Origin of the sequence: Moritella sp. 36, assembly GCF_018219415.1 — a bacterium.
Lineage (GTDB): Bacteria > Pseudomonadota > Gammaproteobacteria > Enterobacterales > Moritellaceae > Moritella.
This window is the reverse complement of record NZ_CP056120.1, coordinates 4,498,374-4,556,044: the sequence shown is the minus strand read 5'-3', so window position 1 is coordinate 4,556,044 and position 57,671 is coordinate 4,498,374. Positions and strand designations below refer to the sequence as shown.

The window sequence follows — 57,671 nt, the reverse complement described above, 5'->3', positions numbered from 1 at the left end:
GATAGCACGTTCGTTACGTGCAAATAAATTTGGTACATTTTGCGCTGTGAGTGGATTAACTGAAAATAGATCACCCGGTGCAAAAATCATTTCTTTTAACGTACCCTTAATTGGCATGTGGATACGATGGTAATCACGTGGCGATAAATATACCGTGGCGAAATCACCATCTTCGAATTTGTTTGCAAGTTGACGATCGCCACCAAGTAGTTCGCATAGACTGTAATCATGACCTTTAGCTTGAACAATACGACCTTGTGTAATTGGACCAGCTTGGCTTACAGCGCCATCAACAGGCTGACATAACATGTTATCGTCAGTATTGATTGGACGTACACCTTCTTTAAGTTCACGGGTAAAGAACTCGTTGAATGTTTGGAAGTGTGCTGGATCTGAGTGTTTTGCTTCATCCATGTTTACATTGTAACGCTTAATAAACCAGCTGATTACATTTGTTGTTACTTTACCGTGAGCACCATTGGCAAATAAACCAATAAGACGAGATAACCCGTGTTGAGGAAAGCAGTATTGGGCAATAACTTTAAGCTTGTCTAGCACCTTAGAGCCTCTTAAATAATTGAATAAGTTAGAATTAACGCTATTGTAACAAGTTTGGATATTGTTGTCATAATTAGCGTCATGCGTTTAATAAGAGAATGGTTACCTTGCGATGTAGACGAGCAAGATAACCAATCGTCGTTTTTAGTTATATAACTAATTGTATACGAATTATTTTCGCACTGGGACATGGCGAGTAGGGCGATTATCTAACATTGTTTCTAAAATGCGGAGATAATTATCAAAGCGCACTTTTTTGATTTTGCCTTTTGCTACGGCTTCTTGCAGTGCACAGCCGGGATCATTCTTGTGTTTACAATCACGGAAGCGACATTCACCTAAGACGTCTCTAAACTCGATAAAACCGTTAGCGATCTCTTCGGGTTTCATGTGCCATAGCGAGAATTCACGTACCCCTGGTGAGTCAATAAGATCACCACCTGATGGGAAATGATATAAACGTGCAGTGGTTGTGGTGTGGGTACCAAGACCTGATTTTTCTGATACATCACCCACATCGACATTTAATTCGGGCATGAGGGCATTAACCAGTGATGATTTCCCCACGCCTGATTGACCCACAAAGATAGTGGTATTATCTTTCAGTAGACCTTGTAACTCACCTAACCCCTTACCTTCGATAGATGATACTTGCCATACTTCGTAGCCAATATCACGGTAGGTTTGTAGTTGCTGGTTAATCGCGAATAATTCATTGGTGCTTAATAAATCGATCTTATTTAATAAGATTACTGGGCGAATTTTTACATCTTCGGCAGCAACAATATAACGGTCGATAATATTCGTTGAGAACTCTGGTACTACAGAAGATACGATCACAATCTGATCAATATTGGCTGCGATAGGTTTAATACCGTCATAAAAATCGGGACGGGTTAATACGGTTCTGCGTTCGTGTACTGCTTCAATAATGCCAGAAATACCTTGCAGCTGTTCATTACCTAAGCGCCAAACGACACGGTCACCTGTTACTAAGCTCGCAATAGAACGACGTAGATTACAGCGGTGAATAACACCATTCTCATCTTCTACATCAGCATGTTGACCAAAGCGGCTAATTACCACACCTTCTTGCTTTTGCCCGAGAAGAGCATCATCCCATTCTCGTGTATCTTGCTTTTCTAAACGTTTAGTCTGGTTGCTACGTACGCGACGTATTTGACCTTGGGTTAAATGTTTCTTTTTAGCCACGGGTAATTTAATTCCTGAGTTGTAACAAGCGTATTGTAGTACAGCTGTTGCTGAACATCGCATTTCGAGGTCGATTGAGTATAATAACCTTAAATATACGATTAAACGACAACTATTAGGATCCCCTCTATGCAACTTGCCGACAAAGCAGCGCAATTTAATGAAAATAATTTAGTTTGGATTGACCTAGAAATGACCGGGCTTGATCCAGAAAAATGTCTGATCATTGAGATTGCTACTATCGTCACTGATAGTGAATTAAATATTCTTGCAGAAGGACCTGTACTCGCTATTCATCAAGATAAAGCGGAACTTGATAAGATGGATGAGTGGTGTACAACTCACCATACTAATTCAGGTCTTGTTGAACGTGTATTAGCAAGTAAAGTCACTGAAAAAGAGGCTGTTGAGCAAACATTAGCATTCTTATATCAGTGGGTACCGGCGGGTAAATCACCATTATGTGGTAACAGCATTGGCCAAGACCGTCGTTTCTTAGTGAAATATATGACGGACTTAAATGATTACTTCCATTACCGTAATGTGGATGTAAGTACGATTAAAGAATTAGGTCGTCGTTGGTGCCCTGAGATTGTATCGAGTTTCCATAAAGAAGGTTTGCATTTAGCATTGGATGATATTCGTGAATCAATCGGTGAATTACAGCATTATCGTCAACATATGTTTAAAATTTAAGCAGTGAAACGACTGGTTGGATAAATTTACGACCTCATAGTCGAAACATTCGGCAATATCAGGTTTTTTTATAATAAAGCTTTGGTCTATGCTTGCAAAAACCAGTCGGTTCTATATAATTCGGCACCTAAGATGAGATGCGGTACTAGCTCAGTTGGTAGAGCGCAACCTTGCCAAGGTTGAGGTCAAGAGTTCGAGCCTCTTGTACCGCTCCAATCTTTTCTTAGAATACCAAATAGAATACCAAAGCGGTACTAGCTCAGTTGGTAGAGCGCAACCTTGCCAAGGTTGAGGTCAAGAGTTCGAGCCTCTTGTACCGCTCCAAATTCAGATCTGTTTGAATGTTAATTCACTCGAATGAATCGAATAGTTACTGAAACTTTAAATCAGACAGATGCGGTACTAGCTCAGTTGGTAGAGCGCAACCTTGCCAAGGTTGAGGTCAAGAGTTCGAGCCTCTTGTACCGCTCCAATTTTCTTATCACACAATGATGAGGAAATAAGTTGAGAAACTATAAATCAAAATGAAGCGGTACTAGCTCAGTTGGTAGAGCGCAACCTTGCCAAGGTTGAGGTCAAGAGTTCGAGCCTCTTGTACCGCTCCAATTTTCTTATCACACCAATGATGAGAAAGTAAGTTGAGAAACTATAAATCAAAACGAAGCGGTACTAGCTCAGTTGGTAGAGCGCAACCTTGCCAAGGTTGAGGTCAAGAGTTCGAGCCTCTTGTACCGCTCCAATATCTCTTTTCATACCAATGATTAGACAGATACAGTTCCTGAAACTTTAAATCAGACCGAAGCGGTACTAGCTCAGTTGGTAGAGCGCAACCTTGCCAAGGTTGAGGTCAAGAGTTCGAGCCTCTTGTACCGCTCCAAATTCAGATTTATTTGAATGTTCATTCACTCGAGTAAATCGAATAGTTACTGAAACTTTAAATCAGACAGATGCGGTACTAGCTCAGTTGGTAGAGCGCAACCTTGCCAAGGTTGAGGTCAAGAGTTCGAGCCTCTTGTACCGCTCCAATCTCTCTTTTCACACCAATGATTAGATAGATATAGTTCCTGAAACTTTAAATCAGACCGAAGCGGTACTAGCTCAGTTGGTAGAGCGCAACCTTGCCAAGGTTGAGGTCAAGAGTTCGAGCCTCTTGTACCGCTCCAATCTCTCTTTTCATGCCAATGATTAGACAGATACAGTTCCTGAAACTTTAAATCAGACCGAAGCGGTACTAGCTCAGTTGGTAGAGCGCAACCTTGCCAAGGTTGAGGTCAAGAGTTCGAGCCTCTTGTACCGCTCCAATTTCTTTTCTTTATATATCCTCTTATACTATCTTTATTTTACTTCTTAGTTCATTAATTTTTAAATCTACAAATCTACAAATCTACAAATCTACAAATCTACAAATCTACAAATCTACAAATCTACAAATCTATCGCTGCTAATTTTATTCTATGTCATTTAGACCAATTGCACTTATGAATTAAATGTTATAGTTGTCGGTCACTTAGTGCAGGAATTTAACTAAGTATTCGTTCTGGAACCAATGATAACGTCGAGGATTGACATGAAAGCCGATAATAAACTCAGTAAAATCGTTAAAAAAGTAACGTTACTTCCAAAATCTTGCCACGCGCCTGTGTTGTCGTTGGTCTTTGGAAAAGTAATTAAATTTGCTGGTACGTCAAAAGTACGTGTCGAAAAATTAGACTTTTCTGGTTCTAAACTTAGCTTGAAGAACCGTAAGCGCGTTCAGAATCATATTGGTGGTGTTCATGCCGCTGCAATGGCGTTACTTGGCGAGTCCGCGACGGGTTTTTTAATTGGTATGCATGTACCTGACAATCGTATTCCATTATTAAAAAATATGAATATTGATTATGTTCGTCGTGCTGCGGGTGATCTTACTGCTGTGGCAACATTAAGTGATGAGCAAATAAATTATATTCGTGAAACAGAGAAAGGTGATATCTCGGTACCTGTTGTTATCACGGACAGTGAAGGTAATGAGCCGATCAATGCTGAATTTATTTGGGCTTGGGTACCGAAAAGACGTTAACTCGCCATATGCCATATGCCATATGTCATATGTCATATGTCATATTTCTTATTTCTTATTGTTATCTATCACTATTTATTATATAAAATAATTTACGGGTTAATTCAGATACCTAATTATAGGTGTTTTTTTAGACCTGAAGCTCTATTCTATATTGTTGCTGCTTATATTGCTGAAAGAACTTGATTTTTACCCTTAACAAGAACATTGTGTAGCTCGTAAAAATAATCTTCAGTCAATCTTATCAAATTTACTTCCATTAGAGGTGTAGCATGTCGGTGTACGGTACCTTATGTTTTCTCGCAGCAATTGCCATTTTCATTGCATTTATTAATAGCAAAATTGGCAAAATGCAAACAACAATTGCGATAACAGCCGGATCAATAATACTGTCTTTAGGTATTGTGATTGCAGGCCAAAGCGGCTGGTTTCATTTAGAGGCAATCGCAACAGAGCAATTAAATAGTATCAACTTCGAAAGCTTCTTATTAAAAGGTATCCTAGGTTTCCTATTGTTTGCTGGCGGTTTAGGCATTAAATTGGCAAACATGAAAGATCAGAAATGGGAAATTACAGTCTTAGCGCTTATTGCCACTTTATTCTCAACGGGCTTTGTTGGTGGGGTGTTATGGGGATTTTGTCAGTTAGTTGGGATCCCATTGGACTTAATTTACTGTCTACTTTTTGGTGCGCTAATTTCTCCTACGGATCCGATTGCTGTTCTGGCTATTGTTAAGAACCTGGACGCTCCACAGCGTATTTCAACGCAAATCGAAGGTGAGTCATTATTTAATGATGGTTTTGGTTTAGTGATCTTTATGACGCTATTTACGGTGGCATTTGGCTCTGAAGCGCCAACAGTAAGCAGTGTGACTCAACTATTCTTGCATGAAGCGATTGGTGGCATTATTTATGGGCTTGTGCTTGGTTTAGTATTCCATTATTTAATTAGTTCAACGAATGATCACTCAATGGAATTATTACTGACCATTGCTATCCCTACTGCGGGTTATGTATTTGCAGATGTGATCGATGTTTCTGGTCCGTTGGCGATGGTTGTTGCCGGTATTATGATTGGTAACTGGACGCGTCAAAAAGGCTTTTCGCCAGAAAGTGAATATCATTTGGATCACTTTTGGGAGTTGGTAGATGAATTCTTAAATGGCATTCTATTCTTGCTGATTGGTATGGCTATGTTATTGTTTAGCTTCCATAAAGAAGATTGGATTTTGATGGTTTTTGCTATTCCATTAGTATTGTTAGCACGTTATTTGAGTGTGAAACTCTCTTATTTATTTTTCAATCGATTCCGTAGTTATAATCCATTATCCGTTAAGATCCTGACGTGGGGTGGCTTACGTGGTGGTTTAGCATTAGCGATGGCGCTGGCGATTCCTGCGGGTGTGTTTGTTATTCCAGAGAAAAATATCGATGTACGAGAAATTATTCTGGTGATGACTTACTCGGTTGTCGTGTTCTCGATTTTGGTGCAAGGCTCAAGCATCACTGGCTTGATCCATAAAGCCAAAGCGTGGGAAGCAGAGCAGCTTGTTAAGAAAGCGGATAAATAACCGTTAACCCTTTTGTAAGCTGTAAATTGAAATTGTGAATAAAAAGCGTGTAGAGGATTTCCTCTACACGCTTTTTATATTTATTAGCTAGCTATTAATCATGCATCGCGTGGTAGTGCTTTTTCAACCATTCTGATTAACTTATTTTTTATCTTATCTATTTGTAATACAGGAATAATATTATCTGCTTTGGCTTTCTGCTGTTGTAGTGCCCAAGTGATATGTTCTTGCACCATCTCTGTTGTTTCAGCAAACTTAGCTTCTAAGGCTTCGACAATTGCTGCGGAATAAGCTGCATTGCCCAATGCGACTGAAATATTACGTAACCAACGTTCATGACCAATACGACGAATCGGTGAGCCTTCAGTCTGCTTAAGAAAATAGGCTTCATTCCACGCATACAGGGTTAACAGCTCTGGCGAGTGTAGATTTGATCTTGGGTGAAAATCTTGCTCACCGGTAATTGCGGCAAATCGATTCCACGGACAGATCAACTGGCAATCGTCACAACCATAGATACGATTACCAATTAAAGACCTATATTGTTCTGGTATCGCCCCAAATAGTTCAATGGTGAGGTAAGAAATACAACGATTCGCATCAACAGTGTAAGGTTCGACAATCGCTTGTGTTGGACAAATTTGTAAACACGCAGTACATTTGCCGCATTGATTTTCAATAGGTTTATCAATGGGTAATGGTAGGTTTATTAATATTTCGCCAAGGAAAAACCATGAGCCTGCTTCCTTGTTTAAGATCAGCGAATGTTTACCTGTCCAGCCTAATCCGGCTTTTTCGGCCAAAGGTCGTTCGAGTAAAGGGCCGGTATCAACGAAGGGACGAGCATCGAGTGTTTCACAATGTTCACTGATTTTTTGGCCTAAATGTTTAAGGCGTTTTCGTACGATTTTATGGTAATCACGACCTAACGCATAGCGACTAATATAACCTTTATCTTTTTGTTTTAAGGTCGTCGCCATTAGTGCGTCGGGTGGTAGATAATCCATGCGCACGGAGATCACACGAATGGTGCCTGGGTAGAGTTCTTCAGGGTGAGTACGCATGGTTCCGTAACGCGACATATAATCCATGTCGGCATGATAGCCATTATCTAACCAGGTTTGAAAGTGTGGCTCGTAGGTTGATAAATCAGTATCGGCAATACCGACTTGTTGGAAACCAAGTTCTGCGCCCCAGACTTTAATTTGTTGTGTAAGTTGTTGATAGTCTATTGGAGGCATGGTTTATTATCTGTCTATGAGTAAATTGAGGTAAAGTTTATCATATTGTGGTTTTCTTTGGGCTCGACAGTTTGTAGAATCTACATACCTGTACATTTTATAAGAGGCTGTCTTACGAAAGACAGATCTTGTTGTACAGATATGGGATAGTGTAGTAGCACTGCTCAATATAGCGTTCTATTTTAATGTTTAAGGTACTCAAATTAGATGACAAATACAGTAAAAGTTTTATTAGCTGATGAATCAGAAACCGTTGCTTTTGGTGCTAGCCTTGCGCGTTTATGCGATAGCGCAACAACCATTTTTTTACATGGTGATTTAGGCGCTGGTAAAACGACATTAACCCGTGGTTTTGTGCAAGCATTGGGTCATCAAGGGAATGTTAAAAGCCCTACTTATACATTAGTTGAACCATATGAATTAGCTGATTGGAATGTGTATCATTTTGATCTCTATCGTTTAGCGGATCCTGAAGAATTAGAATTCATGGGAATTCGTGATTATTTCGATGATAATTGCCTGTGTTTAATTGAGTGGCCGCAGCGCGGTGAAGGTTTCTTACCTGCTGAGGATTTACAAATTACGCTGACTTATGTCGGAGAGCAGCGTGAAGTTGTGGTTGAAGGCCTGAGTGAGTTAGGCGCAACACTCGTTAATAAATTAGCTAATATAAATATAGGATAATAATGTTTAAACGGATTTTACTATTAAGCATCATTTACTTGTGCTTTATGCCATTAAGTTATGCTGCTAATGCGGTGTATGCTATCCGTATTGTTGAGCATGCGGATAAAACAAGAATTGTTTTTGACCTGGCGAAAAAACCATTATTCAACCTTTATGACCGTCATAAAAATACACAGATCGTGGTGGATTTTGCTGGTACGCGAAATAAGGTTAATGTGAGTAAGCTAGCAAGGTTAAGCAGTAATATTATCCGTGTTGAACAAACCAAGTCGGCTAAATCTAGCGATTTACGTATTATTTTTCATCTTGCTCAACCAATCAAGTATCGATTCTTTGAACTCGCGGGTAATAAAACCGCCAGAAATAGACTAGTTATTGATTTACCTGTTAAGCCGACACAGTCTGCAAAGTCCGTTATCAAACAAAAAAGTCCGGTTGTCGTTAAAAAAATAACTAAAAAACCAGTTGTTAGGCATCCAAAAAGAGATGTCGTGATCGCGATAGATGCCGGACATGGTGGTAAAGACCCTGGATCTATCGGTTTCAAAAAGTTTGTTGAAAAAGACATTACCTTAGCCATTGCGAAAAAAACAGTGGCAATTTTAAACCAGAAGAAAGGCATTAAAGCCGTTTTGATCCGCAAAGACGATCGTTATATTTCGTTAAACGAACGTTCTGCGATTGCGCGTAAATATAAAGCGGAGTTATTAGTGTCTGTGCATGCTGACGGTTTTACTTCATCAAAGCCATCGGGCGCATCAACGTTAATTTTATCGCAAGGTCGTGCGAATTATGAATTCAAGAAAAAGTTACGTGACGATAATGTCAACGGACTGTTAGGTGGCGTAGGTGATGCAATTAAAAATAGTAACGGTGCTGATGACCTACAATATACGTTTCTCGACCTCGGTAGGCAATATTCACAAGGAGCTGGTTATAACATTGCGTCATTAATTCATCATGAGTTAGCGAAAGTAACTGATATGCATAAATCTAAACCGTACGAGCAAAGCTTGGCTGTATTGAAGTCATTGGATATTCCGTCGTTATTAGTGGAAACTGGTTTTGTTACCAACTATCGAGAAGGTAAAAAGTTAACGACAAGCCGTCACCAGCATAAAATTGCGAACGCGATTGCACAAGGTAGCTACTTGTATTTCCGTAATTCGCCACCAAAAGATACGTATTTGGCCTATATGCGAAATAGCATTCACGTGGTTAAAAAAGGTGACTCACTTTCTGTTATTGCCCGCAGCTATGGGACGACAGAGTCGCGCATTAAGCAAGTAAATAACTTAACTAAAAGTACCATATTTATTGGTCAAAAATTAAAAATCCCAACGAGTTAGGTGTGTCATGACAATTCAAATATTACCACCTAGATTAGCTAACCAAATTGCTGCTGGTGAAGTGGTTGAACGTCCTTCATCGGTAGTAAAAGAGCTTATTGAGAACAGCATTGATGCTGGCGCGACGCGTATTGATATTGATATTGAGAAAGGTGGCGCAAAACTGATCCGACTTCGTGATAATGGTACCGGAGTGGAGAAGGACCAACTTGGTCTGGCATTAAGCCGTCATGCAACGAGTAAGCTTGCTACGTTAGATGATCTAGAATCGATTGATAGTCTTGGCTTTCGTGGTGAAGCATTAGCAAGTATCAGTTCGGTTTCTCGACTTACATTTACCTCTCGAACCAAGGCGCAAACGGAAGCATGGCAAGCCTATGCAGAAGGCCGAGATATGCAGGTTCAGATTAAACCTGCGGCACACCCGATTGGTACTACGGTTGAAGTGATCGATTTATTTTTTAATACGCCTGCTCGTCGTAAATTTTTACGTACGGATAAAACAGAATTTAATCATATTGATGAGCTGGTGAAACGTATTGCGTTAAGTCGCTTTGATTTACAGATCACACTGAAACATAACGGTAAAGTGATCCGCAGTTATCGTCCCGCGAGTAGCATCGAACAACAAGAACGTCGTGTTGCCAGTATTACTAGTACCAATTTTATGGCGAATTGCATGGCATTGCACTGCGAACATAGTGATATAAAACTGTGGGGCTGGGTGGGTTTACCACATGATAATGCGCCAATGGATGTGCAATACAGTTATGTTAATGGCCGTATGATGCGAGATAAGCTGATCAATCATGCATTACGTCAAGCTTATGAAGAAGCGACTGGTATTGCTGCGCCGCCAGCGTACGTACTGTTTATTGAAGTGTCTGTACGTGAAGTCGATGTGAATGTACATCCGGCTAAACATGAAGTTCGTTTTCATCAAGCGCGTTTAGTGCATGATTTTATCTTTCAAGGTGTTTTTAAAGCTATTACTGAAGGTGTAAGTCCATCAATACCAACGGCTGAGTTACCTGTTCAGGAAGCGGTTAGTTATCCTGGACAAGCACCTATCACCAGCAGTAGCAATGCTAGCGATAACGAGCAGAGTACTGGTCATGGTGTAGTGCATTGCGGGATAGTTGATAGCGCGGTTACCCCCGCATATAGTGATGTTATGCCGATGCAAAAGCAGCATGGTTATGGCGTTACAGATACGCGCCAGGGGAGTACAAGTGCAACATCGTCGAGTTATAGTCAGCAGCGTCAATATATGCCAGATAAACCTTCAGCTGGTGCTATCAAGCAATACAATCACTTGTTACAACCCAGTAAGGCTGAAATAACTGAACTGCAGCAAGTCGCGCGAAATACAGCGACGACAAATGTTAATCAAGGGCGTCAAGTCGGGACGCATACTCAGTCGAATGAGCAACATACTGCGCGAGTTAAATTACTCAGTTTAGTCGCAGATAATTACTTATTATTACAAGATGATGATGTTCTTTTGCTCGCTGATGTACTGGCAATGTGGCAGGTGAATTGTAAAATGCAATTACTGGCAACATGGGAACAAGGGGTTATATCACAACCCTTGTTATTACCAATATCGATTAAATTAGATAAAAACTTTGTAGAAACAGCAAAAAATCAGCAAAATTTGCTTAATCGTTTGGGTTTAGAGTTGAATTATAGCAATGCCGCCACCATTATCGTTAGAAAGGTGCCAGCACAATTACGCCAAGCGAATTTATCCGCTGTGTTACCTGAGTTATTGCAACAGATAGTCCATCTATCCGAAAAGGCTACGGCCTCAGATGTTGCCCCCTTGTGCCATTGGCTTGCAATACAAGGTAGTCACGGATTGACCAAATTTACTTGGGAACAAGCGACTCAAATATATAGCCAATTTATAGAACAAGATAACTGTGTACAACAGCAATATCGTTCTAAATTATTTGAGAAACTTGACTATATGTCTGTAATAGAGAGATTTAACTGTGACTCAACAGCAAACTAAATCATTACCGAAAGCTATCTTTTTAATGGGGCCTACGGCGTCAGGTAAAACGGATCTTGCTATTGAGTTAACAAAACAGCTGCCGTGTGAAATTATCAGTGTCGATTCGGCATTAATTTATAAAGACATGAATATCGGCAGTGCGAAACCAACGGCGGCAGAGCTTGCACAAGCGCCACACCGTTTGATTGATATTATTGATCCTGCAATGAGTTATTCAGCCGCTGATTTTCGTGCTGATGCTTTAAAACATATGCAATCGATCACAGAAGCAGGAAAAATACCGCTACTTGTTGGCGGGACTATGCTTTATTTTAAAGTACTACTTGAAGGTTTATCGCCAGTACCGACATCGGTGCCTGAAATTAGACAGGCTATTGAAGCGGAAGCGAAACTGCGTGGTTGGGAATCATTACATCAAGAGTTATCTTTGTATGATCCTGAGTCAGCAGCGCGTTTACATAAGAATGATGCACAACGCGTTTGCCGTGCGGTTGAAGTTTATCGACTAACGGGTAAGTCATTAACTGAATTAACCCTACAAAAAGGTGAAGCACTGCCTTATGACGTAGCACAATTTGCCATTGCACCATCCGATAAAACCGTATTACACGAGCGTATTGAACGGCGTTTTAAATTGATGATTGAGGCGGGTTTTGAAGCGGAAGTACAAGCCTTGTATCAACGTGATGACCTGCATCTTGATTTACCGTCGATGCGCTGTGTCGGTTATCGCCAGATGTGGGAATACCTAGATGGCAACATGGATCATGATGAGATGGTGTTTCGCGGTGTCGTAGCAACAAGACAACTGGCAAAGCGTCAAATGACGTGGTTAAAAAGTTGGAACGATCTAACGTGGTTAGACTCCAAAGCAGATGACAATTTAGAAAAAGTTTTATTATCAGTTGGCTAGAGCCTATTTTTAAGTTGTATACTGATAATTATCGGTTATATTTTTCATTATAATAAAAATCTAATTTTTAAAAGGAAACTATTGATGGCTAAGGGACAATCATTACAGGACCCGTTTTTGAATGCATTACGTCGCGAACGGATTCCTGTCGCAATTTATTTAGTTAACGGTATTAAGCTACAAGGCCAAATCGAATCATTTGACCAATTTGTTATTTTACTAAAAAATACCGTGAGTCAAATGGTATACAAACATGCTATTTCAACGGTTGTACCGGCACGTCCGTTACAACATGGTATTCAAGCTGACGGTGAAAGTGATAAATAATTCTTTGAAATTTAAACTAAAAAATCTTGTGAGTCATATACTCATAGGGAGTCGTGAAGTTGTTTGATCGCCATGAAGCAGGTGAACGTGCCATATTAGTGCACGTTAACTTTAATGATGAGGGCAACCGAGAAGATCTGCATGAATTAGAAATGCTGGTTTCCTCTGCAGGTGTAGGCGCGTTATCTGTGGTAACAGGTTCGCGTTCAAGACCACACCCTAAATATTTTGTTGGTTCAGGTAAAGCAGAAGAAATTGCAGAAGCAGTAAAGCTTTATCAAGCAGATATTGTTATCTTTAACCATGCCTTAGCACCACGTCAAGAGCGTAACTTAGAAGCGTTAATTGAATGTCGTGTTGTTGACCGTACAGGCCTGATTTTAGATATATTCTCTCAACGTGCTCGAACTCATGAAGGTAAGTTACAAGTTGAATTAGCGCAACTGCGCCACATGTCGACCCGATTAATTCGTGGTTGGACGCATTTAGAACGCCAGAAAGGCGGTATCGGTATGCGTGGTCCAGGTGAAACTCAGCTTGAAACGGATCGCCGTTTATTACGCGTACGTATAGACAGTATTTTACGTCGTTTAGACAAAGTGGTAACCAAGCGTGATCAAGGTCGTCGCTCACGTAAGCGTCGTGAAATACCGACAATTTCGTTAGTAGGTTATACCAATGCAGGTAAATCAACGCTGTTTAATCGTTTAACCGATTCTGAAGTGTACGCTGCCGATCAATTGTTTGCGACGTTAGACCCAACATTACGCCGTATTGCGGTTGCTGATGTTGGTGAAGTGGTTTTAGCTGATACAGTTGGCTTTATTCGTCACTTACCACATGATTTGGTCGCTGCTTTTAAGGCCACATTGACGGAAACGCGAGAAGCGGATCTACTTTTACATGTAATTGATTGTGCAGATGAAAATATGCGCGGTAATATTATAGAAGTAAATTCGGTATTAACCGAAATTGATGCGGGTGAAGTGCCTGTTTTAATGGTATATAACAAAGTCGATAAGCTTGATGATGGTCGTTGTCGTATTGATTATGATGATGAAGGTAAGCCGGTTAATGTATGGCTATCTGCAATGTCAGGCGAAGGTACAGAGTTTTTATATCAAGCATTAACGGAGTTACTGGCAAGTACCATGAAAGTGGTCAAGTTACAATTACCCGCAATGCAGGGTAATGTAGTAAGCCATCTATATAATCTCGATTGTATTGAGCATGAGGCGTTTGCTGAAAATGGTGACTGGCTACTCGACATTAGAATGACTATGATTGATTGGCAACGTTTGAAAAAATACAAATGTAATAACATTGAAGATTTTATCCTTCAGCACTAGGCTGATATCATTAATATTTTCCCGAAACTATCTGGTAATGGAGATGCAAATGGCTTGGAATGAGCCCGGAAATGGCGGTAATAAAGATCGCGACCCTTGGGGACAAAAAGGTAAAGAGCAGGGACCCCCTGATCTTGACGAAGTATTTAAAAAGCTAACCAGCAAGTTTGGTGGCGGTAAAGGCGGTAAGTTCTCTGGTGGTGCTAACTTTAATAAAGTTGGTGTATCTCTGGTGCTTGGTGTACTTGCCGTGATCTGGGTGGTCAGTGGTTTCTATACGATCAAAGAAGCTGAACGTGGCGTGGTATTACGTTTAGGTCAGTATTCAAAAACGGTAGAACCGGGTTTATCTTGGTTACCGACGTTTGTTGATCGTGTGACCCCTGTTGACGTTAAGAGCATTCGCTCTATGCCTGCTTCTGGTTCAATGTTAACCAAAGACGAAAACGTGGTTGACGTAAAAATGGATATTCAATATCGCGTTATTAATTCGCGTGAATATCTATTTAGCGTAACAAATCCGGATGATAGCTTACATCAAGCTATTGACAGTGCATTACGTTTCGTTATCGGTCATACGACAATGGATGATGTGATCACAACGGGTCGAGAAGTTGTACGTCAAAGTACCCGTGAAAACATTGAAGCTATCATCGATGAGTATCACATGGGTATTGAACTTGTTGATGTCAACTTCTTGTCTGCACGTCCACCGGAAGCAGTTAAAGATGCATTCGATGATGCGATTGCTGCACAAGAAGATGAACAACGTTATATCCGTGAAGCCGAGGCTTATGCGCGTGCAATTGAACCAACAGCACGTGGTAAAGTGAAGCGTATTGAACAAGAAGCACAAGCTTACCAACAGCAAATTGTGTTAAAAGCACAAGGTGAAGTAGCTCGTTTCGAAAGTCTATTGCCACAGTATCAGCTTGCACCGGAAGTAACGCGTCAACGTTTATATCTAGAAACAATGGAAGCGGTTTATTCAAATACAACGAAAGTTGTGGTTGATACTAAAGGTACTGGCAACATGCTATATCTACCATTAGATAAGATCATGAATGCTAATGCCGCTGATACTAAACCGACTCGTGCGGCAAACACTGTACCAGCACCGCAACAACCAGCGAAATCAAATAACCGTTATCAGTATCCAGATACGAATAGTAGTAATGTTCGTCCTGATCGTTTTAACACAGGGAGAAACTAAGCTATGAATCAATTAAAAGCAGTTATTTTAGTACTTGTGCTATTACTTGGTTTCTCGTCTTTCTTTGTAGTTAACGAAGGTGAACGTGCGCTAGTAGTTCGTTTTGGTAAAGTACTTAAAACAGGTGATGAAGCGAAGGTTTATCTTCCGGGTCTTAACTTTAAAGTACCATTTATCGATTCAATTCGCGTATTAAGCTCTCGTTTACAAACGCTTGATGGTAACGCTGACCGTTTTGTTACTTCTGAGAAGAAAGATTTAATTATCGATTCTTACGTGAAATGGCGTATTGAAGACTTTGAGAAGTTTTACCTTGCAACGAATGGCGGTAACTTCTTACAAGCAGAGTCTTTATTACAACGTAAAATTACCAATGGTCTACGTAATGAAATTGGTAACCGTACTATTAAAGATATCGTTTCTGGCCAACGTGGCGAAGTAATGGAAACTGCATTGAAACGTATGGCACGTTCATCTGAGCTAGGTATCCTGGTTGAAGACGTACGAATTAAGCAAATCAATCTACCGGAGGAAGTTAGTAACAGTATCTTCCAACGTATGAGTGCAGAGCGTCATGCTGTAGCGAAAGAACACCGTTCGCAAGGTTATGAACAAGCTGAGATCTTAAAAGCAGAAGTGGATGCGAAAGTAACCGTAATGCTTGCTGATGCAAATCGTCAAGCACGTGAACTACGTGGTAAAGGTGATGCAGATGCAGCGAAGATTTATGCTGATACGTACAACAAAGATGCCGAGTTCTATGGTTTCTTACGTAGTCTACAAGCTTACTCTAAGAGCTTTAGCAATAAGTCTGATGTATTAGTGGTTTCACCAGAGAGTGATTTCTTCAATTACATGAAAGGCTCAACTATAAAATAGTGATTGCTTGTCAATAAATAACAAAAAGGCCGTTGCTATCTTGGATAGTAACGGCCTTTTTTATTGTGTTAACTTGTTGTTATAACATGCTTGTTGACGGTCATTATCCTATGATTACTTATGAATAATGGGCTTCAATTTCTTCGAGTACTTGTAAAGTCCAAGTGGCAATGCGTTCATCAGTCAGATCGTATTGGCTGTCTTCATCGAGTGCTAAGCCTAAGAATTGACTCTCGTCTTCTGTTAATGCTTTTGAAGCAACGAATTCGTAGCCTTTATTTGGCCACTGGCCGATGAAGTGAATGCCTTTGCCCTGCAACTCGTCAAATAACATCCCCATTGCATCCAGGAACCATTCGCTATAGTTAACCTGATCGCCAAGACCAAATAGCGCTACGGTTTTGCCCGCCAGGCTAATACCTGCAATATCAGACCACAGATCACCCCAGTCTTCCTGAAGTTCACCATAATCCCAAGTAGAAATACCAAATAGAACGACGTCATAGGTTTCTATATCAGTAAAACCCGAGTCTTTTATGTCATGTAAGTCGACAAGTTCTGCACCAATTTCAGCTTGGATCTTTTCCGCAGCTATAGTGGTATAAAAAGTAGTGGAGCCGTAATATAAACCGATTTTCATTATCTACATCCAAAGACAGTGTTGCTAATCATACTATGTGTTAATAAATACTATGTGTGAATCATGTTCTGAGCGATCAGTTGCTCATCGGTACGCATAGTAACATGAGATAATTGTACTATAATTCATGTTTATTTATACAGTGTTGTTATACTGGTGAAACAGTGATGGCAATTGTAATCGTACTTGTACTTTTAATCGTAATAGCAGCATAGGGTATTCGCTTGGAAAAGATTGAAATAATAGAACAGTTTTTAGATATTATGTGGCATGAACGTGGATTATCAGATAATACCCTGACCTCTTATCGTAATGATTTAAGCCAATATCATCACTGGTTAGCGCAACACAAGCAGCAATTATTAACCGTTGATAGTCTTGAAATTCAGACGTTTATGGCCAGTCGTTTTGATTTGGGCTACAAAGCCAGTAGTACCGCACGCCAGCTGAGTGCGATCCGTCGCTTCTATCAATATCTCTATCGTGAGCAGATGCGCGATGATGATCCGACGGCTTTACTCATTAGCCCAAAACTACCGCAGCGTTTACCGGATGATTTATCAGAAGCGGAAGTGGATGCATTATTGGCTGCACCCACATTGGACGATCCGATCCAATTACGTGATAAAGCCATGATGGAACTGTTATATGCAACAGGATTACGCGTATCGGAATTAGTTGGCTTGAGCATGGAATCTGTGAGCTTACGCCAAGGGTTAGTACGCGTGACGGGTAAGGGTGGTAAGGAACGCTTGGTACCTATGGGTGAAGAAGCAGTGTATTGGACCGAGCGCTTTATTGCCGAAGGTCGCGCGACCTTATTAAAAGGATTAACGTCCGATGTGGTGTTTCCTTCCAGACGTGGAAACTTTATGACTAGGCAGACCTTCTGGCATCGTCTTAAACATTACTCGCAAGTTGCAGGCATTACGACGCATTTATCACCACACACTTTGCGGCATGCGTTTGCGACCCATTTGTTGAACTATGGCGCCGACCTACGTGTCGTACAAATGTTACTTGGTCATAGCGATTTATCAACCACACAAATTTATACGCATGTGGCAACAGCACGATTAGAGCAGCTGCATAGTGAGCACCATCCTCGAGCGTAATAACGTTGGTGACACGGCATTAGCAAGGATTAAGGCTAGTGATAAATAATTAATTCTGTTAATTTATCGAGTATAGAGATCCATTAAGAATAAGAGCGGAGAACATATGTTAAAGAAAGTAATTATTACAGCCGTTGCTGTAGGTTTAGTGGGGAGTTTTATACTTGGGATTGATGGTAGTCCTAAGCAGGCGTTAATTACTACACCGATGGCTCATACTGAACAATCTACCAATGTAGTATTATCAGCAGAACACCAAGATATTTCACGCTTATTAGCTGAAAAACTTAACTTTAAAGTATCGAGTGTAAGTGACAGTGCTATTGCAGGTTTGTTTGAAGTCGCTACCGATCAAGGTATTTTCTATGTGAATGCAGATGCTTCGAACCTTATTCAAGGCACTCTTTACCAAGTTAATGATAACGGGGTTACGGATCTTACCGAACAAGCAATGGGTAAAGTACGCCAGCAAGCAATACAAGAATTCGCAGGTGATACCATTAATTACCTTGCCGAAGATGAAAAGTACAGCATCACGGTATTCACGGATATTAACTGCGGTTACTGTCGTAAGTTACATAACGAAGTCGCACAGCTAAACCAGCTGGGCATTAGTGTAAAATATTTAGCCTTTCCACGTGGAGGTATCAACTCTAAGACTTATCAAGATATGGCGTCAATTTGGTGTGCCAAAGACAGTGCGCAAGCGATGAACAACGCCAAACGAGGTGGTAAAATCATTCCTGAAGTATGTACAAATACAGTTGCACAACAATATGAACTTGGTCGACGTTTAGGCGTGACGGGTACGCCTGCAATTGTTTTGGAAAACGGGAAAATGCAGCCTGGTTATGTGCCTGCTGCGAAGCTTCTAAATATGCTAAAAAACATGGATAAATCTTGAACAAACAAATTAAACGTCGCGATAATGTAGGCTGTGACGGTATATCTGCAGCGGTACCTGCATTATTACGCCAAATCTATGCCAGTCGTGGTGTGAAGTCAGATCAAGAATTAGAGAAAGGCGCTAAAAACTTATTACGTCCGAATCAGCTTAAAGGTATGACTGCCGCGTGTGATTTATTAGTCAGCGCGTTAGAACAAAATCAACGTATTATCATTGTTGGTGATTTTGATGCCGATGGCGCAACGAGTACCGCATTATCGATGCTTGGTTTTAAAATGCTAGGCTATCGTAATGTTGATTTTTTAGTACCTAATCGCTTTGAATTTGGTTATGGCTTAAGTCCTGAAATTGTTGATCTTGCTGCAGCCAATGGCGCGCAATTGATCATGACCGTGGATAACGGTATTTCCAGCATTGCGGGTGTTGCTGCCGCTAAAGCGTTAGGCATTAAAGTGCTCGTGACCGATCACCATTTACCGGGTAACGAAATACCGGATGCCGATGCAATTGTTAATCCCAATCAACACGGCTGTACATTTCCAAGCAAAAATCTTGCAGGTGTAGGGGTTGCCTTTTACGTAATGTTGGCATTACGAAGTGCACTGCGTGAACAAGATTGGTTTACTAAGCAAGGTTTAACAGAACCTAATTTAGCCTGTCTGCTGGACATTGTTGCGCTGGGTACGGTTGCCGACGTTGTCCCATTAGATGCTAATAACCGTATTCTAGTACATCAAGGCCTACAGCGTATCCGCGCCGATAAATGTCGGCCCGGCATTAAAGCCTTGATCGAAATTGCCAATCGTAATCAAGCACAGCTTTGCGCAAGTGATCTCGGTTTTGCATTAGGGCCAAGATTAAATGCAGCGGGGCGCTTAGATGACATGTCTGTTGGCGTAGCAACGCTGTTGTGTGAAGATCTTAATAACGCACGTCGTTTTGCTGGCGAACTGGATAGCCTGAATGAAGAGCGTAAAGAAATTGAGAACTCGATGCAGCAAGAAGCACTGGTTATCTTAAAAAGTGTTGATTTTGATGCAGGACAAGTACCTTACGGGATTTGTCTATTCCAAGATGATTGGCATCAAGGTGTGGTTGGTTTAGTTGCATCTCGCATTAAAGAGCGTTTTCACCGCCCTGTTATCGCTTTTGCTGATGCAGGCGAAGGGGAAATAAAAGGTTCTGCACGTTCAATACCTGGCTTGCATTTACGTGATGTTTTAGAGTTACTTGATACCCGTAATCCGGGTATGATCTTGAAATTCGGTGGGCATGCGATGGCGGCTGGTTTGTCTTTACGCCTTGATTGTTATGATGAGTTTGCGAAACAGTTTAACGCCTTAGTGCAGGAACTATTAACTGAAGAACAGTTAACAGGTGTGGTATTAAGTGATGGTGAACTACCGAGTGAGCAACTGTCATTGCCAACTGCAGAACTAATCAAAGAAGCCGCACCCTGGGGCCAGATGTTCCCAGAGCCGATCTTTGATGGTATTTTTAAATTACGTGAGCAACGCCTTGTGGGTAAAAAACATTTAAAAATGATGTTGGAACCTGAAAGTGGTGGACCTCTGGTGGATGCGATTGCTTTTAATGTTGATTTAGAAGTGTGGCCTGATGCTTCGGTACAGAAGATCGAGTTAGCCTATAAATTGGATGTTAATGAGTTCCGTGGTAAGCGTAGTTTGCAGTTTATGGTTGAGCATTTACAGCCATTACGCTAATAGCATTTATTTATAAATACTAATTGATAGATTCTGGCAATTGAAGTGTTATATTTAATCGTCTTTATCTATGTGTTGTTTGCAGTTATAGTTATTTCTTCTTCTACAGCAATCCTGCTTTAAGATAAGGATATAGACCATGACTATGCAACGCGTAATGAATGAAATGAAAATTAAAGCTCCGAGTATTCCATGTGGTACGTCACTGGTCGCCGTGGTTGATTTGTTTGCTAAACATCAGATTAGTGCCGTGCCTGTGGTGAATTCGACAAATGAAGTGATTGGTTTGGTTTCTGAATCGGATTGCCTACAAGCACTTATTAGTGGTAGCTATCACTGTGATAAACCTGCGATTGTGAACGATGTGATGACCAAAAGTGTCGTTAGGGTATCGCCAAAAGACAGTATTATTGATATTGCAATTAGCATGACAAAAGATAACTTGAGTGTTTACCCTGTTGTTGAAGATCGCCAGTTGGTCGGTATCATTCGTCGTGGTGACATTCTACAAGTATTGGCAGAAAATAATAACCAATGTAGTCAAATCAGCTAACCTCGTTGGTTGCCATTATTTTCAAGCCATGCTCCTGTAGTGTGGCTTTTTGCTATTTTACTGCCGTCATATTTTCCCTCGTTTTTATTTATCGCCATTTATTCCTATTTATTTTCTTATATTATCGATTAATTTGCTGTTTTCTTAATCTTCCTCTGTATATCCGTGAGTGAATTCGGTAAAATTTGCTGTTGTATAAAATCCCATAGTTAGAACTATATACTTAGTAGAATGCTGATGAACATACCGATATTCGCATGCATCATGCTAAGTACAACTAGAGTAGAGCAGAATCATGTTTGAAGTAAATCCAGTACTGAATAAATTAAAGGAGCTAGGCGAACGTGCTGAGCTGCTTCGGGGGTACCTTTGACTACGATGCAAGTAAAGAGCGTCTAGAAGAGGTATCTGCGGAATTAGAGTCATCGGAAGTATGGAGTGATCCTAAATATGCCCAAGAATTAGGTAAAGAACGCGCGTCATTAGAATTGATCGTAAAGACGATTGATGATCTCGACACGGGTTGTGATGACGTTGAAGGTTTGGTTGAACTGGCAGTTGAAGCTGAAGACGAAGAAACATTTGCTGAAGCAGAACATGAAATTTTAGGTTTAGAAGCACAACTCGCTAAACTTGAGTTTCGTCGTATGTTTTCTGGCAAACATGATGCAAATGATTGTTATCTTGATATCCAATCTGGCTCCGGTGGTACTGAAGCACAAGATTGGGCAAACATGCTATTGCGTATGTTCTTACGATGGGGTGAGGCACACAAATTTAAAGTTGAGCTGATCGAAGTCTCAGCTGGCGATGTCGCAGGAATCAAAGGTGCTACTATCCGTTTAGGCGGTGAATATGCTTATGGTTGGTTACGTACCGAAACAGGTGTTCACCGTTTAGTGCGTAAATCGCCGTTTGATTCAAGTGGCCGTCGTCATACATCATTTGCGTCGGTATTTGTATATCCAGAGATTGATGACAGTATTGAAATTGACTTAAATCCGTCAGATTTACGTATTGATGTATACCGTGCTTCAGGCGCTGGTGGTCAGCACGTAAATACAACAGAATCAGCGGTACGTATTACTCACTTACCAACCAATCTTGTTGTACAATGCCAGAATGATCGCTCTCAGCACAAGAACAAAGATGCGGCGATGAAACAAATGCGTGCGAAGTTGTTTGAATATGAAATGCAAAAACAAAACGCTGAAAAACAAATCGCAGAAGACGCTAAATCAGATATCGGTTGGGGTAGTCAAATCCGTTCTTACGTACTGGATGACTCACGCGTAAAAGATTTACGTACAGGTGTTGAAACACGCAACACACAAGCCGTTTTAGACGGTGATTTAGACAAATTTATTGAAGCCAGCCTGAAATCAGGCCTGTAAAAAAATAGGGTTAAACAATGACTGAACAGTTACAAGATGAAAACAAACTGATTGCAGAACGTCGCGCGAAACTAGATCATATCCGCACAAACTGTAAAGCAAATGGCCACCCTAATGACTTCCGTGTAAAACATAAGTCGGCAGATTTACAGGCTGAATTTGGCGAAAAGTCAAAAGAAGAGCTGATCGAAATGCAGCATGTGGTAAGCATCGCGGGTCGTATCATGGCTAAACGTGGTCCTTTCCTTGCTATCCAAGATACATCTGGTCGCATTCAAGCATACGCATCGAAAGACGTGCAAAAAGCACAAAAAGCTGACCTTGGTGGTTTAGATATTGGTGATATCGTTGGTATTACTGGCGCACTAAACAAATCAGGTAAAGGCGATCTTTACGTTGAAATGACTGACTACGTGCTACTAACTAAAGCACTACGTCCATTACCAGAAAAGTTCCACGGTCTAACTGACCAAGAAATGCGTTACCGTCAACGTTATGTTGATCTGATCGTAAATGCTGAATCGCGTAATGCATTCATCGTCCGTTCTAAGCTGGTAACTGCTATCCGTAACTTCATGGTATCAAAAGATTACATGGAAGTTGAAACGCCAATGATGCATGTGATCCCGGGTGGTGCAACAGCACGTCCATTCATCACGCACCATAACGCACTTGATCAAGCAATGTATCTACGTGTGGCACCTGAGTTATACCTTAAGCGTTTAGTGGTTGGTGGTTTTGATCGTGTATTCGAAATTAACCGTAACTTCCGTAACGAAGGTCTATCACCTCGTCACAATCCAGAATTCACTATGATGGAATTCTACCAAGCTTACGCTGACTATAACGACCTGATGGATTTCACTGAAGAAATGCTAAGCACAGTGGCAGTTGAAGTACTTGGTGCTACGTCTATGCCTTACGGTGATGATACTGTTGAATTCGGTGGCAAATACACACGTATTAGCATGCTAGATGCAATCAAACAGTACAACCCTGAGCATGAAGTTATTCAGGCATTGACTAACGAAGGTGTTCAAGATCGTGAGTTGATGGTTTCTATTGCTAAATCACTGAACATGAAGATAGAGAAATTCTGGACTTGTGGTCAATTACTGGAAGAGATCTTTGGTGAAACTGCTGAACCACAACTGATTCAGCCTACATTCATCACTGGCTACCCAGCTGATATTTCGCCACTAGCACGTCGTAGCGATGATAATCCATTCTTCACTGACCGTTTTGAGTTCTTCATCGGTGGCCGTGAAGTTGCAAATGGTTTCTCAGAGCTTAACGATGCGCAAGACCAAGACGAGCGTTTCAAAGCACAAGTTAATGCAAAAGATGCGGGTGATGATGAAGCGATGTATTACGATGCAGATTACATCACAGCACTAGAGCACGGTTTACCACCAACAGCAGGTCAAGGTATTGGTATCGACCGTTTAGCTATGTTATTTACGAATACACATACTATCCGTGACGTTATCTTATTCCCTGCTATGCGTCCGCAAGCAAATAGCTAATTAGTTGCATCAATAATGATGCTTTAATTTATGCATATAAAAGCCCTGTGCGATAAATCTCACAGGGCTTTTTACTAAGTGTATGTTTTGCGGCGGCTTTCTATTGGAAAGTTCGTATCATCTCCCGTTACCCCTGCTTCAGCCCATTCACTTCTTTCTATTTCTTGAATATAAACTGTTATTTTATCAAGCGGTGCACCAGTCACTTCATGTGTTGTTTTGGTGAGTTCCTGCAGTAACTTTTTTTTCATTTCTTTATCGTCACTTTTCCACGTCGTTACATTGATAATTGGCATAGGTTAGTCCTCTGTTACTGATTTGATTTATTAAATGTTGTCACGGCATTACGATAAGCCGTTATCGCATTCATACAAGCAGGCACTCCAGCGTAAATAGCCATCTGTATGACTATTTCAAGTAACTCTTTCTCTGTCACACCTACATTCAAAGATGCCCTCATATGCAGCTCAAGCTGTGGCTGAGCGTTACCCGAGGTGATTAAGGACGCGACGGTTATCATTTCTCGTGTTTTTATATCTAATCCCGGTCTGCCAACGACATCTGCAAAAGCATAATTAACAATTAGCTTGGGAAGCTCATCATCTAATTCCCCTAACTTTGAGATGACTTGATCAGCTAGACCAGGCTGCAAGGTATTCATTATCTCTTTGCCGTACTCTGATATATCGGTTGTGTGTGTACTCATAGGTTATCTCCAACTAGTTGTGAAGGTGCATCATTGATATTGCTCGGAATAATTGAAATCATAAATAGCGATATAACGATCGCGGTACCTGAAAAACTCATTAATACAGTGAAATCAAAGTTTGCCATTATCCATGCGCCAAATAGCGCGCCTGTACCTATCGCACTGTTAAATATGGCGACATAAATGGCTGACGCTGGAAATGCATCCTCTTGGGCAATGCGTAACACCCAAGTTTGGAAACCAACAAAAATACCAGAAACGGATATACCCCAAAATATAATTAACGCAAAAATAGCGGTTTGGTTAAGTGAGCTAGAAAAAATACCGAGAATAAGTAAGCTTACGGCAACCATGGCAACGGATAATAAGATTAATGGTTTAAGATATCGGTCAATGAACATACCTGTAATGAAGTTACCCATTAATCCCGCAATACCGAATGTAAATAGTGCGATGGAAATGAAGTTATCGCTAATCGCCTTTGACGCATGTAAGTAAGGTTCAATAAACGTAAACGCGCTAAAATGTGCTGTGATTGCCAATAATGTCGCAATATAAATTTTAGATAATACCGGATTGCTAATGACATCTTTTAAGACTGAAATACCGATAGCATGTTGTGATTTAATATTTGGAACTAACAGCAATATCCCCAAAAGTGAAAAAACACTTAAAGCAGAAATTACCCAAAATGCCATTTGCCAGCTTAAGTTGGCAGCGATGACGTTAGCAATCGGAATACCGAAAACACTCGCTGCTGACACACCACCAAAAACAATGGATGTGGCAAGTCCAACATGGCGGGCAGGTACCAGAGACATAGCAAGCGCGCCTATCATTGCCCAAAATGCACCATGAGCAAGAGCTCCAATGACTCTGGCTGCGACGAACCAGTAATAGTCAGTCGTTATCGCACATAAGGTATTTGAAATAAGTAAAATAAACATCAGTGTGATAAGTAATGCTTTTTTCGGTAGGTTCCCCAAAAATGCAGAAGATAAAAGCGCACTTATTGCCCCTATCCATGCATAAAATGTCACGGTGAGCCCAATCATTGATTCTGATTGTTGTAGTCCTTCAGCCATTGGTGTTAATAAGCCAATAGGGGCTAGTTCTGCGGTAACAATAGTAAATGTAGCGATCGCTAATATGATGATTGATAGCCACATTTTTAAGTTCGATGTTTCTAAAGAACTGTTCGTTTCTGTGTTGTTCATTATATTCCCCTAATATCCATCTGAGATCTAGTTTGTCGCTTAAAGGTATCTGGTCATATAGTATGACCACGTACTATATGACTATTGCATATCGTGAATCGCAAAGTCCAGCTTTATGGAGTGATTATATTAATAACAAATAATTATGTTTAAAAGTGGTGTTTATTTGGTTGTATCTACCAATTTAGGAGTGCATCGTTATATAGTTACTGCAGGTGACTAGATTGAAAATAGCAGTTAATTATATTTCAAATCAATAAGTTGATGTTTAAGAGTAAAACAATGTACCTTTGGCGGTACTGTTTTACTCTTTACATAATAAGCTTACTTAAAGATTATTGCTTATCTTGGTTAGAATTGATTTGAATGCGGCTTTTTCATCTTCATCTAATGACTTGGTTAAGCTTGCTAACCAATTAAGTTGAGATGTTACTGCTTGATCTAAGATCGTTTGGCCTTCAGCTGTTAATTTTACCGTCAACGAACGTCGATCTGTTTTTGACGCTTCTCGTACTGCGAAACCACGTTTTTCAAGCGAGTCTATCGTTGAAGTGATTGATGCTCTCGTTAAACCCGTTAAGCTTGAAATTTCGTGAGGTGCTGCAGATTCTTTATCATTAATCATCAGCATTGAAACAAAACGACCTTCAAGTAACTCAAATTGATTAAGGTTGTTAACGCAAGTATTTGTTAATTCATTACTAAGCGTAAAGAATTGGCCCAGTAAAGCAATAGCTTCACTATCTACGTCTCTCTTTTTAGCTTCTTTGCAGAGTGTTACATATTTAGGGTTCATTAATTTGACCTCCTGTTCATTGTATCGTCCTAATATATTAACTCATCATATTGTTTGGCGTCTTATTATATGTCAATTAATTGTATGATTGGTAAATATAGTCGTCCTTTTCCATCTAACCTCCGTTATTTGTGTTGAACTCTTGGAAAGAAGCCCCTGTCAATTTTAGCTGTGCATGAATGTCTCCGCCGAGTCCATAAATACCAATCGCACCGCCATTAGAGCATTGACTACTCATGTACAAGACAACGATGTTGATAATGCGATTGCCTTCTTCTATTGGAAAGGGATTTTGCATTATTGATTTAAATTTCGCACAACCATATTCATTAGTAACAAAGCAGTGTGGTACACCTAAGGGACCTGGTCTTGTTGGGTTTAATGGGTCTAAATCATTCGCTCTTAGCGCCATGACGGTATACAAACTATTTGGTATTAGATGCTTGAAACGGATGCTGAATTTAGCATCATGTTGGTTACTCAATACCTCAACGGTTAAGCTACCCTCTGCTTTGATCCATTGGTTTAGTGTGATTGGCTGAGCGTTTTGACGACTATGTTCAAGTTCAAAATCAGGCACTGCATCGTGTAGCGGTAAGCTGACGCGTATCACGTCTTTGCTATCCGACTTTTGCTGGGGAGCAAAGAGCATCTCGTAATTATTACAGGGAAGTGGAAGCGGCAGTGTGTACAAAGGTTGATCCCCGTATTCACCTAGGTCGGTTAAGTCGAGTTCGGAGACAATATCGTACTCCGCTAAGGAACCGAAGTGGGGGAGTTCAGACTGCGGAGATACAATGGCTGCCCCCCATGTTGGTGAAACTTGGTTATCTCCAATCCGTTTGTTAATCATGCCGATCACCACAAAGTTTCCCTCTTGATCCCAGACTTCACTCGGTGGGTAGAGTGGTCCTTGTGTTGTTACTGTTAATGCATATTGTCGTTTCATCACCTGCCCCTTGTTTCGATAAGAACAGGTAAGTGCATTGGTAATATCTACACTTACCTGCCTGCTATGTCATGTAGCAACAACACAGTTATGTAATAAGAAAAGTTATGGAATAAAAAGTTATGCCGCAACAAAAATACGCGTATAAAGACCATCTGCACCACCTGTGATGTATTGATCACCGGCCTCTTTGACTATCTGTTGGTACTTGGGTGTTAGGAATATATCGGCCATATATTGGCTACTGTCTCCGTTGAAGCCAGAGAAGAACATGACCCCTGGTTGGGTACTAAATAGCGTTCGATAAGCAAGGAAGCAATCAATCTGTGAAGCGCCACGTACAACTTCAAAGATAGTATCTTCACGCCAATTAAGATAAGCGTCTTTTACAGATAATGGCACTTCAATGTAGCGTAATTGCAATTTCTCTGTCGTTGGTAGCGCGGTGTCGATTGCCTTGACTGTGTCTTCGAGTTGAAAGACTTGCTGACGAATATCACTGCTTAGTAAAGGTGACAGCTCGGTCATAAATGCTTCGCGTTGAATCATTAATGTTTCGAGATCACTGAATTTTTCAACAGCAATAAGCTCTAAAAAATGGTTTTCGTTTTCTTCTAAGTAGTAACATTTGCGCACAGCACCGGATGGTAATTCGGCATTTCCAGCGTTACACCAAATATCCCATGCGGCAGTGGTTTCTGAATTGAGGGCGATAACTTCTGAGCTAATAATTAGATTGTTTTTCATAACGATTTCCTTCAAAAAAATGAGTAAGATACAGTTAAAAATTGAACCATTATTCGGTGAGTGCATAGCTATGCATGGCTTGTTCGGTATAGCGAGTCCCCTGCACTTGAAAGTCAGAACTTAGTGAGTTCAGTAAACTCATCTCGTCCTCGCTAAGCTTTACTTGCATTGCATTGATATTTTGTTGTAAATATTTTTGTTGTTTGGTTCCTGGTATTGGGATCACCGCAGGAGATTGATGCATTAACCAAGCGAGTGCTAGTTGTGCTGGTGTGCAGGCTTTGGCTTGTGCTAATTCAGCTAATGCTGTGGTTAATTTGTTATTATGGCTCAGGTTTTCATCGCTAAATCGGGGGAGCGTACGACGAAAATCATCATGGTCTAATTTATCAAGGGTATTCAATTCGCCACTTAATAATCCACGACTGATCGGACTATATGCAATAAATGTAATCCCTAACTCACTACATGCATCGAGGACCCCATCGCTTTCTACTCCACGGCTGAGTAATGAGTATTCCGATTGCACGGCACTGATCCCATGGTTACCTTTTGTTATATCTAATAAACATTGGTGGGCGTAACGAATATACTCTGCGTTGGCTTCAGAGAGTCCAACGGCTTTAATCTTACCGGCTTTTAGTAATGATGCCATTGCCGACATAGCGACGAAAATAGCGTCTGGATTATCAATCACACGATGTAAATAATAGAGATCTATGGTGGTATTTAGGCGCGCAATACTGGCCTCACAGCATGCGAAAATATATTCACGACTATTATCTACACCACGTTTTTGTGCGTCGTGTTCGTCACGAATAATGCCGCATTTGGTGGCTATCACAACTTGTGTTCGGTCGGGGATAGTTGCGATAAATTCCCCCAGTAATACTTCATTACGGCCATAACCGTAGATATCGGCTGTATCAAAGAAATTCACCCCAGAAGACACTGCACTCTGCAATAGTTGTTTACTGTGGTCATCATCGCTTTGACCGTAAAATTCTGACATTCCCATGCAGCCTAAGCCTTGCGGAGTGACGGTGAGTTGACTCTTACCTATTGTTAACATATTCATACTGGCTCCTTGATATATTTGATTTGTTCCCAGTGATTGTGCTCGGCAATGTCTATCAGTTCAGGGCAGTTAGCGACAACAATAGGGTGTCCGACCATCTTGAGCATGGCGAGGTCACTGATATGATCGCCAAATGCGTAGCAATCCTTTGGGTTAACGCCTGTTGCCTCGAGCAATGAATGAATTAAGCGTGCTTTTTTATTACCTATTGCTTGTTGCGATAGCTTTCCTGATATCACATCGTCATTGACGATTAGCTCTGCACACAAAATCGTGTTTACATTGAGTGCTTGGGCAAGCGGTTCTAAGCAAGGACGGAATGAACCGGATACAAATACAATGTCATAACCGTCATTTTTTAACTTTATTAAGCGGTCTACGCTTGGTTGAATGAAAAAATCCTTTTGCTGTTTACGTTGCGCATACCACGCTTGACCAATTAGCATCAGCCGTTGGTAGCTTTCTCCACGATAAAGGCGGTAATACAGGCTATTTATGTTGTCGCGACTGATGCCTAACTTGACGAATGATTTACACATCGACCAATATATTTGATACTGAGCTGTGCCTAGGTAACCTCTTTTACGTTCTAGATAAAAACGCAGAAAATCGAACATACTCTTACTGTTGATGATGGTTTCATCGACGTCAAAGAATGCAATTTTTTGGACATTTTCAATCTTGCTATTAGGCATATTTAAGCTCCTGTTCCGCCTCGCAGGTTTCAGCAATCACATCACAAGTTGCTTCGGCCATTGCATTTTCTTTTGCAGCTATATAGTTTTGGTCGTAAGCGGTGAAGTCGATTGATACTTCTGCCATTTCAATGTCATTTTGGAAAAATGTGGTAATACTTTCCGCATGCATTGAGCCACCTTTTTTATGCTCTATGTTGGATGCGATGAAGCGTATCTCTGCATTGGCGGGAAACATGAAGTTTTTAAAGACGATATTGATATTGTGTAATACGAAGTAAGCATTACCTTTAATTCCCTCCTTAAGTAAGTAGTTTTCACTGACCGATAGCATCATTTGGCGAGCGGCTTCGACGAGTATCATGCCCTGAATGTGTTGACCTGTAGTGTGGTCGCCTAGCTCTTCGCAATCACTTTGTAGATGTAGTTCGCTGGTGAAGCAACTTGCCCCTAGGTTGAGTGGCGGTGAGATCATGACATTCGAGGAATAATGCTTATGTACTTTACGCTGATGCTCAGCGTCATCTTGATAGGCGAGTAATTTGGTGTCGTTGAAAATAAATTTGTTTTTATGTTTTGAGGCCGCAATGGCTTGAACAATTTCGGTAAGCTCTGTGTTAGAAATCCCTTGGCCAATACGTAAGTAAAACTTGTCTACGAACCCTGTTTCTAAGATTTCAAAAAATGAATCAAAGGTGATAACCATTTCATGCATTTCGGCAAAGTTTGAAAAGATATTGCCCACAACTAACATAGTTTTAGTTTCCATTATTACTCTCCAACCTGTTGATTTTATTTTTATAAAAGCGTTTGGTAAATCGTAAATATTGCGAATTAATAATAGGTGTTAAATATATAGTAAGACGCCTTATTATATTAAGCATGCTTAAATCGTATTGTCAATGGCTTTTTTTATATAAAAGTGGGTAGTTATTTAGTGGTGTTTTGATTGGTAAGATAATAATTTATTGCTTGTCAAATGTAGTTAGGCGTCATACTATGTTTGTGAGCCGCAGGTTGTATACAATAAAGGGAAAGTATTTATTACATTTAGAATGTGATTGCTGATAGGACTGTGGCGATAGGTATTATCGGTTTATTCTAGATAATAAACCGATAATCAATGATAACTTAACCGTGTTACAGTTAGTCTGCGTCTACCAATGAATACGGTAATGGCATGAAGGCTAACGTTGATTCGTTATCGGTAATTTTAAACACGCTATCTGCTTCAAGGTTATTTGGCATCACACTTGAAATCAATTGCACGCCGTCACTATAACGGTAGCTTAGGTTTACTTTACCGCTGCTACGCCAGTTCTCACCCAGTTGTAATTCAATGTTATCGCCACTGTTTACTTCAGTAGCTGTTGCACCAGTTAAGATCGCCATAGCACGTTTGTTGGTACCACGGTATTTAGCACGAGCTACTGTTTCTTGTCCTGTGTAGCAACCTTTCTTAAAGCTAATACCATCATAAGCTTGTAGGTTGAATGCTTGTGGGATCTGCACGCTGCTCATTGCTACGCTCACAATCGGTGCTGCGGCTAAAATATCTAACGCATCCCAGAATGAACCATCATCGGTTGCTGCTTCAGCTAAGTGTTGGCTGATTTGTTGCAGCGAGGCATCACTTTTTTGTAATAAGACTAAGAAACGCGGTGTTTCACCAATAAGTCGCATCACAAAACCATTTGGTAAATGAGTAACAGCTTCTTCGCCTAGCGTCATTGCAAAAGTCTTATTCAACCACTGCTCTGCTTGCTCGCCAGCGACACCGTAAAGGTTACAAAATGCAGAGGCATCGGTCAGTTCGACTTTTGAGAATACCGCGTATTTCTTTAGTTCAGGCAGAGTGATCGCTAATGCGTCTTTGCGCATGATGAAATAAAATGAATTGCCTTTTTTAGCTACTTGGAATGTTGACCACAGTTTGCCTTTTGGATCGCAATGACCACCCCAAGTTGTTTGTTGATCTTCTAAGCCCACCAGATCACAAGTCAATTGGCCTTGTAAGTAACTTAAACGCTGCTCACCTGTTGCAGTCATCAATCCCCAGTGCGATAGTTCGCTTACGATCACATTTGGTAATGCGTCTGTTGATGCTAGGGTCAGTTTATTAAATTGCGTCATTGTTTACTCTTCTCTGGCTGGTTTTCTCTATGGTAGATTGAACGCAAGCATTTGTCTTTATAAGATCTTGTTTATTTTTATGATAGAATTAACTTATGGACAATATGATAAGGGAAAAAGATGACGAAGTTAGATTCAAAGGCGCGTTTACGCTGGGCTTGTCGCCGTGGCATGCTAGAACTCGATGTATTATTTCGTCCGTTTGTGGATGAAGCTTATGATGATTTATCAGATGAAGATAAATTGATTTTCCAACGCTTGTTAGAAGGCGAAGACCCAGAGTTATTTGCTTGGGCAATGGGTCATGAAAAGTGTGAAGATCCAGAGTTAGCCTATATGATGAATAAAATTGTCTCAAGAGTTAAAGTGTAGCGTCACGTTACGCCCATCTAAATACTGGTTGTTGCTGTGTATTGTAATACATAGTTCGGTGCTCGGTTTGCTGCTGACTTGGCTGGTACTTATACCACTGCAATTGGTTTATTCCGTAGTCATTATTGCTCTGTGTGGTTCTCAATGCAGGCAACATTGGCTACGCCGTCCCTGTTTTACCTATTTCACCAATGGTTACATTCAGTTTGACGCTGGGGGAGAGTTATTTGCAATTACCCCATGTTCACGCAGCGCAGACCTTTTTATTCAGTTAAGTTATATCAGCTTAAATAAGGGGCGCGTTCAGTCATTGTGTATAATGCGTGATGCTATCGACGATACTGATTATCGCCGTCTAGTTCGGACTATTAAAATTTTAAAATAGCAGCTTGAAGTAACTTGGGTATACACTTTATTTGAGCGTAAAGAATTGTTTAAGTACTGGTAAGTTCATCTTCAAACTGTAACTGTCCACGTTCTAGTTTATTCTGCAATAGCTTTACTTTTTTATTAAGAGCGATAAATGCCAACGTCAACTTCTGAATCATTACCACTTATTATTGCTGGACCGATATTACGTCATTGCGATATACAACATTTCACTTTATGGTTTGTGAGTTCAACGTTGTTAGCTGAATTGAATTTAACCTTACAGGGAGCCAACTTTTCACGTCAGTTAACGGGTGATGAAGTACACACTATTCAACTCGGTAAACATGCCTATCAGTATTTAATTAATGTGAAAGCCGAGGTGTTATTGCCTGCGGAGATTGAAGTTAAATATCAACTCTGTGATGCGATATCAGGAAATGTTTTTGCTCAAATTGAAGGGCTTTGCTACACAGATATACACGCTGTCGATAATACAATACTTCCTCTGCCAAGTGTTATTGTTAAGCCGACAATTAATGATTTGTTGCATGGCTCATGCCGTCAGCCTCACCATGATAGTGCTGATGCGTTAGTTGCTGCTGATATTCGATTGCAGCAGATGCCTTCATTAGATGAGCGACCTGCATTATTGATGCTGAGTGGTGATCAGGTTTATGTCGATGATGTGGCTGGACCCATGCTATATGCTATCGGGAAAGTAATTGATTTATTAGGCTTACCAAATGAGACGTTTCTTTCGGCAAATATTAGTAATAGTCGTGAACTGGGTTATCAGCCAGAAGATATGTATCAACGGCATATAGACCTATTACCCCGCACTGAATACCCCGCTAAAACAGCACTGCATAATTGGTATGTTAATCATGCTGTTTTTACTTCAACATCGGCAGAAAACCACTTAGTTAGTGCCAGTGAAGTGATGGCCTTGTATCTACTCTCTTGGTCACCAGAATTATGGCAACAGATCTCGATTCCCCGTGACGTAGAAGGCTTAACCGCTGAATATTTGACGCGTTGGCAGCATGAATGGGATAACTTACGAGTCTTTAAAGCGGGGCTAAGTAAAGTTCGTCGCCTGATGGCTCATTTACCGACTTATATGATGTTTGATGATCATGATGTTACTGATGACTGGAACCTGACTGCGAAATGGGAAGAAGCCGCTTATGGCCATACATTTTCGAAACGGATCATTGGTAATGCGCTAATTGGTTATACTTTGTTTCAAGGTTTGGGGAATAATCCACAGTGTATGATTGCTAATTTAAGCGTGCCATTAGCTGGTTACTTCAACTCACCCTCGATGCAGACTCAGGATGACTTAATTACCGCCTTACTTAAGTATGAACAATGGCACTATACCTTAGCAACATCGCCTAAATTAGTGGTCTTAGATACACGTACAAGGCGTTGGCGCAGTGAATCTAATTTAGCTAAACCTTCAGGGCTTATGGATTGGGAAGCCTTGATGGAATTTCAGCATGAGCTAGTAGGGCAAGATAAAGTCATTATAGTGTCCCCTGCGCCAATGTATGGTGTAAAAGTGATTGAAACGATCCAGCGAATTGCGACTATGTGCGGGGCTTCGTTAATGGTTGATGCAGAAAACTGGATGGCACATCCGGGTACCGCTAATACCTTGTTGAGTATTTTTATGCACCGTAAAACTCCGCAGCAGTTTGTGATCCTGTCGGGTGATGTACACTATTCGTTTGCGTATGAGGTCGGTATTCGCTTTCGCCATGGAGGACCGAAAATATACCAAATCACTTGTAGCGGACTTAAAAATCAGTTTCCCGAAAAATTGTTATCGTGTTTTGATAAGCTCAATGCTTGGTTATACGGTTATTATTCACCTCTGAACTTTTTTACTAAGCGTAAGCGTATGACAATTAGAGGTTGTAAACCTAATAATGCCAGAGATAAACGTTTGGTAAATCACAGTGGTATTGGCATGGTTAGTTTTGCTGAGAATGGTGCTCCGAGCAAGATCGCAGTATTACACAGTGATATGACTGAAACTCAGTTTGTTCCGCCCAAGCATGATTAAATTCTACTTTGCGGAACTTAATTCGTGTTAGTCTTTATTTTCAATGCATTATAAGGGCTAAACGGATGAAGCTATTCAACTTATTTTCAGAAACGACTAAGTACACGCTATTTCTACGATTATTTACCTTACTTAAAGTACCCTCGCTATTTTATGTTAGACCTTCAGTACATCAACTTGATGAGCGTACTTGTACGATTAAGATCCCATTTAAAAGACGCAACAAAAATCACCTGAACTCAATGTTTGTCGGGGTACTTGCAAGTGGTGCTGACTGCACAGGCGTATTAGCTGCAATGCACAAAACGCAAATGAAAAGCGTTAAGGTGGGCTTCGCATTGAAATCGATGCAAGTTGATTTTATTAAACGTGCAGAGGGGGATACTTACTTTACCTGCGTGCAAGGGCTCGATATCGCTCAGTATGTAAAGGAAGCTGTGATCACTGGTGAGCGATTAAATAGACCGATTAAGGTTATCGCCACTTGTCCAGATAGTACTGGGGATGAGCCAGTGGCCGCTTTTACCTTAATGTTGTCATTAAAAAGTATGACTAAAAAAATCGGTGGTTGATAAGGCCGTCGCTGATGCAAGAAAGCAGCCTGATAGCTGCTTTCTTGCATCTTATTTTTATAACGGCTAACCAGCCATAAGTTATACCTTAGGCTGTAATATAGTTGGTTGTGGTTCGTTGAATTGTTCTGGGTAGTCGAGTGTGTAGTGCAAGCCGCGACTTTCTTTGCGATCTAACGCACAACGAATGATCAAGTCTGCTACTGTCACCAGGTTTCTTAATTCCAATAAGTTATTACTGACGCGGAAATTACTGTAGTACTCATCAATTTCTTGCTGCAATAGATTCACACGGCGCAGGGCGCGCTCTAGACGTTTTGTCGTTCTTACAATCCCCACGTAATCCCACATAAATAGACGTAGTTCGTGCCAGTTATGTTGAATAATAACTTCTTCATCTGAGTTCGTCACTTTACTCTCATCCCAGGCTGGAATACGGTAATCTTTACGGGTTTTATGCAGTTTTGATAAAATATCGTCTGCCGCTGCGTGGGCAAACACAATACATTCTAATAATGAGTTACTGGCTAAACGGTTTGCACCGTGTAAACCCGTATAAGCTACCTCGCCAATCGCGTATAAACCGCGCATATCAGTTTGACCCGTTAAGTCAGTCATTACACCACCACAGGTATAATGTGCAGCGGGTACTGCTGGGATTGGGTCGGTCGTGATATCAATACCTAACTTCAAGCAACGCTCATAAATAGTCGGGAAATGACTAATAACGAACTCAGCGGGTTTATGACTGATATCTAAATATACACAATCACTACCCAGACGTTTCATTTCAAAGTCGATAGCACGGGCAACAATATCACGCGGAGCCAATTCAGCACGTTCATCGAAACTTGGCATAAAACGGGTACCGTCTGCATGACGTAAATAGGCCCCTTCACCACGTAGTGCTTCGGTTAATAAGAAGTTCTTTGCATCTGGGTGGAATAAGCAGGTAGGGTGGAATTGATTGAATTCCATATTGGCGACACGGCAACCAGCGCGCCATGCCATGGCAATACCGTCACCACTAGAGACATCAGGATTACTGGTATATTGGTAAACCTTACTTGCACCGCCCGTTGCTAAGATAACAAAGCGTGCTTTAATCACTTCTACTTTCTCGGCTTCTCGGTTCCACACATAAGCACCGACAATACGGTTGGTCGCTTGGTTAAGTTGTTTAGTCGAAATAAGATCAACCGCGTTAAAACGTTCCATTAAGGTAATGTTAGGATGTTGACTGACATTTTCGATTAATGTAGTTTGTACCGCTTTACCAGTGGCATCTGCGGCATGCAAGATACGGCGATGGCTATGACCACCCTCTTTGGTTAGGTGATACTGCTGTTCACCATTATCATCGGCTACTTGATCAAATGGTGCGCCTTTATCTATTAACCAGTTTAAGCTGGCGGCCGCGCTGCTTGCTGTAAAGCTAACGGTATCTTCATCACATAAACCTGCACCTGCAACAAGGGTATCGGATACATGGCCTTCAACACTGTCAGCTTCATCAAAAACGGCGGCGATACCACCTTGTGCGTAGAGAGTTGACCCTTCGGTTAAGCTACTCTTACTTAATACTGTCACTTTAGCGTGATCTGCGAGTTTCAAGGCAAGTGAGAGTCCTGCGGCACCACTGCCGATAATCAGTACATCGCTTTGGTATTCCGCATTTGTTCTCATAGTTTCCGCTCTATTTGTAGTATGCTGTTATGTCTATACCCAAGTTACGTCAAAATGCTATATCAGAGATGAGCAGGTTGTGCATCTTGAGGTTGTTTAGGTATAACTCTAAGTAGGGCATTATAAGCTTTAAATCTCGGGCAATAAAAAGGTATTTTGATTTATTTGTCCTTATTTTGATTTAATTAGCACAATGGCGAACTTTATTTGGCGTTAAAACGAACTTTATTTATATAACGCAGTCTGAAAAATACACATTAGTAATACTAGTGTCATCAGGATAATAAGAGGTTATGAGTTACTAATGAGTGCAAAAGAGACGGACTTGCAATTAGTCGAGCGAGTTCAAGGCGGTGACAAAGCCGCATTTAATTTATTGGTGACTAAATACCAACAGAAAGTGGCGAACCTGATCTCACGTTACGTTTCAGCCAGTGGTGACGTTGCCGATGTGACTCAGGAAGTGTTTATTAAAGCGTATCGTGCGTTGCCTAATTTTAGAGGTGATAGCGCGTTTTATACTTGGCTATATCGGATTGCCAGTAACACAGCTAAAAATTATTTAATTGCGCAAAGTAGACGACCACCTGCAAATGATGTTGATGCTGCAGATGCGGAGTTTTACGAAGGTAATGATGGCATGCGTGAGTCATCAACACCAGAACGGATTATTTTGGCGGAAGAAATGAAAGCAGTAATTTTTTCTGCTATTGACGCGTTACCTGATGAATTACGTACAGCGATAACATTACGTGAAATGGAAGGCATGAGTTATGACGATATAAGTATTGTCATGAGCTGCCCAGTGGGTACTGTTCGCTCACGTATTTTTCGAGCGCGTGAAGCGATTGAAGTAAAATTAAAACCCTTACTTCAACAGTAAGTTAAACACAGATTACGGACGAGTAAATTTAGGTAATTAATTATGATAGAAAAAGAACGTTTATCCTCCTTAGTAGACAATGAATATATCGATGCTGCACTACTTGATGAGTTAGGTAAGGATGAAGCATTATCTTCAAGTTGGCAGCATTACCACATGATTGGTGATGTGATGCGTGGTGAAACACCTGCAACGGTTAATTTAGATCTTACCCGTGCCATCACAGCTGCTATCGCCGAAGAACCTGAACTGACAATGCCAAAAGAAAGTGCAAACGACAGCTCTTTCTATCAGAAAGTAATCCAGCCTTGGCTAAAAACAGGTGGTCAATTTGCGATTGCGGCATCAGTTGCGTTAATGGTGATTACGGGTGTGCAATACAGCAATACCGAAGCTCCAATAACAGGACTTGAACCAGCGCTGAATGTGATGCCGTTTGCCGGTGTTGCATCACCAGTTAGTTTTAGTGTTGAATCACCTGATTCGCGTCAAGTACAGCCAGAATTTACGGATGAAGAAAAGGTAGAACAAGTGCGTCGTATTAATGCATTTGTACTTGATCATCAATTACAAAAACGCATCCAGCAATAATAGTGAGCCAGTAATGTTCAAGAAAAGTGTTGGTTTGTGGATCTTGTTGTTTTCATTTTTTACGCCGCAGGCATGGAGTGAAGCAACGTCAAGCAGTGAACAACTCGTTAATAGCGTTGCGAATAAGAGTGTTTCAGGACAACCAAAATTATCCGCTGACGCATTGCTAGACAAGATGAAAACGGCGTTTAAGCAGTTAAATTATGATCTGTCTTATGTCGAAATTGAGCGTGGTAGAATTACCCCTATGCGTTATAGTCATGGGCTAATTGATGGTGTGTCTGTTGGACATTTACTGTCATTAAATGGTAATCCACGTGAATATTTACGCCGCGGTAATATCACCAGTTTCTTTGAAGCTGAGCAGCCAGGTTATTCGTTATCATCAACCGCTATTCCGGGGTTATTATTTGATTTAATGGCAACTGAATTGACGCTTGATGATAGCTTATACCAAGCGATATATGTTGGTGGGAAATCACGTGTGACAGGGCGTTTAAGTCAAATTGTACGTGTTGTGCCGAATGATAAATATCGCTTTGGTTATTTAATCTGGATAGATTTAACTACCAATTTACCGCTGCGTATTGACATGATTAAAGACAGTGGTGAAGTGGTGTTCCAAGTGATGGCTATTTCACTGTATCAATTTCCAGATGTGACGCCTTGGTTAGAGCAGCTCAATGCGGTGAAATTACCACCGGTATTATCAGCAATGCAAACACAAGCATTAATGCCAGAACCAACGAAATCGGAGTGGAAAGCGACTTGGATACCAGATGGTTTCAAACAAATTGTGAGTAACAAGCACCAGATCGCAGGTATAGGTCAAACAATTGATTATATGCAGTTTTCTGATGGGTTAGTCGATATATCTATCTATGTTAATACTAATGCGAAAGCGGGTAGTTTAAGTCAAGGGTTAGGTGTATCGGGACAAATTAGTTTACAATCTAAAATTACAGACGACATTGAGATTGTCGTGGTGGGTGAAGTGCCTAGCTTTACCGCCAAGAAAATTGCTGAATCAGTCGTCCGTAATACTGATAACTAATTTTTCTAGCATGCGTAACCGCGTTTAACAATAAAAGGTTTGTGTTGTTAAGTCGGTTACGATTGTTTTATATAAGGCATTTACCGTATGATTATTGAAACCGCTATCGTTCAAAGTGTTACTGGTGATCAGGTTTCGGTACAGTGCGAAAGCCAATCTGCTTGTAACCATTGTCACGCGAGCGATAACTGTGGTACCGGGACAGTAGCTAAAGCATTCCCACATCGTACTCACCGTTTTACGGTCACTAAAACAGCAGATGTTGTTACGGGTGACAAAATCGAAATTGGTTTACGTGAAAAAAATTTAGTCACCAGCGCAATGCTGGTTTACTTGTTACCATTAGCGGCAATTTTACTCTCACTTGGTCTTGGTCAGTATTTATCACAAGTTTTCCAATTTGAAGGTGAAGGCTTGGTTATTCTCGCGGCTTTTGTTGGTGGTTACATTGGTTTTAGTTGCACGCGGAAAATAAGCGTTACATTTGACCAACGCTTTGATTTTAAACCTAAAATGCTAGGTGTTGTAGCTCAATCGGAAGTGATAGGGCAATGGCGCGCTGATTAAAAGCAATGAAAGATAGCAGTCATCCCTTAAATCCGTTAAAATCTGCCTCATTAAGTGTCATATCTACTAAGTATTGGATATTATCTAACTCATGAAACACATTCGTAATTTTTCAATTATTGCCCATATCGATCACGGTAAATCAACTTTATCAGATCGTTTGATCTCATTTTGTGGTGGTTTATCTGACCGTGAAATGGCTGCACAGGTTCTTGACTCAATGGATATTGAGCGCGAGCGTGGCATTACAATTAAAGCACAAAGCGTAACGCTGGATTATAAAGCGAAGGATGGTGAAACTTACCAACTTAACTTTATTGATACGCCAGGGCACGTGGACTTCAGCTATGAGGTTTCTCGCTCATTAGCAGCCTGTGAGGGTGCTTTACTTGTTGTCGACGCTGGTCAAGGCGTAGAAGCACAAACTCTCGCAAACTGTTATACCGCTATTGAGATGGATCTGGAAGTTGTGCCGATCCTGAATAAAATCGATTTACCTGCCGCAGATCCAGATCGCGTAGCAGAAGAAATCGAAGAAATTATTGGCATTGATGCAATGGAAGCAACGCGTTGTTCTGCTAAGACTGGTTTAGGTATCGAAGACGTACTTGAAACAATTGTTAGAGACATTCCATGTCCATCAGAAGGTTCTGAAGACGCAGCACTGCAAGCGTTGATCATCGATTCATGGTTTGATAATTATCAAGGCGTTGTATCTTTGGTTCGTATTACCAATGGTGTACTACGTAAAGGTGACAAGATTACTGTTATGTCTACGGGTGAGTCTCACCTTGTTGATAAAGTCGGTATCTTCACACCAAAACAAACAGATACAGATGTGTTGCACTGCGGTGAAGTTGGTTTCGTGATCTGCGGAATCAAAGATATTTTAGGCGCTCCAGTGGGTGATACGTTAACTAATACGCGTAATCCTGCTGATGCACCTGTACCTGGTTTTAGTAAAGTTAAGCCTCAGGTTTATGCGGGTATGTTCCCAATTAGCTCTGACGATTATGAAGCGTTCCGTGATGCTCTGGGTAAACTCAGCCTAAACGATGCGTCTTTATTCTATGAACCAGAAAGTTCTTCTGCACTTGGTTTTGGTTTCCGTTGTGGTTTCTTAGGTTTACTACACATGGAAATCATTCAAGAGCGTTTAGAGCGTGAATACGATCTTGAACTGATTACGACGGCACCAACGGTTGTTTACGAAGTAGAAACCAAAAAAGGTGAAGTTGTTTACGTTGATAGCCCAGCTAAATTACCGGCAATTAATGATATTGAAGAAATTCGCGAGCCAATTGCAGAATGTAACATCCTAGTACCACAAGAATACTTAGGTAATGTAATAACCCTTTGTATTGCCAAGCGTGGTGTACAAACTAAGATGGATTATCACGGCAAGCAAGTTGCATTAACTTATGAGATCCCGATGGGTGAAGTAGTAATGGACTTCTTTGACCGTTTGAAATCGACAAGCCGTGGTTATGCGTCATTGGATTACTCTTTCAAATACTTCAATGCTGCTGACATGGTGCGTGTTGATGTATTGATTAACACGGATCGTGTCGACGCATTAGCGATGATCACTCACCGAGATAATGCGATTAATCGTGGTCGTTTACTGGTTGAAAAGATGAAGGAACTTATTCCTCGTCAAATGTTTAACATTGCAATTCAGGCGGTTATTGGTTCACAAGTTATTGCCCGTAGTACCGTAAAGCAAATGCGTAAAAACGTGATCGCTAAATGTTATGGCGGTGATATTAGCCGTAAGAAAAAACTGCTACAGAAGCAGAAAGATGGTAAGAAACGCATGAAGCAAGTAGGTAATGTTGAAGTACCTCAAGAAGCCTTCTTGGCTGTGTTGCATATCGGAAAGGATTAGATAAATGGCAACCTATTTTTCACTAATATTGGTATTGGTTACTTTCGTTAGCGGTATTATTTGGGCGTTAGATAAACTGATTTGGGAAAAGGCACGCGCTGAAAAAGTCGCGTTTGCTCAATCTCAAGCAGAATTACCAGCGGAAGCTATTGCAAAATTAGGGCAAGAATCGTTTATTGTTGAAAATGCAAAATCGATCTTCCCTGTGATTGCAGCGGTGATGGTATTACGTTCATTTTTATACGAACCATTTCAAATTCCATCAGGATCTATGATGCCAACGTTATTAGTTGGTGATTTTATTCTGGTTGAAAAATTTAGTTATGGTGTTAAAGATCCGGTATTACGTTCTACACTTATCGAAACAGGTAAACCAGAGCGTGGTGATGTTGCGGTATTTAAATACCCACCAGAGCCAACCGTTGATTACATTAAACGTGTGGTCGGTTTGCCGGGTGATCGTATAGCCTATCGTGGAAAGCAGGTTTTCATTCAACAAGCATGCAGCGGAACAAACTGCGCAGGGTTTAAAAAACTCGATCTTAGTTTAGTCGAAATTGGCAAATTTAAAGATCAAATGGTTGAATTACAGCAATACACAGAGCAACTTGGGGATGTTAAACACAACATTTTAATTAACCCTAGCCGTCCTGATTTAGTGCGTGATTTTTATCAGCAAGATAATCCGCCAACCCGTCAATATGAATGGGTTGTACCGGATGGTCATTACTTCATGATGGGTGATAACCGTGATAATAGTGCTGATAGCCGTTTTTGGGGTTTTGTTCCGGAAGCAAATTTAGTCGGAAAGGCTGTGTTCATTTGGACGAGTTTCGAATTTGAACGCGACCCAGATTCTTTATTACCTAGTTGGATCCCAACGGGTATACGCTTTAGTCGTATTGGCAAGTTAAAATAATTATGACAATTATATTAGAAAGATTACAAAAAGTATTAGGTTATCAGTACCAAGACGGTGCCCTGCTACAACAAGCGCTGACGCACCGTAGTGCTTATTACAAACATAATGAACGTCTTGAATTTTTAGGCGATTCGGTACTTGGCTTTATTATCTCAGATGCATTATTTAGCCAGTTTCCTGAGGTGCCGGAAGGTGATTTAAGCCGTATGCGTGCCACCTTAGTGAAAGGGTTAACGCTCGCTGAAATTGCGCGTGAGTTTGAATTAAGTGAGTGTTTAATCTTAGGTCCTGGTGAATTAAAAAGTGGTGGATTCCGTCGTGAATCTATCCTTGCAGATACAGTGGAAGCCTTAATTGGTGCTATGTATCTGGATAGCGATATCGAGAAAACGCGTGAACGTGTACTGGCTTGGTATGCATCACGTTTAGCAATGATCAAACCAGGTATTGGTCAGAAAGATGCTAAAACACAATTACAAGAATGGCTGCAAGGACGTAAGCAAGCTCTTCCATTGTATCAAGTAGTGGAAGTTAAAGGTGAGGCTCATAATCAAGAGTTCACCATTCATTGCGTTATTGAAGGCCTAGAGAAACCTGTTACAGGTAAAGGTACTAGTCGTCGTAAAGCAGAACAAGAAGCAGCTCAAAAAGCATTGGAGCAATTACAATGAGTGATATGACTTATAGCGGCTTTGTTGCTATCGTTGGTCGTCCTAACGTAGGTAAATCAACGTTACTAAACCGCATTCTGGGACAAAAGGTAAGTATTACCTCGCGTAAACCACAAACGACTCGTCACCGTATTCTAGGTATTGATACTGAAGATAATCGTCAAACTGTGTATGTTGATACTCCAGGCCTACACATTGATGAAAAACGTGCAATTAACCGTTTAATGAACCGTGCAGCAAGCAGCTCATTAAAAGATATTGATGTTGATGCGGTGGTTTTTGTTGTTGATGGTACCCGTTGGACCGAAGACGATGACATGGTATTGAACAAGCTGCGTGATATTAAATGCCCAATCTACTTGGCGGTTAATAAAACCGATGCGATCAAAGATAAAGCGGAAGAGTTAATGCCACACCTTCAGGTATTGGCGTCGAAGTTTAACTTCGCGGAAATTATTCCTATCTCTGCAACGAAAGGGACAAACGTAGAAATGCTACGTGGTATTTGTTCGAAGCAGTTACAAGAAGGTGATTTTTACTTCCCTGAAGATTATGTAACTGATCGTTCTTCACGTTTCATGGCGTCTGAAATTATTCGTGAAAAACTGATGCGTTTTACAGGCCAAGAATTACCTTACTCAACCACGGTTGAGATCGAGCAGTTTAAAGTCAGTGAAAATGGCACGTTCCATATTAATGCGTTAATTTTAGTTGAGCGAGATACTCAAAAACGTATGGTTATTGGTAACAAAGGCTCGAAGTTAAAAACTATTGGTACAGAAGCACGACGTGATATGGAAACTTTGTTTGATAATAAAGTATTTCTAGAATGTTGGGTGAAAGTGAAATCTGGTTGGGCTGATGATGAACGTGCACTTCGTAGCTTAGGTTACGGAGATGAAGTGTAAATAGCATTATTGCATGGACTTACAAAACGCTTTTGTACTGCACCGTCGACCTTTTAAGGAGTCGAGTTTACTTATCGACTTCTTTACCATTAACGATGGTAAAATTTCGTTAGTAGGACGAGCAGGGCGAGGGCGTAAGAACAGTCAAAGTGCCATTTTACAGCCGTTTACCTTACTTAATATCGCCTATGCCGGCAAAGGTGGATTAAAATCCATGCGCCAGGTCGAGGCGGTATCAAATTCATTACCCCTCTCAGGTCGGCATCTCTATGCTAGCTTTTATCTCAATGAATTACTCTATCGCTTACTGGCCAGTGAACAAGCGAACCCCGAACTATTCTCCCATTATCAAAATGCATTATTAGCGTTAGCTAAACAACAACCGCTTGAACCCTTATTGCGTGAATTTGAACTTAATTTAATGCAATGTTTAGGTAACATTGGTGCGTTAAGCTATTGTGCTGATACCATGGATGCAGTGCTCCCCGAGCGTATGTATAAATACGTACCACATGTTGGGATTGTGCCATCTATTTATAAAGTTGCAGTGGATAGCTCATTTTTAGGTAAAGATTTACTCGCCTTTGAGCAAAGACAATTTAACCAAGAGAATTCAGCGGCTGCAAAGCGCTTTTGTCGACAAATGTTGTTACCCTATTTGGGCAATAAGCCGCTGAAAAGCAGAGAACTATTTATTAATAAGGGAATTAAACGTGAATAAGATCTTTTTAGGTGTCAACATTGACCATATCGCAACCCTGCGTCAAGCTAGAGGTACTACTTACCCTGATCCTGTGCATGCAGCATCTGTCGCCGAATTAAATGGCGCAGACGGCATTACAGTGCATTTACGTGAAGATCGTCGTCATATTCAAGATCGTGATGTGCGAGTGCTAAAAGAAACCATTCAAACGCGTATGAATCTGGAAATGGCTGTGACTGCTGAAATGCTGGATATTGCGTGTGAGATCGAACCTGAGTTTGTTTGTTTAGTACCTGAAAAACGTGAAGAACTGACAACTGAAGGTGGTTTGGATGTACTTGGCCAACAAGACAAGATAACTCAAGCGGTTAAACGTTTAAGCGAAGCAGGTATTCTTGTATCGTTATTTATCGATGCTGACAAAGAGCAAATTGATGCGGCGGTTGCAACTGGCGCGCCGTACATTGAAGTGCACACCGGTGCTTATGCGGATGCAGAGTCTGAAGGCGAGCAACAAGCTGAATTGAAGAAGATCGCAGCTGGAGTGAGCTATGCGCATAACGCAGGATTGAAAGTAAACGCAGGTCACGGGTTGCATTACCATAACGTACAACCTATCGCGGCTATTCCTGAAATTTATGAATTGAATATCGGCCATGCAATTATTGCACGTGCGGCATTTGATGGTTTAGGTAAAGCGGTAAAAGACATGCAAATCATCATGCAAGAAGCGCGAAATAACCGCTAAGTTATTACCTCTTATACGTATGCAAAAAGGAGCCATTGGCTCCTTTTTATTGTGTGGTTGTTCGTAGATTTAGATTAGCGGTTAATTGGGTAAATAGGGCTGTGCTTCCTTAATCACTGTTTCAATGGCTTCTTGTAGTTCAAATATTTCGGGTTCAACATCTTCGATGTCTGCGCCCTTACGTAAACCACGCTCAATCTGATCGGCTAAATTCTGAATAGGTAATACCCCGCAACATGCTGCGCCACCGTGAAATTTATGAATGATTTTCTGAAATTCTGAGCGTGACAAACTCCGTGCTAAAGCTTGTTCAAGGTGCTCACTGATCTCTGGTAAGCTATTGATAAACATCTCTAGCATATCCACCGCAAGATCTTCTTTACCCATTGAACGTTGTAAGGTCAGTGGCCAATTTAAAATATGGTTTTGGACCGCACTGTTATCATGTGACGAACTGCCCCATTGCTGTAAGATACGCTTTAGAATAGACTCATCAATTGGTTTCGTTAAGTAATCATCCATACCTTTACTCAGTAGACGGTCACGTTCGCCACTCATGGCATGTGCGGTTACTGCAATAATCGGTGTTGATTGATTACGGCTGCCAGAACGAATTGATCTACAGGCGCTAATACCATCCATAATTGGCATTTGAATATCCATAAAGATAATATCAAAATCCATTTTATTGGCTTTGGCAACAGCTTCGGCACCGTTGCTACAGATTTCAATGCGAGTGACTGAATCTGTCAACATTGCACTAATAAGTTTTAGGTTCGCAGGATTATCATCGACCGCTAAAATTGACAGGTCAACTTTAGCTTTTGGTTTTTCAATCTTCAGCTGCGGGATTGGCTGTTCAGCTGGTTTTTCTAAATAGGCTAATGCATTCACAAGTTTACGGTGATTACATGGTTTTGTGAGGCAATGCCTTGCGCCAGTTTGAATGATTTCTTCTTGTAAACAAGGGTCTGAAGAGTTAATTAATACTACGACTGCCGCATTAATATCATGACACTGGCTCATCTTATTATACATAGGTGTTAAATTGTTTTCATCGTTCTGAGCTATAATCACGCAGTGGTAAGGTTGCTCGATATAATGTTGCCACTCGGCTTCGTTAGCACAATGTAAAACGTCCAGATCCCAACTATTCAGCAAGGATATTAACGAACGTGCGGAGTAATTATCTACTTCATAGAGCAAGACTTGTTTACCTTTAAAGCCACTGACTGGCAGCGGTTCAGATAATGAAGTCGAGGTCATATTAAATTTAAGCGAGAATTTAAAGTTAGAACCTTGGCCTAAGTCAGAATCAAGCGAGATCTCACCGCCCATAAATTCAACTAAGCGTTGGGTAATAACCAGACCGAGTCCGGTACCGCCATAACGACGTGAGATACTGGTATCGGCTTGGTTAAAGGCTTCAAAGAGTTGCGCTTGTTGTTGTTCTGAAATGCCAATGCCGGTATCGCGGATATTCGTTTGAATAGTGACGCTATTATGTGTGGATTCCAGTAATTCAATATGGATATCAATATTACCACTTTCGGTGAACTTGATGGCATTACCCAGTAAGTTGGTGATCACTTGCTGGAATCGGAATGGATCACCAATAATGCCATCAGGAACATTCTTATCAACATGTAGGGATAGCTCAAGGCCTTTATCATGCACTGTTGGTGCGAGTAATATGGCGGCTTCTTCAATCGTGTCGCGTAGATTGAATGGGATCTGCTCTAGGGTTAACTTACCCGCTTCAAGCTTAGAAAAGTCGAGAATGTCATTAATGATGCTAAGCAAGTTCTTGGCTGATTTCTCAATGGTCTGTAAGTAATCGGTTTGATTCGGACTTAGTGACGTTTTTAATAGCTGGCGAGAGAAGCCAATCACCCCGTTAAGCGGTGTTCTTAACTCATGACTCATATTTGCTAAGAATTCAGATTTCACTCGTGCGGCTGCTTGAGCACGTTTTTTTGCCATATCTAATTCAATATTTTGAATTTCAATCTGCTCTAAGGTTTCCCGTAAATCAGAGGTTGCTTGGTCAATATTTTGCTGCATTTCTTCGTGATAAGCCGAGAGTGACTTTGCCATCGAGTTAATACCATTCTTGAGCAGTGCTAGTTCACCCGTGTGTTCACCGATTACTCTGGCATCGAGTCGGCCTTCTCTGATTCGATCAACGACGGTGACCATGTCGGTAATGGGCTGGGTAACGTTTTTAACTAATCGCCAGGAGAAGATAAGCGCGGTAAAGAAGCCTAGTAATACAATAAATACCGAGACCGTGGTATCGCGGTATTGCAGTAATATCGCTTTGTCACGAATGAGCTGAATAGATAAATAGCCGAGGACCTGTTCCGGGTTTTCTAAACTTAATGGGAAATTGGTATTGTCAATTTCGGCAATAATCGGAGAACGCAGAATGATGTAATCATCAAGTACTTCGACTTGGGTGATTTCCGGCAGTTTGTTGTTGTCGGGGTTTTTAAGCACGGAAAAATTACGGTGGTAATTACTGGTTACAAACAGTTTATTATTGTTATCAAAAATGGCGATACTTTTAATCGTCGGCGCAAACTTGCGGTGGGTTAAACCGAGTAGTTTTTTCAGTGATTCTCGGCTGTTTTGTAACATGCCGTACTCACTCGCGATGGCCAGTGGCTCAATGATATTAATGCCCTGTTCAATAAGTACTGTCTCTAGTTGCTGATAGCGGTTAAAGGTGAAATAGCTGGCTAATAATGTCCCGATCAAAACTGTCGGTAAAATCGTCAGTGCCATTACTTTGGCACGAAGTCCGTATTTAGTCATAAAGTCATCTTATTGGTATCTGGTTTAATGCCATCTACAGAAGTTATTTAAGTATAAAGCGGGAAAGCAGGTTAGAATAATACCCTAATGATGACATAGGCAATAGTTGTATATCAATATGGCGCAAATTTTTAAAGCAAAAAAAGTACATAAAACTCCGAGTAAAGCGGTCGAGATCACTATTGAAAAATTAGATCATCAAGGTTTAGGTTTGGGTCGCCTTGATGGCAAAGCGGTATTTGTTGCTGGTGGATTACCAGGTGAACGCGTATCAGTGAATATTATTGAACAAAAAAAGCAATACGCAAAAGCGATCTTAAGAAAAGTAATAACGCCATCTGAGCAACGAATCGAACCAGCATGCCCGCATTATGCAACGTGTGGCGGCTGTAGTTTACAAACATTAGATAGCCATGTTCAGGCTGATTATAAACAAACTGCATTATTTAGTTTATTACAGAACTTCAGTAAAAATGATGATATTGAATTTGCTGAGCCTATATTATCGCAGCCTTGGCAGTATCGTCGTACTGCACGTCTAAGTGTGATGTTTGATCGTAAAGCCAAGACATTGGTATTTGGCTTCCGTGAACGTAACAGTAAATCCCTAGTCGCAATTAATCAGTGTCCGGTATTAGTACCCGCCTTGTCAGCATTGATTCAACCTTTACGCCAATTACTTGCTACGCTTAATGTACGTCGTGATTTAGGCCATATTGAGTTGTTTGCAGTGGATTCTGGCATTATTTGCTTATTCCGAATTTTAAAACCATTGAAGGATAAAGATCAAGATTTACTGCAAGCCTTTGCTGGTGAACATCAGTTAAGTATTTACCTACAACCTGAGCCTGAATCGATACTTAAATTAACCCCTGATACGCCAGCCGCTTGGTATCAGCTTGCTGATGGTGAATTTAAATTAAGTTTTACGCCGGGTAATTTTATTCAAGTGAACCCTGTGGTGAATAACCAAATGGTGGCGCAAGCACTCGATTGGCTAGATTTAAGCCCTGAAGACAGAGTATTAGATTTGTTCTGTGGTGGTGGTAACTTTAGTTTACCAGTTGCGCGTTTATGTCATTCTGTCGTAGGTGTGGAAGGTGTTGATGAAATGGTGCGTCAGGCACAAGTCAATGCAATGGCGAACAATGTCGATAATGCGGAATTCTATCAAGCGGACTTATCGGCTGACTTCTCTAAGCTATCTTGGGCAAAAAATAGGTTTGATAAAGTATTATTAGATCCTGCTCGAGCGGGGGCGGCAGAAACAGTGCAATATTTACATAAACTAAAAGTGAATAAAATTGTCTATGTATCTTGCAATCCAGCAACATTAGCGCGAGACTCGAAGTTGTTGATGGAAAAGCATTATAAATTAACACGCCTTGGTATGATTGATATGTTTCCACAAACGGGACATGTTGAGTCAATGGCGTTATTTGAACGCGTTTAGCGCGTGTATTTTTTGGTTTAATCTTGTTAGGAATTAAGACATGGTTGCGGTACGTGATTCTCATTTGACCAACCCGAAAGACTTTGATGCGAAGACCTGGACGTCTTCGTTAGCACTCACCTCGACAGAGCAAGATGAATTATTTGAGTTATATTCTCAATTAGCATTAAAAGAAACAGCTGAATCCTTAGAGGATGAAGCTGAAGTTCATTTCCCGTTACTTGCTTACGGGGTGGAAATGGTTGAAATATTGATGACCATGGATATGGATATGGATACCTTAAAGGTCGCTTTGCTATATCCATTTTTTGATGCCAAGTTATATGATAACGAACAAATTGACACCTTGTTTGGCTGCAAGTTATTACCCTTATTAGTCGCCGTTGTAGAGATGGATGCGATCCGTACGCTACAAGCAAAATCACAAAAGCCATCGGAAAGTCAGGTGGATAATCTACGCCGTATGTTAATGGCAATTGTGGATGATGTACGCGCGATTGTGATCAAATTAGCTGAACGTATTTGTCATCTTCGTCAGGTTAAAAATGAATCTGAAGAAGAGCGTGTACTAGCTGCAAAAGAAATTTCAGATATCTATGCGCCGCTTGCTAACCGTTTAGGTATTGGTCAGCTTAAGTGGGAATTAGAAGATCTATCATTCCGTTATTCGCATCCTGATACCTATAAAAAAATTGCCAAACTATTACTTGAACGGCGTATTGATCGCGAAGAGTTTATTGCTAACTTTGTCTCGCAAGTTAAAACGGGTGTTGAAGCTGCAGGCGGTAAAGTCGAAGTTTACGGACGTCCCAAGCATATCTACAGTATCTGGAAAAAGATGCAGAAGAAAAATTTGGATTTCACTGGTTTATATGACGTACGTGCAGTGCGTGTGATCGCGGCTGAATTACAGGATTGTTATGCTGCTTTAGGGGTTATTCATAATTTATTCCGTCCTATTCCCAGTGAATTTGATGACTATGTAGCAAATCCAAAAGCCAATGGTTATCAATCCATCCATACCGTTGTCGCGGTAGGGGATGAGAATAAAGCCGTTGAAGTACAGATCCGTACCAAGCAAATGCACGATGACGCAGAATTGGGTGTTGCTGCGCATTGGCGTTATAAAGAAGGTTCTGATAGCACCAAGAAAGGCAGTTACGAAGAGAAAATTGCTTGGCTACGTAAATTATTAGCATGGCAAGATGATATGGCTGAAAGCGGTAGCTTAGTTGATGAGTTACGCAGTCAGGTATTTGATGATCGTGTGTATGTGTTTACCCCAAAAGGTGATGTGGTTGATATGCCACAAGGTTCAACGCCGCTTGATTTTGCTTACTATGTACATAGTATGGTTGGTCATCGCTGTATTGGAGCCAAAATCAGTGGTCGTATTGTCCCGTTCACGTATGAACTACAGACTGGCGACCAGGTTGAAATTATCACCCAGAAAAATCCCAATCCAAGTCGTGATTGGTTATTACCGAATCTCGGTTATGTGAAATCTGCGCGCGCACGAGCCAAGATTAATACATACTTTAAGCGTCTTGATCGCGATAAGAATGTCGCCGCTGGTAAAGACATGCTAGAAGGTGAGTTGCATAAACTTAAACTCCAGCTGTCTGATGCGAGCTGTGCCTTCGAGCGTTTTAACTCTAATACGCTAGAAGATTTATTGGCCCAGGTTGGTAGTGGCGATGCGCGTCTTAACCAAGTAATTAACCATATTAAAGTACTGCTATTACAGCCTAGTGCGGAAGAAGAAGATAAGCTTGCGCTAGAGTTGGTTGACCAGCAAGTACAAAAATCACAAAACCAGCAGAAGAAAAAGCGTAATAAAGATCATATTGTAGTGGAAGGGATGGGGAATTTGATGACCCATATTGCGAATTGTTGTCAGCCGATCCCTGGTGATGACATTGTCGGCTATATTACGCAAGGACGTGGTATCTCGATCCACCGTAATGGTTGTTTACAGTATGCTGATTTAAGTAATCGCCAACCAGAACGTATTATTGATGCGGTTTGGGGCGACGATTTTAGTGGCGGTTATCGTGTCACACTGGTGGTACATGCAACGGATCGTAGAGGTTTATTACGTGACTTAACGACTATCTTTGCTAATGATCGTATCCATGTCGTTGGTATGAATACTCGGACGGATACTAAGTTACAAACAGCGACGTTAGAGATTAATATCGAGCTTTATAATATTGATACTCTGAGCCATTTGACCAACCGTATGAGTCAGGTTAAAGGTGTGATTTACGCTAAGCGTTTAAGATAATTGATTACATAAAATATGTATCTGTAATGTAGTGAACTATAAAGCCGGGATTGTGATTTCAATACCGGCTTTTATCTCAGAAATAATTTTACTTGTCGGTATGTCTACATCTGAAGTATTAGCGGTAGGTATTATAGCCAAGTCTTTTTCTTGTCATTTTGCATGTTATTTCCTTACTTACCAAATAAAACTCACACCAAAAACATACTTTAATCCACACGTTAGAAACTCCTATCACCTAATTACTTGATGTACATCGCATTCCCTTTATTTTTATCGAATACTCTTTCTAATTAGACAGAGTGTTCTGTTTATTTGCGGTAGCGTATGAAAAGCATGCTTTAAAGCTGTATAGAGTAATTGAATTTAAGGAAGAATTGCGATGAAATTAAGGAAATTTTCACTGCGCTTTACTGTCGGTACCATGTTTGTGCTTGCAACACTTATGACTGGATTTGTTGCGGTATCTTTGCAATACCATTTCAGCAAAAAAATGGCGATGGAACACACGTTGCAAAGTTTATCCAAGGCATCTTTCGATTTATCAGCATATATACAAAATTTAGAACGTGATGCCTCTAATACGGCACGCTTATTGGTTGCGATGAACCAGATGTTTGATATTCAATCTAATGAGATAGAGCTTAGTAATATTCTTGCCGAAATCATGATTGAAAATTCACTATTTTACAGTATCTATGTTGGCTCAGAGAATAATGATTTTTATCAATTGATTAACCTTGATTCTTCACCGATTGTACGAGAAAAGCTTGCTGCAAATCGGGATGATCGCTGGGTTGTTATCAAGATAACGGGTGATAGACAGAATCGAGTTCGTGGCACTTATTATTACGACAGTCACTTTGTATTACGAGACGTAAGCATTAGTGAGAGTAATTATTTTCCAACCGAAAGACCGTGGTATGTGGCTGCGAATACAGATTCGGTATTTAAAACAAAGCCCTACTTATTTCAACATTTAAAAATTACAGGTCAAACTTATTCACTCAAATTTAAAGACAAAAATAACCAAGATCAAAGTAGAATTCTGGGTATTGATATTGTGTTGTCTTCTATCGCAGATAAGTTGTCGAATAATTCATTCGATTTAAGTGATATTAGCGAAATTGAGTCTTATTTATACATAAAATCTGGCGAAGTTATCTCTTCAAGTCGTCAAGCCGCTAAGCGCATTGCCATCCCCAAATCTGATATGTTGGCGTTAACAGCGCAGCAGCGTAGCGTTATCAGCACAGCTGCGACAATAAAGATATCAAACCAAAATGACAGGGTGCCACTTGATTTTTCTTTATCCGGGAAGCCTCAAGGATATGCTATCGATATATTACTGTTGATTGAAGACATGACGGGGATTGATTTTGAGTTTATTAATGGCTTTTCTTGGTTCGAGTTAATTGACAAGTATAACAATGGCTCTTTAGATGGATTGCATTCATTACAGCAGAATCAGAGCAGTAGATATTCAGGTGTATATAGTGATCCTATTTATGATTTCAATTTTGCTTTGGTGACGCGTATGAGTAGTGCGGATGTTCATAATTATGCTGAATTGGCAGGACAGAAAGTTGCGATCTTATCGGGTTGGCCTATGACAGCTAAATTACGCCAAGATTTCCCTCACATTGAGTTGATTGAATTTGTGGATAGAAATGCAGCATTTAAATCTGTTTCGGAGGGGGACACTGACGCATTATTAGATGTTAAACCGGTACTCATTTCTGGATTATCGCAATATTTCTATAAAAATCTTAAGTTGCATGATGATATTATTGATCTAGTAGAACAATTTTCTTCAGCGTTTTACATCGTGCTTAAATCCGAGCATGAGGACCTGATTCCCATTATTAATGCTGCTATAGCTAATATTAGTGCTAACCAGCGAGCGGTACTTGCGAGTAAATGGCTTGGGAATAAAGTTATACACGACAATATTATGGTGCCCTATCAAGACCTAGTATCATTAACTGGAACACAAGGTAATCATGACCAAATTTTGGATCGTGTCATCGAAGATCAGGAAAAGTTAGTTTATATTAGTCCTGTTAAAGTTGGCGCCAATTCGGAAGAATTCTTCGCTGTAGTCATCCCGAAAAGAGTGATTTACCAGAAGGTAAATGAGCAGGTAAAAATAGCTATTTTTGTGACAGTTATTTTCATGTTATTGATGTTGCCTTTAGCTTGGTTGTTTGGTGCTCCGATTGTCAGACCAATTCGACAATTACGAATTGAAACGAGAAAAGTACAAGAGCGGCGCTATGATGAAGTGCAATTAGTGGATACGGCGATAAAAGAAGTCTGGGAATTATCTGAAGCTATGATGGATATGTCAAAAGACTTACAGCAATATGAAGCAGCACAAAAAGAATTCTTAGAAGCGTTTATTAAGCTTATTGCACAAGCCATTGATGATAAATCGAAATACACGGCTGGTCATTGTAATCGTGTGCCAGAGCTTGGCATAATGTTAGCAGAGGTTACTGAGCAATGTGATTCTGCGTTATTTAAAGATTTCAAATTTGCCAACGCGGATGAGAAACGTGAATTTAGAATTGCGGCTTGGCTACATGATTGTGGCAAGATCACGACACCTGAATATATTGTCGATAAGGGCACTAAATTAGAGGCAAATTACAACCGTATTCACGAAGTTAGAACGCGGTTTGAAGTGTTGTGGCGTGATGCTGAAATCTCCGCGCTCAAACAACAAATCGTATTACCAGAGCATAAGAGTACGATTGATGCTGCGCTTAAGGCCAAACAACAGAAGTTGACCGATGATTTTGCGTTTATTGCGGCATCGAATGTAGGCGGTGAGTTTATGAGTGATGATAAAGTTGCCCGCGTGAAGGTTTTATCAGAACAAACATGGTTACGTCATTTCGATGATAGTCTAGGACTGTCTTCGGCTGAAGAGCTGCTGAAAAAAGAATCGTTAAATACCCGTTTACCAGTGATTGAAAAATTGCTTTCAGATAAAGCTGATCATATTGTTGAGCGAGATCGTAAAGTGGAGTTTGACCCTAAGTTTGGTATTAAGATGGACGTACCAGAGCATCAGTATAACTTAGGAGAAGTCTATAATTTAACGATTAGTCGCGGCACGTTAACCGCGGAAGACAGGTATAAGATCAATGAACATATGATCAGTACAATTAAGATGTTAGACAACCTCCCCTTTCCGCCAGAATTAAGTCGTGTCCCGCGTTACGCTTCAACTCACCATGAAACATTAAAAGGCACGGGTTATCCGCGTAAACTGACTGCTGATGATCTTTCTATTCCAGAACGTATCTTAGTGATCGCTGATATCTTTGAAGCCCTGACCGCGTCTGACCGTCCTTATAAGAAAGCTAAACCAGTCAGTGTTGCAGTTGATATCATGTATAAGATGGCCTTGGATCAGCATTTAGATATTGAGTTGTTTAGATTATTTTTACAAAGTGGTACGCATATTAAATATGCGCAAAAATATTTGAAGTCTGAACAAATTGATGAGATTGATTTAAGTAAGTATCTGCAACCAGAACACTTAGATGAGGTTGATTTAAGTAAACAATTGACTGCTTAATAGCCATTATAACGTACTGTGGAGCATCATCAGATGATTCATCGTGCGTTATAAACCCTTCCTAGATCATTTAGTCACGCCTCTCCAAACGTAATGAATATCATTATATACTCACTGATAAATCATTTAGTCTCAGTTATGGTTCAATTTAAAGTAATGAGTCAGGATCTTGGGATTTCGCAGAAAAGTTGAATTAATAGGATTTATTTTGAAAGAAAAGTACACGGTTAATGATTTACGGCATATTGTTGAGAAGTTACGTAATCCAGATACAGGATGCCCTTGGAACTTGCAGCAAAGCTTTGCGTCGATAGCTAAGTTTACGTTGGAGGAAGCTTATGAAGTTGTTGATACTATTGAAAATAATGATTTGAAAGGTCTTGAGGGTGAAGTTGGTGATCTGCTTTACCACGTACTCTATTATAGCCAATTAGGACAGGAAGAGGCGTTATTCAGCTTTGATGACGTTATTCAACAGCTTGCTGAGAAATTAATCCAACGTCATCCACATATTTTTGGTGAAATAAAACTACAGTCTGAATCTGAAGTTATTGCCGCATGGCAAAAACAAAAATCGAAAGAGCGTTTTGAAAATCATAAAAAACCGGCTCAACACAGTGCATTAGACAATATACCCAATGTTTTTCCAGCACTGGTTAGAGCGGCTAAAATACAGCAAAGAGCTGCCGGTGTTAACTTTGATTTTGAACATTATAAGCAAGCATTATCAAAGGTTTACGAGGAGGTTGACGAAGTTGTTGCAGAAGCGGATGCTGTGGCTATTGATCAGGCTAAGTTAGAAGAAGAATTAGGTGATTTATTGTTCTCTGTAGTGAACGTCACACGCCACCTAAAACACGATCCTGAGCAAGCACTTCGTAAGGCAAATGAAAAGTTTGAAAAAAGATTTAGACAGGTCGAAGTACTTGCATTACAGAATGGTAAGATACTAAGTGATTGTTCTGTAGGGGAAATGGAATCATTTTGGCAGAAAGTGAAATAAAATTACAACATATGATCTACCGCACAGTTATCGAAAAACGACAATGCTATACTTGTCAACATTGTGGGATGAGGGGGATTTGTTTATAATGTCGTCCCTTCTGGTATATATTCAATAATACACATTTAATCCCTAACAACTTCAGGTTATGTATGACAACTAAGTACGTTTTTGTTACTGGTGGGGTAGTATCCTCATTAGGTAAAGGTATTGCGGCAGCATCATTAGCAGCTATTTTAGAAGCGCGTGGCTTAAAA

General features: G+C 40.6%; 52 protein-coding genes and 9 tRNA genes (2 of these 61 cut by a window edge). 45 read left to right on the top strand and 16 right to left on the bottom strand.

The window, feature by feature from the left end; all coding sequences use genetic code 11:
- Together asd and rsgA are read right to left on the bottom strand one after the other, a co-directional pair.
- Positions 1–558, bottom strand: the 5' portion of a protein-coding gene (asd, locus tag HWV03_RS20275) for an archaetidylserine decarboxylase (RefSeq protein WP_211673221.1). 303 nt of this gene lie to the left of the window's left edge; the window shows 558 of its 861 coding nt (coding positions 1–558); the start codon lies at positions 556–558; the stop codon falls past the left edge of the window.
- Between the two features lie 171 nt (positions 559–729).
- Complete coding sequence (gene rsgA, locus HWV03_RS20270) at positions 730–1,770, bottom strand: small ribosomal subunit biogenesis GTPase RsgA (RefSeq protein WP_211677681.1); 1,041 nt, start codon at positions 1,768–1,770, stop codon at positions 730–732.
- A gap of 129 nt (positions 1,771–1,899) precedes the next feature.
- Between rsgA and orn the strand changes: the two genes are divergently transcribed.
- The 12 genes from orn (at position 1,900) to HWV03_RS20210 (ending at position 6,096) form a co-directional block, all read left to right on the top strand.
- Positions 1,900–2,466 (top strand): oligoribonuclease, encoded by a 567-nt coding sequence (orn, locus tag HWV03_RS20265; RefSeq protein WP_211677680.1) that lies wholly within the window; start codon positions 1,900–1,902, stop codon positions 2,464–2,466.
- Positions 2,467–2,605: 139 nt separating this feature from the next.
- Positions 2,606–2,681, top strand: a tRNA-Gly gene (locus HWV03_RS20260).
- 33 nt (positions 2,682–2,714) lie between these two features.
- Positions 2,715–2,790 (top strand) — tRNA-Gly (locus HWV03_RS20255).
- 72 nt (positions 2,791–2,862) lie between these two features.
- Positions 2,863–2,938 (top strand) — tRNA-Gly (locus HWV03_RS20250).
- A 57-nt stretch (positions 2,939–2,995) separates the two neighbouring features.
- Positions 2,996–3,071: transfer RNA gene (locus tag HWV03_RS20245), tRNA-Gly, on the top strand.
- Positions 3,072–3,129: 58 nt separating this feature from the next.
- A tRNA-Gly gene (locus HWV03_RS20240) sits at positions 3,130–3,205 on the top strand.
- A 62-nt stretch (positions 3,206–3,267) separates the two neighbouring features.
- A tRNA-Gly gene (locus HWV03_RS20235) sits at positions 3,268–3,343 on the top strand.
- Between the two features lie 72 nt (positions 3,344–3,415).
- Positions 3,416–3,491 (top strand) — tRNA-Gly (locus tag HWV03_RS20230).
- Between the two features lie 62 nt (positions 3,492–3,553).
- Positions 3,554–3,629: transfer RNA gene (locus HWV03_RS20225), tRNA-Gly, on the top strand.
- Between the two features lie 62 nt (positions 3,630–3,691).
- A tRNA-Gly gene (locus HWV03_RS20220) sits at positions 3,692–3,767 on the top strand.
- A gap of 266 nt (positions 3,768–4,033) precedes the next feature.
- Positions 4,034–4,525 carry a DUF4442 domain-containing protein gene (locus HWV03_RS20215; protein WP_211677679.1) on the top strand — a complete coding sequence of 164 codons (492 nt, stop codon included), beginning with the start codon at positions 4,034–4,036 and terminating at the stop codon, positions 4,523–4,525.
- A gap of 272 nt (positions 4,526–4,797) precedes the next feature.
- A complete protein-coding gene (locus HWV03_RS20210) occupies positions 4,798–6,096 on the top strand; it encodes a cation:proton antiporter (RefSeq protein WP_211677678.1) in 1,299 nt (432 codons plus the stop codon).
- A 98-nt stretch (positions 6,097–6,194) separates the two neighbouring features.
- Here the strand turns inward: HWV03_RS20210 and queG are convergent, their stop codons facing one another.
- Positions 6,195–7,337 carry a tRNA epoxyqueuosine(34) reductase QueG gene (gene queG, locus HWV03_RS20205; RefSeq protein WP_211677677.1) on the bottom strand — a complete coding sequence of 381 codons (1,143 nt, stop codon included), beginning with the start codon at positions 7,335–7,337 and terminating at the stop codon, positions 6,195–6,197.
- Between the two features lie 207 nt (positions 7,338–7,544).
- Here queG and tsaE point away from each other — a divergent pair, with 207 nt between their 5' ends.
- The 8 genes from tsaE (at position 7,545) to hflC (ending at position 16,074) form a co-directional block, all read left to right on the top strand.
- Positions 7,545–8,021 carry a tRNA (adenosine(37)-N6)-threonylcarbamoyltransferase complex ATPase subunit type 1 TsaE gene (tsaE, locus tag HWV03_RS20200; protein ID WP_067041790.1) on the top strand — a complete coding sequence of 159 codons (477 nt, stop codon included), beginning with the start codon at positions 7,545–7,547 and terminating at the stop codon, positions 8,019–8,021.
- Positions 8,022–8,023: 2 nt separating this feature from the next.
- The gene (locus HWV03_RS20195; protein ID WP_211677676.1) at positions 8,024–9,373 is read left to right on the top strand and encodes an N-acetylmuramoyl-L-alanine amidase; all 1,350 of its coding nucleotides are present in this window, start codon (positions 8,024–8,026) and stop codon (positions 9,371–9,373) included.
- Between the two features lie 7 nt (positions 9,374–9,380).
- Positions 9,381–11,390 carry a DNA mismatch repair endonuclease MutL gene (gene mutL, locus HWV03_RS20190; RefSeq protein ID WP_211677675.1) on the top strand — a complete coding sequence of 670 codons (2,010 nt, stop codon included), beginning with the start codon at positions 9,381–9,383 and terminating at the stop codon, positions 11,388–11,390.
- Entirely contained in the window at positions 11,371–12,306 is a 936-nt protein-coding gene (gene miaA, locus HWV03_RS20185) for a tRNA (adenosine(37)-N6)-dimethylallyltransferase MiaA (RefSeq protein WP_211677674.1), read from the top strand. Before mutL ends, miaA begins: the two co-directional genes overlap by 20 nt.
- Before the next feature lie 84 nt (positions 12,307–12,390).
- Positions 12,391–12,633 (top strand): RNA chaperone Hfq, encoded by a 243-nt coding sequence (gene hfq / locus HWV03_RS20180; RefSeq protein WP_211673211.1) that lies wholly within the window; start codon positions 12,391–12,393, stop codon positions 12,631–12,633.
- Between the two features lie 59 nt (positions 12,634–12,692).
- Entirely contained in the window at positions 12,693–13,982 is a 1,290-nt protein-coding gene (hflX, locus tag HWV03_RS20175) for a ribosome rescue GTPase HflX (RefSeq protein ID WP_211677673.1), read from the top strand.
- 49 nt (positions 13,983–14,031) lie between these two features.
- Positions 14,032–15,195 carry an FtsH protease activity modulator HflK gene (hflK, locus tag HWV03_RS20170; RefSeq protein ID WP_211677672.1) on the top strand — a complete coding sequence of 388 codons (1,164 nt, stop codon included), beginning with the start codon at positions 14,032–14,034 and terminating at the stop codon, positions 15,193–15,195.
- 3 nt (positions 15,196–15,198) lie between these two features.
- Positions 15,199–16,074 carry a protease modulator HflC gene (gene hflC / locus HWV03_RS20165; protein WP_211677671.1) on the top strand — a complete coding sequence of 292 codons (876 nt, stop codon included), beginning with the start codon at positions 15,199–15,201 and terminating at the stop codon, positions 16,072–16,074.
- Between the two features lie 118 nt (positions 16,075–16,192).
- Here hflC and fldB read toward each other — a convergent pair whose 3' ends face one another.
- The gene (gene fldB / locus HWV03_RS20160; protein ID WP_211677670.1) at positions 16,193–16,714 is read right to left on the bottom strand and encodes a flavodoxin FldB; all 522 of its coding nucleotides are present in this window, start codon (positions 16,712–16,714) and stop codon (positions 16,193–16,195) included.
- Positions 16,715–16,938: 224 nt separating this feature from the next.
- Here fldB and xerD point away from each other — a divergent pair, with 224 nt between their 5' ends.
- From xerD to lysS, 6 genes are all read left to right on the top strand, one after another.
- Positions 16,939–17,829 (top strand): site-specific tyrosine recombinase XerD, encoded by an 891-nt coding sequence (gene xerD, locus HWV03_RS20155; protein ID WP_211677669.1) that lies wholly within the window; start codon positions 16,939–16,941, stop codon positions 17,827–17,829.
- Between the two features lie 106 nt (positions 17,830–17,935).
- Entirely contained in the window at positions 17,936–18,733 is a 798-nt protein-coding gene (gene dsbC / locus HWV03_RS20150) for a bifunctional protein-disulfide isomerase/oxidoreductase DsbC (RefSeq protein ID WP_211677668.1), read from the top strand.
- Positions 18,730–20,460 carry a single-stranded-DNA-specific exonuclease RecJ gene (gene recJ, locus HWV03_RS20145; protein WP_211677667.1) on the top strand — a complete coding sequence of 577 codons (1,731 nt, stop codon included), beginning with the start codon at positions 18,730–18,732 and terminating at the stop codon, positions 20,458–20,460. Before dsbC ends, recJ begins: the two co-directional genes overlap by 4 nt.
- Positions 20,461–20,599: 139 nt before the next feature.
- Positions 20,600–21,013: a CBS domain-containing protein gene (locus tag HWV03_RS20140; RefSeq protein WP_211677666.1), complete on the top strand. Its 414-nt coding sequence runs from the start codon at positions 20,600–20,602 to the stop codon at positions 21,011–21,013.
- A gap of 295 nt (positions 21,014–21,308) precedes the next feature.
- Positions 21,309–22,407, top strand: a protein-coding gene (prfB, locus tag HWV03_RS20135) for a peptide chain release factor 2 (protein WP_211677661.1) whose coding sequence is annotated in 2 segments (ribosomal slippage) — positions 21,309–21,383 and positions 21,385–22,407 — 1,098 coding nt in all. Because the reading frame shifts where the segments join, the coding sequence is not laid out codon by codon here.
- Between the two features lie 17 nt (positions 22,408–22,424).
- Positions 22,425–23,933, top strand: a complete 1,509-nt coding sequence (gene lysS / locus HWV03_RS20130) for a lysine--tRNA ligase (protein WP_211673202.1) — start codon at positions 22,425–22,427, stop codon at positions 23,931–23,933.
- Positions 23,934–24,007: 74 nt separating this feature from the next.
- On the opposite strand, the gene HWV03_RS20125 is transcribed toward lysS, so the two are convergent.
- The 10 genes from HWV03_RS20125 to ygfZ all read right to left on the bottom strand — a co-directional run bounded on the left by HWV03_RS20125 (position 24,008) and on the right by ygfZ (position 32,257).
- Entirely contained in the window at positions 24,008–24,229 is a 222-nt protein-coding gene (locus tag HWV03_RS20125) for a tautomerase family protein (protein WP_211677659.1), read from the bottom strand.
- Positions 24,230–24,243: 14 nt separating this feature from the next.
- On the bottom strand, positions 24,244–24,639 hold the full coding sequence (locus HWV03_RS20120; protein ID WP_211677657.1) for a carboxymuconolactone decarboxylase family protein: 396 nt from the start codon (positions 24,637–24,639) through the stop codon (positions 24,244–24,246).
- Positions 24,636–25,859: an MFS transporter gene (locus HWV03_RS20115; RefSeq protein ID WP_211677655.1), complete on the bottom strand. Its 1,224-nt coding sequence runs from the start codon at positions 25,857–25,859 to the stop codon at positions 24,636–24,638. Before HWV03_RS20115 ends, HWV03_RS20120 begins: the two co-directional genes overlap by 4 nt.
- A gap of 328 nt (positions 25,860–26,187) precedes the next feature.
- Complete coding sequence (locus HWV03_RS20110) at positions 26,188–26,655, bottom strand: MarR family winged helix-turn-helix transcriptional regulator (protein ID WP_211677653.1); 468 nt, start codon at positions 26,653–26,655, stop codon at positions 26,188–26,190.
- Between the two features lie 115 nt (positions 26,656–26,770).
- On the bottom strand, positions 26,771–27,604 hold the full coding sequence (locus HWV03_RS20105; RefSeq protein WP_211677651.1) for a hypothetical protein: 834 nt from the start codon (positions 27,602–27,604) through the stop codon (positions 26,771–26,773).
- A gap of 120 nt (positions 27,605–27,724) precedes the next feature.
- Positions 27,725–28,351, bottom strand: a complete 627-nt coding sequence (locus HWV03_RS20100; RefSeq protein ID WP_211677649.1) for a hypothetical protein — start codon at positions 28,349–28,351, stop codon at positions 27,725–27,727.
- A 49-nt stretch (positions 28,352–28,400) separates the two neighbouring features.
- Complete coding sequence (locus HWV03_RS20095; protein WP_211677647.1) at positions 28,401–29,429, bottom strand: aldo/keto reductase; 1,029 nt, start codon at positions 29,427–29,429, stop codon at positions 28,401–28,403.
- Entirely contained in the window at positions 29,426–30,124 is a 699-nt protein-coding gene (locus tag HWV03_RS20090; protein ID WP_211677645.1) for an HAD family hydrolase, read from the bottom strand. Before HWV03_RS20090 ends, HWV03_RS20095 begins: the two co-directional genes overlap by 4 nt.
- Positions 30,117–30,893, bottom strand: a complete 777-nt coding sequence (locus tag HWV03_RS20085; protein ID WP_211677644.1) for an AfsA-related hotdog domain-containing protein — start codon at positions 30,891–30,893, stop codon at positions 30,117–30,119. The genes HWV03_RS20090 and HWV03_RS20085 overlap by 8 nt, the downstream gene beginning before the upstream one ends.
- Before the next feature lie 377 nt (positions 30,894–31,270).
- The gene (gene ygfZ, locus HWV03_RS20080; RefSeq protein WP_211677642.1) at positions 31,271–32,257 is read right to left on the bottom strand and encodes a tRNA-modifying protein YgfZ; all 987 of its coding nucleotides are present in this window, start codon (positions 32,255–32,257) and stop codon (positions 31,271–31,273) included.
- Between the two features lie 120 nt (positions 32,258–32,377).
- Here ygfZ and HWV03_RS20075 point away from each other — a divergent pair, with 120 nt between their 5' ends.
- The 4 genes from HWV03_RS20075 (at position 32,378) to HWV03_RS20065 (ending at position 35,644) form a co-directional block, all read left to right on the top strand.
- Positions 32,378–32,629: an FAD assembly factor SdhE gene (locus HWV03_RS20075; protein WP_211673191.1), complete on the top strand. Its 252-nt coding sequence runs from the start codon at positions 32,378–32,380 to the stop codon at positions 32,627–32,629.
- Positions 32,607–33,014, top strand: coding sequence for a protein YgfX (locus HWV03_RS22705; protein WP_342357616.1), 408 nt, complete (start codon positions 32,607–32,609; stop codon positions 33,012–33,014). Before HWV03_RS20075 ends, HWV03_RS22705 begins: the two co-directional genes overlap by 23 nt.
- A 138-nt stretch (positions 33,015–33,152) precedes the next feature.
- Positions 33,153–35,072: an alkaline phosphatase family protein gene (locus tag HWV03_RS20070; RefSeq protein ID WP_211677640.1), complete on the top strand. Its 1,920-nt coding sequence runs from the start codon at positions 33,153–33,155 to the stop codon at positions 35,070–35,072.
- 65 nt (positions 35,073–35,137) lie between these two features.
- On the top strand, positions 35,138–35,644 hold the full coding sequence (locus HWV03_RS20065) for a DUF4442 domain-containing protein (protein ID WP_211677638.1): 507 nt from the start codon (positions 35,138–35,140) through the stop codon (positions 35,642–35,644).
- 81 nt (positions 35,645–35,725) lie between these two features.
- Here the strand turns inward: HWV03_RS20065 and nadB are convergent, their stop codons facing one another.
- Complete coding sequence (nadB, locus tag HWV03_RS20060) at positions 35,726–37,330, bottom strand: L-aspartate oxidase (RefSeq protein ID WP_211677636.1); 1,605 nt, start codon at positions 37,328–37,330, stop codon at positions 35,726–35,728.
- Between the two features lie 304 nt (positions 37,331–37,634).
- On the opposite strand from nadB, the gene rpoE reads away from it, so the two are divergent.
- From rpoE to pdxJ, 10 genes are all read left to right on the top strand, one after another.
- Complete coding sequence (rpoE, locus tag HWV03_RS20055; protein ID WP_067041729.1) at positions 37,635–38,213, top strand: RNA polymerase sigma factor RpoE; 579 nt, start codon at positions 37,635–37,637, stop codon at positions 38,211–38,213.
- A gap of 42 nt (positions 38,214–38,255) precedes the next feature.
- Positions 38,256–38,804, top strand: coding sequence for a sigma-E factor negative regulatory protein (locus HWV03_RS20050; RefSeq protein ID WP_211673187.1), 549 nt, complete (start codon positions 38,256–38,258; stop codon positions 38,802–38,804).
- A 13-nt stretch (positions 38,805–38,817) separates the two neighbouring features.
- Complete coding sequence (locus tag HWV03_RS20045; RefSeq protein WP_211677634.1) at positions 38,818–39,858, top strand: MucB/RseB C-terminal domain-containing protein; 1,041 nt, start codon at positions 38,818–38,820, stop codon at positions 39,856–39,858.
- Positions 39,859–39,945: 87 nt separating this feature from the next.
- Positions 39,946–40,425, top strand: a complete 480-nt coding sequence (locus HWV03_RS20040) for a SoxR reducing system RseC family protein (protein WP_211677632.1) — start codon at positions 39,946–39,948, stop codon at positions 40,423–40,425.
- 91 nt (positions 40,426–40,516) lie between these two features.
- Positions 40,517–42,313 (top strand): translation elongation factor 4, encoded by a 1,797-nt coding sequence (gene lepA / locus HWV03_RS20035; protein ID WP_211677629.1) that lies wholly within the window; start codon positions 40,517–40,519, stop codon positions 42,311–42,313.
- Between the two features lie 4 nt (positions 42,314–42,317).
- Positions 42,318–43,232: a signal peptidase I gene (lepB, locus tag HWV03_RS20030; RefSeq protein WP_211677623.1), complete on the top strand. Its 915-nt coding sequence runs from the start codon at positions 42,318–42,320 to the stop codon at positions 43,230–43,232.
- Between the two features lie 2 nt (positions 43,233–43,234).
- Complete coding sequence (gene rnc / locus HWV03_RS20025) at positions 43,235–43,906, top strand: ribonuclease III (RefSeq protein ID WP_211677621.1); 672 nt, start codon at positions 43,235–43,237, stop codon at positions 43,904–43,906.
- Positions 43,903–44,814, top strand: a complete 912-nt coding sequence (gene era / locus HWV03_RS20020) for a GTPase Era (protein ID WP_211677619.1) — start codon at positions 43,903–43,905, stop codon at positions 44,812–44,814. Before rnc ends, era begins: the two co-directional genes overlap by 4 nt.
- Positions 44,815–44,827: 13 nt before the next feature.
- The gene (recO, locus tag HWV03_RS20015) at positions 44,828–45,535 is read left to right on the top strand and encodes a DNA repair protein RecO (RefSeq protein ID WP_211677617.1); all 708 of its coding nucleotides are present in this window, start codon (positions 44,828–44,830) and stop codon (positions 45,533–45,535) included.
- Positions 45,528–46,265: a pyridoxine 5'-phosphate synthase gene (pdxJ, locus tag HWV03_RS20010; RefSeq protein WP_211677616.1), complete on the top strand. Its 738-nt coding sequence runs from the start codon at positions 45,528–45,530 to the stop codon at positions 46,263–46,265. Before recO ends, pdxJ begins: the two co-directional genes overlap by 8 nt.
- Before the next feature lie 81 nt (positions 46,266–46,346).
- Here the strand turns inward: pdxJ and barA are convergent, their stop codons facing one another.
- Positions 46,347–49,082 (bottom strand): two-component sensor histidine kinase BarA, encoded by a 2,736-nt coding sequence (barA, locus tag HWV03_RS20005; protein ID WP_211677614.1) that lies wholly within the window; start codon positions 49,080–49,082, stop codon positions 46,347–46,349.
- Between the two features lie 118 nt (positions 49,083–49,200).
- Between barA and rlmD the strand changes: the two genes are divergently transcribed.
- From rlmD to HWV03_RS19980, 5 genes are all read left to right on the top strand, one after another.
- Positions 49,201–50,535, top strand: a complete 1,335-nt coding sequence (gene rlmD, locus HWV03_RS20000) for a 23S rRNA (uracil(1939)-C(5))-methyltransferase RlmD (RefSeq protein WP_211677612.1) — start codon at positions 49,201–49,203, stop codon at positions 50,533–50,535.
- Between the two features lie 40 nt (positions 50,536–50,575).
- Positions 50,576–52,822, top strand: coding sequence for a GTP diphosphokinase (gene relA / locus HWV03_RS19995; RefSeq protein WP_211677606.1), 2,247 nt, complete (start codon positions 50,576–50,578; stop codon positions 52,820–52,822).
- Positions 52,823–53,204: 382 nt separating this feature from the next.
- Complete coding sequence (locus tag HWV03_RS19990) at positions 53,205–56,411, top strand: HD domain-containing phosphohydrolase (protein WP_211677605.1); 3,207 nt, start codon at positions 53,205–53,207, stop codon at positions 56,409–56,411.
- Positions 56,412–56,619: 208 nt separating this feature from the next.
- A complete protein-coding gene (gene mazG, locus HWV03_RS19985; protein ID WP_211677604.1) occupies positions 56,620–57,414 on the top strand; it encodes a nucleoside triphosphate pyrophosphohydrolase in 795 nt (264 codons plus the stop codon).
- A gap of 152 nt (positions 57,415–57,566) precedes the next feature.
- On the top strand, positions 57,567–57,671 hold the 5' end (the start) of the coding sequence (locus HWV03_RS19980; RefSeq protein ID WP_211677603.1) for a CTP synthase. It continues 1,533 nt past the right edge of the window; only the first 105 of its 1,638 coding nucleotides appear in the window; its start codon is at positions 57,567–57,569; the stop codon falls past the right edge of the window.

What these genes read in the sequence shown, in the direction of transcription:
- orn (WP_211677680.1), top strand. Translation starts at nt 1,900, where the DNA reads ATGCAACTTGCCGACAAAGCAGCGCAATTTAATGAAAATAATTTAGTT.
- HWV03_RS20215 (WP_211677679.1), top strand. Translation starts at nt 4,034, where the DNA reads ATGAAAGCCGATAATAAACTCAGTAAAATCGTTAAAAAAGTAACGTTA.
- HWV03_RS20210 (WP_211677678.1), top strand. Translation starts at nt 4,798, where the DNA reads ATGTCGGTGTACGGTACCTTATGTTTTCTCGCAGCAATTGCCATTTTC.
- queG (WP_211677677.1), bottom strand. Translation starts at nt 7,337, where the DNA reads ATGCCTCCAATAGACTATCAACAACTTACACAACAAATTAAAGTCTGG.
- tsaE (WP_067041790.1), top strand. Translation starts at nt 7,545, where the DNA reads ATGACAAATACAGTAAAAGTTTTATTAGCTGATGAATCAGAAACCGTT.
- HWV03_RS20195 (WP_211677676.1), top strand. Translation starts at nt 8,024, where the DNA reads ATGTTTAAACGGATTTTACTATTAAGCATCATTTACTTGTGCTTTATG.
- mutL (WP_211677675.1), top strand. Translation starts at nt 9,381, where the DNA reads ATGACAATTCAAATATTACCACCTAGATTAGCTAACCAAATTGCTGCT.
- hfq (WP_211673211.1), top strand. Translation starts at nt 12,391, where the DNA reads ATGGCTAAGGGACAATCATTACAGGACCCGTTTTTGAATGCATTACGT.
- hflK (WP_211677672.1), top strand. Translation starts at nt 14,032, where the DNA reads ATGGCTTGGAATGAGCCCGGAAATGGCGGTAATAAAGATCGCGACCCT.
- hflC (WP_211677671.1), top strand. Translation starts at nt 15,199, where the DNA reads ATGAATCAATTAAAAGCAGTTATTTTAGTACTTGTGCTATTACTTGGT.
- fldB (WP_211677670.1), bottom strand. Translation starts at nt 16,714, where the DNA reads ATGAAAATCGGTTTATATTACGGCTCCACTACTTTTTATACCACTATA.
- dsbC (WP_211677668.1), top strand. Translation starts at nt 17,936, where the DNA reads ATGTTAAAGAAAGTAATTATTACAGCCGTTGCTGTAGGTTTAGTGGGG.
- HWV03_RS20140 (WP_211677666.1), top strand. Translation starts at nt 20,600, where the DNA reads ATGACTATGCAACGCGTAATGAATGAAATGAAAATTAAAGCTCCGAGT.
- lysS (WP_211673202.1), top strand. Translation starts at nt 22,425, where the DNA reads ATGACTGAACAGTTACAAGATGAAAACAAACTGATTGCAGAACGTCGC.
- HWV03_RS20125 (WP_211677659.1), bottom strand. Translation starts at nt 24,229, where the DNA reads ATGCCAATTATCAATGTAACGACGTGGAAAAGTGACGATAAAGAAATG.
- HWV03_RS20120 (WP_211677657.1), bottom strand. Translation starts at nt 24,639, where the DNA reads ATGAGTACACACACAACCGATATATCAGAGTACGGCAAAGAGATAATG.
- HWV03_RS20115 (WP_211677655.1), bottom strand. Translation starts at nt 25,859, where the DNA reads ATGAACAACACAGAAACGAACAGTTCTTTAGAAACATCGAACTTAAAA.
- HWV03_RS20110 (WP_211677653.1), bottom strand. Translation starts at nt 26,655, where the DNA reads ATGAACCCTAAATATGTAACACTCTGCAAAGAAGCTAAAAAGAGAGAC.
- HWV03_RS20105 (WP_211677651.1), bottom strand. Translation starts at nt 27,604, where the DNA reads ATGAAACGACAATATGCATTAACAGTAACAACACAAGGACCACTCTAC.
- HWV03_RS20100 (WP_211677649.1), bottom strand. Translation starts at nt 28,351, where the DNA reads ATGAAAAACAATCTAATTATTAGCTCAGAAGTTATCGCCCTCAATTCA.
- HWV03_RS20095 (WP_211677647.1), bottom strand. Translation starts at nt 29,429, where the DNA reads ATGAATATGTTAACAATAGGTAAGAGTCAACTCACCGTCACTCCGCAA.
- HWV03_RS20090 (WP_211677645.1), bottom strand. Translation starts at nt 30,124, where the DNA reads ATGCCTAATAGCAAGATTGAAAATGTCCAAAAAATTGCATTCTTTGAC.
- HWV03_RS20085 (WP_211677644.1), bottom strand. Translation starts at nt 30,893, where the DNA reads ATGGAAACTAAAACTATGTTAGTTGTGGGCAATATCTTTTCAAACTTT.
- ygfZ (WP_211677642.1), bottom strand. Translation starts at nt 32,257, where the DNA reads ATGACGCAATTTAATAAACTGACCCTAGCATCAACAGACGCATTACCA.
- HWV03_RS20075 (WP_211673191.1), top strand. Translation starts at nt 32,378, where the DNA reads ATGACGAAGTTAGATTCAAAGGCGCGTTTACGCTGGGCTTGTCGCCGT.
- HWV03_RS20070 (WP_211677640.1), top strand. Translation starts at nt 33,153, where the DNA reads ATGCCAACGTCAACTTCTGAATCATTACCACTTATTATTGCTGGACCG.
- HWV03_RS20065 (WP_211677638.1), top strand. Translation starts at nt 35,138, where the DNA reads ATGAAGCTATTCAACTTATTTTCAGAAACGACTAAGTACACGCTATTT.
- nadB (WP_211677636.1), bottom strand. Translation starts at nt 37,330, where the DNA reads ATGAGAACAAATGCGGAATACCAAAGCGATGTACTGATTATCGGCAGT.
- rpoE (WP_067041729.1), top strand. Translation starts at nt 37,635, where the DNA reads ATGAGTGCAAAAGAGACGGACTTGCAATTAGTCGAGCGAGTTCAAGGC.
- HWV03_RS20050 (WP_211673187.1), top strand. Translation starts at nt 38,256, where the DNA reads ATGATAGAAAAAGAACGTTTATCCTCCTTAGTAGACAATGAATATATC.
- HWV03_RS20045 (WP_211677634.1), top strand. Translation starts at nt 38,818, where the DNA reads ATGTTCAAGAAAAGTGTTGGTTTGTGGATCTTGTTGTTTTCATTTTTT.
- HWV03_RS20040 (WP_211677632.1), top strand. Translation starts at nt 39,946, where the DNA reads ATGATTATTGAAACCGCTATCGTTCAAAGTGTTACTGGTGATCAGGTT.
- lepA (WP_211677629.1), top strand. Translation starts at nt 40,517, where the DNA reads ATGAAACACATTCGTAATTTTTCAATTATTGCCCATATCGATCACGGT.
- lepB (WP_211677623.1), top strand. Translation starts at nt 42,318, where the DNA reads ATGGCAACCTATTTTTCACTAATATTGGTATTGGTTACTTTCGTTAGC.
- rnc (WP_211677621.1), top strand. Translation starts at nt 43,235, where the DNA reads ATGACAATTATATTAGAAAGATTACAAAAAGTATTAGGTTATCAGTAC.
- era (WP_211677619.1), top strand. Translation starts at nt 43,903, where the DNA reads ATGAGTGATATGACTTATAGCGGCTTTGTTGCTATCGTTGGTCGTCCT.
- recO (WP_211677617.1), top strand. Translation starts at nt 44,828, where the DNA reads ATGGACTTACAAAACGCTTTTGTACTGCACCGTCGACCTTTTAAGGAG.
- barA (WP_211677614.1), bottom strand. Translation starts at nt 49,082, where the DNA reads ATGACTAAATACGGACTTCGTGCCAAAGTAATGGCACTGACGATTTTA.
- rlmD (WP_211677612.1), top strand. Translation starts at nt 49,201, where the DNA reads ATGGCGCAAATTTTTAAAGCAAAAAAAGTACATAAAACTCCGAGTAAA.
- relA (WP_211677606.1), top strand. Translation starts at nt 50,576, where the DNA reads ATGGTTGCGGTACGTGATTCTCATTTGACCAACCCGAAAGACTTTGAT.
- HWV03_RS19990 (WP_211677605.1), top strand. Translation starts at nt 53,205, where the DNA reads ATGAAATTAAGGAAATTTTCACTGCGCTTTACTGTCGGTACCATGTTT.